The sequence below is a fragment of the Dactylosporangium sp. NPDC000521 genome (assembly GCF_042898305.1).
GTDB lineage: Bacteria > Actinomycetota > Actinomycetes > Mycobacteriales > Micromonosporaceae > Dactylosporangium.
Map to the genome: position 1 here is coordinate 172645 of NZ_JBIAYW010000015.1, position 57671 is coordinate 230315.

Below are 57671 nucleotides of genomic sequence, written 5' to 3' on the forward strand. Positions count from 1 at the left end.
GTCGCCGAAAGCGGTCTCTGTGCGCTGGATGTCGCGGGGGTACCGTTCGCCGAGGTGCTCACGCGGACCCAGCGGGCGGCGATGACGGCGTACAAGCACGCCTACTTCCATCCGGTGCACCTGCAGGACCTGATCGCGAGAGTGGCCGCGGAGCGGGGCCCGGACCTCGACCTCGGCTGCTTCTACAACGACCGGCGGATCACCACCCGGGCGGGCTCCACCGGCCCGGCGCCGACGCCGGAACAGATCCGCGAGGCGCTCTCCGGCAGCGACACCACGTTCCGCTGGACGATCCGGCAGGACGACCCCTTCGAGCGGCTGTTCGTCCACATCGACGACGTGCCGGACACGATGCAGATCACCGTGTTCATGGACACCCACTTCGTCTCGCCGGGCGACGCGGAGGCGTTCCTGCGCGGGATGGAGCAGATCGCCGTCGAGGCCGCGCTCGACCCGTCGACCTGACCCGGTCGGCGACGACAGCGCGGCCCTCACCTGACCCGGTCGGCGACGACAGCGCGGCCCTCACCGCAAGGCGACGACACGCGAAGGGGCCGGTCCGAATGGCGGACCGGCCCCTCTTCGCGTCGTGGAAGCTCAGACGTCGACGGTCTCGGGCGCCTCGGCGGGCCGGCGCTGCGCCGGGACCTGGACCGGTGCGTCGGCCACGGCGGCCGGCGCGGCGGTGCGGCGGGTCGCCGGACGCAGTGACAGCAGGCTGGCGAACAACCCCGAGAAGACCAGGATGACGCCGAACGCGATCGCCGTCGCCGACGGCAGCACGATGCGCAGCGTCTGCTTCGGGTCGAGCTCACCGAACCCGGTGCTGCCCCAGTCGCTGACCGCGAACACCGTGCCGATCACGCCGGCCAGCGCGAGCGTCAGACCGGCCCCGACGCACCGCTCGAAGCTCAGCCAACGGGTCCAACGCGCGTGTTTGTCCTCATGCGTGATGCCTTCCTGCACGCCGAACAACCGCGCGAAACCACCGAAGATCAGCAGCTGGCCACCGACCAGTACGGCCAGGCAGAAGTACACCAGCGCGCTCACGTCGAAGGAGACGCCGAACACGTGCTGCTCGCCGGGGATGAGCCAGCCGGTGCCCAGCAGGCCGACGAGCCCGATGACCAGTCCGGGGATGAGCAGGGTGCGCTTCGGCGCGAAGATCAGCAGGAAGCGCAGGTGGCGCCAGCCGTCGCGCCAGGTCCGCAGGTGCGGCGGGCGGCTGCGGCCGTCCGGCTGCAGCGTGGTGGGCACCTCGCTGATCGAGTACTTGGCCAGGGCGGCGCGGATGACCAGCTCGCTGGCGAACTCCATGCCCGGCATGCACAGCCCGAGCTCGCGGATCCGGGCGCGGTTGAAGCCACGCAGGCCGCAGTGGAAGTCGCCGACGCCCGGCAGCGTGAACAGCACCCGGCCGAGCCACGACAGGACCGGGTTGCCGAGGTACCGGTGCAGCGGCGGCATCGCGCCGGGCTTGATGCCGCCCTTGAACCGGTTGCCCATCACGACGTCCTTGCCGGTGCGCAGCTCCTCGATGAACGGCCCGAGGTTGCCCAGGTCGTAGGAGTCGTCGGCGTCGCCCATGATGACGTACTTGCCGCGGGCCATCTCGATGCCGTTGATGAGCGCGCCGCCGTAGCCACGGATCGGGGCGTGGACGACCCGCGCCCCGGCGGCGGTGGCGAGCGCCTGTGAGCCGTCGGTCGACCCGTTGTCCGAGACCACGACCTCGCCCACCACGCCGAGCTCCGCAAGGCCGGCAAGGGCCTTGCGGACGCAGACCTCGACGGTCTCCGCCTCGTTGAGGCAGGGCAGGACGACGCTGACCTCGATGACCTCGCTGTTGCTAGGCATTCAAAAGATCCTCTGTGGGGGTTGGGGGTGCGAAATCGCGGAACGTGACGCCGGCCGCACGAGTCGGCGCGAAGTCGGGGGACGGGTCCTGGTTGACGATGCTCACGACGCTGTCGCTGCGGAACGACAGTCGCAGGCCGATTGACTCGGCCGCCTTGAACGGCAGCCAGATCGCCCGCCACGGGATGGGCACGGCGCGGACCTTGCGGCCCCGGCGGGCGGCCAGTTCCGCGAGGATGCGCCGGAAGGTCCAGCCCTGCTCGCTCGCGGCGATCACCGGCTCGCCGGGCTTGACCAGGTCGGGCTGTGCGACCAGCCGGCGGATGAGGGCGACCACGTCGTCCTCGTGCGCCGGGAACAGCACCTGCCGGCCGTTGCCGATCAGCGGCACCAGTGGCAGCTTCCCCACCGCGCCGTTGAGCGCGCCGACCATGCCGCCGGGCTGGTCACCGAAGACGAGGCCGGGCCGCACCACAAGGGCGCCCAGCCGGCGGGCCGCCTCTTCGACCTCGAGCTTGGTCTGGCCGTAGTCGCTCTTGCAGCCGGGGAACGCGCTGATGGTCGAGATGAACACGATCGTCTTGACGCCCTCGGCGCGGGCCTGCTCCATCAGCCGGATGGAGCCCTGCACGTTGAGCGCCTCGAGGTCGGCGCGCTTGCTCACCGTGAGGTCCCAGGCGCAGTGCACCAGCGCGGTGACGCCGTTGTCACGGAACAGCCCGGCGGGGGCGCCGTCGGCGAAGCTGAACCGCGCGTCGGGGTTGCCCCGGCTCATCCGCAGGACCAACCATCCGTCGCGGGCGAACCCGTCGGCGATCCGCGAGCCGAGATATCCCGAAGCGCCGGTGACGGCCACGACCCCTGTCATCGTCCTGCCTCCTCATGTGCGCCGATGCGGTAGGCGTTGGCCATGACCGTCAGCGTGATCGTGCTGGCCGCGATGTCGGGGAAGACGGTGGAGTCGACGAGGTGCACCCGCTCGAACCCGGCGGGGCGACCCAGCGGGTCCGTCTCGAAGTCACCCGGCTCCTGCCGCATCGGCAGTGTCCCACCGGAGTGGAAGCCGCGGCCCGGCTCGCCGAGCTTCATCGCCGGGCTCAGCGGCACCGTCCTGAGCAGCGAGCGGTTGCGGCGCAGCTTCGCGGCGAGCTTCTTGAGCACCCGGCGGGTCTGCGGGCCGCGCCGGCCCTGCAGGTCGAGCGTGCCGTCGCGACGCAGCGTGAGGCCGATCTCGCCGGAGAGGTCCGAGTGCAGGTACCCCTGGATCAGCAGCATCCGCTGCAGCACCGCCGACGACATCGGCCGGAACGCCGGGTAGGCGGCCCGCAGGGTGGCGCGGATGGCATCGCGGTACAGCTCGTTGTAGGTGTAGAGCTGCAGGTGGATGCTCTTGGCGGACAGCTCCGGGTCGAACACCTCGAGAAACGCCTGCGACAGCGTGTGCAGGCCTTCGTCGAACACACCCGGGGCACCCGCGTAGCGCAGCGTCGGCAGCAGGAAGTACTGGCTGTCGCGGATGACCACCTCGTGGTCGTAGGCGCCGATCGACTCGAGGTACAGCTTCGTGGTGGACAGCACCCCACCGGCGACGTACAGCCTGGAGGCGACATGGTGCACCGGCTCGCCCGTGACACGATCCCGGCCCTCGATGTGGACCTCACCGTCACGCTCGGTGAATCTGGTGACGATGACGCCCGGGATGTAGGTCACCTTCTGCTGGCCGATGAGGTCGGCGAGGGTCCGCGCCGGGTTGTAGATCAGCCCGTACGGGCAGCCGAACATGCACAGGCCGCACCGCTCGCACGCGTGCCCGTCCGCGTTTCGGCTGGCCACGGCGAGCCGCGCCCGTCCGAACAGGAAACCCTGCCGCCGCAGCTCGTCCTTGTTGCGGCGCAGGTCGCCCAGGAACGCGTCGACCTGCCGGCTCGCCGGCAGGTGCTCCAGCCGGTCGGTGAACGGCGGGAACCGCTCGGCAAGGTCGTCGTCCGCGCCGGACAGCCCGACGAACGACAGGACGCCCTCGAATGCCGGGTGCAGCTCCCCGGGCTTGATCGGCCAGTTGCCGAGCTCGTCGTCGAGGTACGGCAGGGCCGCCGCTCCCCAGACGTTGCCGAAGCCGCCCTTGCCGAACGACGGCAGCAGGCCGACGTTGGTCGCCCGGCGTGGCAGGTGCTGCTCGGCCTCCCGGTACGGGAAGTCGGAGCCGAAGATCACCTTCAACGGGACCCCGCTCGCTCCGGAGGCCATGTTCTCCTTGACCGTCGCGACGTCCCGGGCGTCCCACTGCGCCGGCGCCAGGCCGGCCATCCGCCCGACGCTCACCTGACGCTCGGGCTCCAATGACAGGCCGGCATCCAGGATCGTCACGTGATGACCCTGCCTGGTCAGCGCGACCGCAGCCGCGACGCCGGCCGGGCCGGAGCCAACTACACAGATCATGCTCGATCCGCCACGCTCATTCCGGGTGATTGCACCGCAGAAGGCTAACCCATGTTCCAGCGAACGTGCGCCCGCCGTATGGCCGGGTGGCGGGTCCGGCCGGCCGGGCCGGGGCGGCGACCTGCGCATGGCGTGCGGTGAGACGCGCCGAAGCGCAGCTTCCGGCCGTCGGGCGCTGGTCAACGGGCTGCCGTAGCCGGAGGGGCGAGATGCCCGAGGGTGGCGGTACCCGCACACGACGTCACACCATCGGGTGCCACGTACCGGTCGATGGGTTGTCGTCACCGGAGGGACGAAATGCCCGGATGGTGGCGGTACTTCCGACGTTCGCACCTGGCTCCCGACCGCCGTCGCCGCCACGGCCGCCTCAGGAGACCGGCTTGCGGGCGTGGATGCGTTCGATGGTGCCGGCCTTGCGCCGTTCGGTCTCCTCGACGTGGAAGCCGGCGGCGTGCACGAGGGGCAGCTGGCGGCGGGTGAAGTACTCGCCCGCCGTGCGGCCGGTGAGCTGCTCGAGCAGCCACTGGGCGGCGCGGACCGGTGGCCAGCTGCTGCCGACGTGGTCGAGCAGCAGCAGGGTGCCGCCGGGGACGAGGACGCGGTGCATCTCGGCGATCGCGGCGGCCGGGTGCGGGATGGTGCACAGCGCCAGCGCGCACACCACCGTGTCGAAGGTGGCGTCGGGGAAGGGCAGGTGCTCGGCGTCGCCCTGCCGCAGGTCCGCGGTCCGGCCGAGGCCGGCGGCGCGCTGCCCGGCGATCGCCAGCATCGCCGGGCTCAGCTCGATGCCGGTGAGGACGGTGTCCGGCCGGTAGTGGGGCAGGCTGCGGCCGGTGCCCACGGCGACCTCGAGGACGCGGCCGTGCGCGCGGGCACCGAGCCACTCCCGTCCGCCGGTGAACCAGATCCGCTCGAAGAGGCCGATCTGCCGGTCATAGCCGGGTGCGTTGCGGTCCCACACGCGCTGCTGGCGGGCCGTGGGCGTCTCAGCCGCCCTGGTCATGATGCTCCCTTCGCGGCGTCGCCGATGACGCCCATGGCGGCGGACCGCTGCGGGCGAACGCCTCCGTCGCCGGTTCGAAAGACCTGCTCGGAGACCTGCTTGCGACCCCTCGTCGGCTTCAGAGTGTACTTCCGCCACGTTGACCGTTCTGCTATGTCGCCGCACGAGGAGTTGTCGCACCCCTGCCCGCCAAGCGGGCGCGGCGCGGTGGCGACGCCCGCCGGGCCGGCGGGCGTGCCACCCGTCGATGTGGAGCGGACGACGGCCGCGCCGGTCAGATCAGCCCGTGGGCGAGCATCGCTTCGGCGACCATCCGGAATCCGTCGATGTTGGCGCCGGCGACGTAGTTGCCCGGCATGCCGTACTCCTCGGCGGTGGCGAAGCAGCGGGCGTGGATGTCGCGCATGATGCCGTGCAGCCGCTGCTCGGAGTACTCGAACGTCCACGAGTCGCGGCTGGCGTTCTGCTGCATCTCCAGCGCGCTGGCCGCGACCCCGCCGGCGTTGGCGGCCTTGCCCGGCGCGAAGCGCACGCCGGCCTCTTCGAACAGGCGGACCGCGGCCGGCGTCGTCGGCATGTTCGCGCCCTCGACCACCGCCGTGCAGCCGCCGGCGATCAGCGCGGCCGCGTCGGTCTCGTCGATCTCGTTCTGCGTGGCGCTCGGGATGGCGACCATGCACGGCACGTCCCGCCACACGTTGCCGCCCGGCACGAAGGTCGCGTGCGGGCGGTGGTGCACGTAGTGCCCGAGACGCTCCCGCTGGACCTCCTTGACCTCCTTGAGGGCCGCCACGTCGATGCCCTTGTCGTCGCGCACGTAGCCGGACGAGTCGGAGCAGGCGACCACGAGGCCGCCGAGCTGGTGGACCTTCTCGATGGCGTAGATGGCCACGTTGCCGGAGCCGGACACCACCACGCGCTTGCCGTCGATGCTGTCACCGGCGGCGCGCAGCATCTCCTCGGCGAAGAACACCGCGCCGTAGCCGGTCGCCTCCCGGCGCACCTGGGCACCGCCGTACACGAGACCCTTGCCGGTGAGCACGCCGGATTCATACCGGTTCGTGATCCGCTTGTACTGCCCGAACAGGAAGCCGATCTCGCGGCCGCCGACGCCGATGTCGCCGGCGGGCACGTCGGTGTACTCGCCGATGTGCCGGTACAGCTCCGTCATGAACGACTGGCAGAAGCGCATCACCTCACGGTCGGAGCGGCCCTTCGGGTCGAAGTCCGACCCGCCCTTGCCACCTCCGATCGGCATGCCGGTCAGGGCGTTCTTGAACAGCTGCTCGAATCCGAGAAACTTCACGATCCCCAGGTAGACCGACGGGTGGAACCGCAGGCCGCCCTTGTACGGGCCCAGCGCGGAGTTGAACTCCACCCGGAACCCGCGGTTGATGTGCACCTCGCCCCGGTCGTCCTCCCACGGCACCCGGAAGATGATCTGCCGCTCCGGCTCGCAGATCCGCTCGATGATCTTGGCCTGGGCGTACTCCGGGTGCTTCTCCAGAGCGGGGGCGACGCTGTCGAGCACCTCCCGAACGGCCTGGTGGAACTCGCTCTCACCAGGGTTGCGGTGCACCACCGCGGTGAAGATCGAGTCAAGTTTGTCCTGTACCGACACCGTCGTCCTTCCGATTTTGCCTGTCCGAGCACCCGCTGAGCCGATTGCCGGATGTCCACAGCGCTGTGGACCGGCCTCGCCTCCCACGAGGCCGCGCCTGGCGGGGCGGGCAGAGCACTGTCGCGCGTTTACCGCCCGTTCATGGTTGCACCGTTACAAGCACCAGCGCGACTGCCCGTGCTCATGCACACAACAGGGACGGCGGTCGCGGGCGTGAGGTGCTCGACACGGTGCCGGTGCCCGTGCCGGCCGCCGCACCCACCACGGTCTGACGATGCCTACCGCCGCGGCGGCCGGTCGAAGTCGACCCGCACCGTCTGGAAGCTCTTGAATCGCTGCGCCTCCGCGAACGTCGCGTAGATCCGCCGGTCGGCCTCGGTCAGCTCGGCCTCGTCGGCGAACGGGGCGAGCAGGGCCCGGGGCCACAGGTGGTAGTTCGCGATCATGTTGATCTCGACGCAGAGCATCAGCACGAACGCTTGCAGGTAGATCCAGGCGAGGGCGGCCAGGACGAGCCCGAACGCGCCGTAGAGCTCGCTCGCGCGGCTGAGCCGGGCGGCGACGTACTGCGCGCCGAAGGTCTGCAGTGCCAACCAGGAGGTCGCGGCGATCAACCCGCCGGTGATGACCTGGCGCACCCGCAGTTTCCGGACGGTCAGCAGTTGCATCGCCGCGGTGAAGATGACGGTATTGATCACGAACGTCAGCAGGTAGCCGAGGACCTGCGGTACGGGCCCGGACCAGCCGGTGAGCTGGTTGGCGAAGGTCACGAACGTGGCGCCCGCCGCCGACAGCAGCACCGCGCCGCCGAGCATCAGCAACAGGCCGAGGCTGCGCAGCCTGGACCGCATCGGATCGGGCAGTTCGTTGCGCGGGACGCCGTAGATGTGGTTGATCCCGGCCTGCGCGGCCTGCATCGCCCCCAGCCCGCCGTACAGCGCGCCGAGGAGGCTGAGCGCCAGGCGCGTGCCGCTGCCGACCAGCCCGCTGACGTTGCGCTCCAGCTCCGGCCCGATGGCCGGCAGATCCCCCACGGCCGAGTGCACCAGCTGCTGGTGCAGGTCGGGGTTTGCCTCCAGGACGAAGCCCAGCGCGGTGAGGAACAGCAGGGTCAGCGGAAACAGCGAGACGAAGCCGTAATACGCCACCATCGCGGCAAGATACGGGCCGCGGTCGTCGACGAACTTGTACGCCACCGCCAGCGGGAACCCCAGCCAGGAGTGCCGGCGCTGGCACCGATCCAACCACGCGACCACCGCGGCCAGTTACCCCGGCACCCCTGCGTCACGCCCGGCCGGCCGCCCGTCTCCACCCTGTCAGGCACGATCAGCCAGATGCCGGCCAGCAGGCCGGGCAGCCGCAGGGTGGCGGCGGGCCACACCAGCACCGCGATAGCGCCATGAGGCGCCCTCATCCAGCGCGGATGGCCGCCGGGGGCGGAGCCCCGCACCCCGGCCACGCGGTGCGGAACGAGTGTGGGGCGAGTGTGCAGGCGCTGTGGGTGGGGTGGGACGGCACCGGCCGGGAGGCTGGACGCACCAGATCCGTCCAGCCACGAGGAGTCACCGTGACCGCCCTGACCCGCACCGACCGGCGCCCCGACGTCCACGAGATGGTGGTCGTCCACCGCGCCTTCCGGCGAGAGTTCGGCGCCGCCGCCGGCCATGTCCGCCGCACCCCCGTTGGCGACACCCGCCGCGCGAAGATCGTCGCGAACCACCTGCGCCTCTGCGCCGCCGGCCTCGAGATGCACCACACCGGCGAGGACATCGTGCTCTGGCCGCTGCTGGTCGAGCGGTCGGCGCCGTCGACCGGGCTCGTCGAGACGATGCAGGCCCAGCACCACGGCATCGACGGGCACGTCGAGGCCATCACCCCCGCGCTCGCCACCTGGGAGGCCACCCCGACCGCGGACGCCGGCGAGCACCTCGCGACCCTCTGTGAGCGGTTCACGGCGGCCCTGCTCGAGCACCTCGATCTCGAGGAGCGCGAGATACTGCCGCTGGCCGCGCGCCACGTCACCGCCGCCGAGTGGAACCAGATGGGGCAGCACGGCAAGGACACGATGACCCCCAGCCAGCTGCCGATCATGTTCGGCCTGGTGCTCCAGGACGCCGACGCCGAGGAGCGCGCCCGCATGCTCGGCAACCTCCCGCTCCCGGTCCGGCTCCTGCTGAAGACCGTCGGCGCGGGACAGTTCAAGCGCTACGTCCGCCGCCTGCACGCGTCGTGACCACCGCGGCGCGGGCCTGGATCTCGGTGTCGCTCGCGGCGCGCCCGGCGTCCCACTCACGGGCGAACCGCGGTTCCCCGAGAGCGGTCCGGGTGGCGTCGAGCCCGCGGTCGGAGAGCGCCCGCGAGACCGGGAAGGTGGGGTCGACGGCGTCCGCCGCCGAGATCCAGGCGCCCGCCCCGAAGAGCCAGGCCGCGGACGCCGGGTCGCCCACCCGTTGCGCGAGGCTCGCCAGGGCGGGCAGCGCGTAGCCGAGGGTCCAGCTCATCCGGCCGGCGAGCGACAGGGCCACCGCCTCACCGAGCAGCGTGGCGGTCGCCGGCTCGTCGCCGAGCAGCTCGGTGAGCGTCGCGTGCACGTTGAGCGCGGTGGCCAGGGTGAACGCGTTGCCGACCGCGCGGGCCGCGCGCACCGCCTCCGGCAGGATCAGCCCCGCCGTCGCGAGGTCGTGTGCGACCAGGGCGCGCTGGCACTGCGCGAGCCTGGTGTGCACGGCCACCCAGCGACGACCGGCGGCCTCCGCCTGCGTCAGCGCGCGGGCCAGCAGCTCGTCGGCGTCGTCGAGGGCACCCGCGAAGACCGCCGCCTGGCCGGCCAGGGCCAGGACCTCGCACGTCACCGCCGGCTCGGCCACCCGACCGGCCAGCGCCACCGCGGCGCCGGCGTCCCTGCGCATCGAGACGGTGTCGCCGGCCAGCAACTGCAGCCCGAGCCGGCCGGTCAGGGCGCGGCAGCGGGCGACGTCGGAGGCTCCGGGCCCGATCCGCTCCAGCCACGCGAGCCCCTCGCGGGCGTGACCGCGCAGCGCGAGGTAGAGCCAGACACTCCCGGCGAGCTCGGCGGCGTCCACGTCCCGGTCGAGCTCGATCAGGCGCAGGAACGCCGACCGCAGGTTGGCGTGGTCGGCGTCGAGCCCGTCGAGCACGGCCACGAGGTCCGGCCCCTCCAGCAGCGCGGCGGACGCCGTGGCCCGCGCGTGGAAGTGCGCGGCGTGCCGGTCGGCGGTCGCGGTGGCCAGCCCGGACGCGTGCAGCCGCCGCATCGCGAACTGCCGCACCGGCTCCAGCAGCCGGAAGCGTGGCTGCCGGTCGGGCGACGGCACACGAAGCACCAGCGACTGGTCGACGAGCGCACCGAGGGCGGGCAGCACGTCGGCGCCCTCTCCGGCGACGGCCTCGACCGTGTCGAGGGAGAACCCGCCGCTGATGACCGCCAGACGCTCGAAGAGGGCGATCTCCTCGGGCTCGAGGAGATCCATGCTCCACTCGAGCACCGCGGCCATCGTGCGGTGCCGCTCGGGCAGGTCGCGCGGGGCGGCGCCGGGGCCCGGCTGTTCCAACCGGGTGAGGAGGGCCCACGGGGAGAGCAGCCGCAGGCCGGGCGCCGCGAGCTCGACCGCGAGGGGGAGCCCGTCGAGCCGCCGTACGATCGCGGCCAGGGCGGGAGCGTCGGCGTCGGTGACGACCGTGGGGGACCCGGCGGCCGCGGCCCGGTCGAGGAGCAGGGCGACGGCGGGCGACGAGGCCACCGCGTCCACGTCGTCGGCGGTGGGCGTGGTGAGCGGACCCAGCACGAACTCGTGCTCGGCGCGGACCCGCAGCGGCGCACGGCTGGTCGCCACCACGACGAGGTCAGGGCAGCGCGCCACGAGGCCGGCGAGCACCGGCGCCGCCTGGGTCAGCTGCTCCAGGTTGTCGAGCACCAGCAGCATCCGCAGGCCGGCCAGGTGCGGGACGAGCGCGTCGAGGGGGTCGACGCCGACCGTGTCGGGCAGCCCGAGCGCCGCGGCGATCGTCGGCACGACGAGCTTCGGCTCCCGCACCGCCGAGAGGTCGACGCCTTGGGCGCCGCCGGGGAAGTCCGGCGCCGCGAGCCGCAGCACCTCCATCGCCAGCCGGGTCTTGCCCACCCCGCCGGGGCCGGTGACCGTCACGAGCCGGCGCGTGCCCGAGCCCAGCAGCGCGAGCAGCTCGGCGAGCGCACCCTCGCGGCCGATGAGCGGTGTCGTCGGGCCGGCCGGGGCGTAGCGGGAGCCGCCGGGCGCCGGTGACGGCGCGGTGACCCGGTCGGCCGGCGGCGGGGGCTCGCTGCTCCACCAGGGGCCCGCCGGTGGGGCCGGCCCGGCCGCCCGCGGCGCGGCGTCCCGGCCGGGGACCGCGGCGACGAGGGCCGCCCGGTCGTCGTCGTCGAGGGCGAGCCCGTCGGCGAGCGAACGCACGGTGTGCGGGTAGGGCCGGCGCCGTTCGCCGCGCTCGAGGGCGCCGATCGCCTTCGCCGTGAGGCCCGCCCGCTCCGCGAGCTCCTCCTGGGTCAGCGACCGCGACTCGCGCAGGCGGCGCAGCACGACGGCGAAGTCGCCGAATGCCGCAGCCGCCTCCACAGGTCAGATGCTAACCGGCGGTGCCGTGCGCGGCGGCGACTCGGCACGACGGCCGGCTGTGGTGCCGGTGTGGGGTCGCTGTGGGTGGGACGGCGCCCGGCGCGGCCCGAGGCTGGGGGTCGACGGCATCCCGCCGTCACGACGAGAGGACAGACCATGACCACCACACCGACCACCGCCCTCGGCACCCTGAGCGACAGGCGGACGGCATCGTACGGCCGGCACATGTCGCACGTGCTCTTCGCCGCCTTCACGCTGTCGGCGGGGCACACCGTCTACGCGCGGGTAGAGGGCATCGAGGACCCGGCGTTCACCGTGACGACCCCGCTCGCGTGGGCGTTCTACGCCGTGGGGTTCGGGTCGGCGGTGCTGGCCAGGCGGACCGGGCGGGTGGCGCAGGGGTCGGTGCTCGCCTACCTCGCGGCGCTGCTGGGGATCTCCGTCTTCTACTACCCGACGACGTTCGGGCCGCAGCAGCAGACGACGTTCGGGTGGTTCGAGAACGACGTCTATGTCGGGCTGCTCGTCACGGCGGCGTACCTGGGGGTGCAACGGCTGCGGCGCACGACGCTCACGCCGCGGTGACGTCGCACGGGCCGGTGGGCGTTAAGAAGGCGTCAAGGACCCGGCGCCGGCCGTATGGATGTCGCCAACGCACCTGGGCATAGCCGCCCTGCGGGACTTCACTTCGGATGCGGCCGGACGCCGGCCGCCAAGCGTTGACGTCGAGTTCGTGCAGGAGGAGATCCCTCGTGGCTGACCTGTGGTTCGTGCTGCTGACGATCGCGTTGTTCGCGGTCCTCGGCCTGGTGGTGCGGGCGGTGGAGCGGCTGTGAACGCCGAGAACCTCGTCGGTCTCATCCTCGCCGTCGCCCTCACGGCGTTCCTGGTGACGGCCCTGCTCTTCCCGGAGCGGTTCTGATGAGCACCGCCACGGCGGGCGTGGTGTTCGCCGCCTCGCTGATCGTCGCCCTGGTGCTGGTGTACCGGCCCTTCGGCGATCACATGTACGCGTCGGTGACCTCGGCCCGGCACACCCGGGCCGAACGGCTCGTCTACCGGGCCGTCGGCGTGAACCCCGACGGCGAGCAGTCCTGGGGCGTGTACGCCCGCAGCGTCCTGGCGTTCTCCGCCGTCTCGATCCTGGCCCTGTACCTGTTCCAGCGGGTCCAGAACCATCTGTGGCTGTCGCTCGGCTTCGACCCGGTCCAGCCCGACCAGGCCTGGAACACGGCCGTCAGCTTCGTCACCAACACCAACTGGCAGTCGTACTCAGGCGAGTCGACGATGGGTCACCTCGTGCAGATGGCCGGCCTCGCCGTGCAGAACTTCACCTCCGCCGCCGTCGGCATCGCCGTCGCGGTGGCCCTCGTCCGCGGTTTCGCCCGGTCGAAGACCACCGAGCTCGGCAACTTCTGGGTCGACCTGGTCCGCATCTGCGTGCGGATCCTGCTGCCGGTCGCGGCCGTCGCCGCGGTCGTGCTCATCGCCGGCGGCGTGGTGCAGAACCTCAGCGGCGGCACCGACGTCACGACCCTGACCGGCGGCCGCCAGACCATCACCGGCGGGCCGGTCGCCAGCCAGGAGGTCATCAAGGAGCTCGGCACCAACGGCGGCGGGTTCTACAACGCCAACAGCGCCCACCCGTTCGAGAACCCGACCGGCTGGACGAACTGGGTCCAGCTGTTCCTGATCCTGCTCATCCCGTTCAGCCTCCCCCGCGTCTTCGGCCGCATGGTCGGCGACAGACGGCAGGGGCTCGCGATCGCCGCCGTCATGGCGGTCCTCGCGATCGGCAGCGTCGTCGCGATCAACGCCCTGCAGCTCGCGCACGGCGGGACGGTCCCCACCGCCGCCGGCGCGGCCACGGAGGGCACCGAGACCCGCTTCGGCGTGTCCCAGTCGGCGACCTTCGCGGCCGTCACCACCCTCACGTCCACGGGCGCGGTCAACTCGTTCCACGACTCGTACACGTCGCTCGGTGGCATGGTGACGATGCTCAACATGATGCTCGGCGAGGTGGCGCCCGGCGGTGTCGGTTCCGGCCTGTACGGCATGCTCATCCTCGCCGTCATCACCGTCTTCGTCGCCGGGCTGATGGTCGGCCGGACGCCGGAGTACCTGGGCAAGAAGATCGGCGCCCGCGAGATCAAGTTCGCGTCGCTGTACCTGCTCACCACACCGGCATTGGTCCTCGTCGGCACCGCCGCCGCGATGGGCTCGGCGACCGCGCGGGCCTCGATGGCCAACCCCGGCGCGCACGGCCTGTCCGAGGTGCTGTACGCGTTCACGTCCGCGTCGAACAACAACGGCTCCGCGTTCGCCGGCATCTCCGTCAACACCACGTTCTACAACACCGCCCTCGGGCTGTGCATGCTGCTGGGCCGCTTCCTGCCGATCATCCTCGTCCTCGGCCTCGCCGGCTCCCTCGCCCGGCAGGTCCCCGTGCCGCAGTCGGCGGGGACGCTCAGGACGTACCAACCCCTGTTCATCGGCATGGTCGTCGCGGTCACCGTGATCGTGGTCGCGCTCACCTACCTGCCGGCCCTCGCGCTCGGCCCGCTCGCGGAAGGCATCCGATGAGTACACTGACCGCATCTCAAGGGAAACGCATGACCGTCACCGGCGGGCTGCTCGATCACCGGCAGCTCTGGAGGTCCACCCCGGACGCGCTGCGCAAGCTCAACCCGGCCACGCTGTGGCACAACCCGGTCATGTTCATCGTGGAGATCGGCTCGGTCTTCACCACCGTCCTGGCGGTCCTGCACCCGAGCGTCTTCGCCTGGCTGATCACCGCCTGGTTGTGGCTGACGGTCGTGTTCGCGAACCTCGCCGAGGCCGTCGCCGAAGGCCGCGGCAAGGCCCAGGCCGACACCTTGCGCCGCGCGAAACAGGACACGATGGCGCACCTGCGCGACGGCACGACCGTCAAGGCGAGCGAGCTCAAGCTGGGTGACGTCGTCGTCGTCGAGGCGGGCCAGATCATCCCGGGCGACGGCGACGTCATCGAGGGCATCGCCTCCGTCGACGAGTCCGCCATCACCGGCGAGTCCGCACCCGTCATCCGCGAGTCCGGCGGCGACCGCAGCGCCGTCACCGGCGGCACCCGCGTGCTGTCCGACCGGATCGTCGTGAAGATCACCCAGAAGCCGGGCGAGAGCTTCATCGACCGGATGATCGCCCTCGTCGAAGGCGCCAGCCGGCAGAAGACGCCGAACGAGATCGCCCTCAACATCCTCCTCGCCTCGCTGACGATCATCTTCCTGCTCGCCGTCGCCACCCTGCAGCCCTTGGCGATCTACTCCAAGGGCGTGCAGGCGTTCGCGCCCGACAGCCTCGCCCTGAACGGCGACGGCGTCACCGGCATCGTCCTCGTCTCACTGCTCGTCTGCCTCATCCCGACGACGATCGGGGCGCTGCTGTCCGCGATCGGCATCGCCGGCATGGACCGCCTCGTGCAACGCAACGTCCTGGCCATGTCCGGCCGCGCCGTCGAGGCCGCCGGCGACGTCAACACGCTGCTGCTGGACAAGACCGGCACCATCACCCTCGGCAACCGGCAGGCCGGCGACTTCCTCACCGCCGACGGCGTGACGCCCGGGGAACTGGCGGACGCCGCACAACTGTCGAGCCTCGCGGACGAGACCCCCGAGGGTCGCAGCATCGTGGTGTACGCGAAGACCGCGCACGGCCTGCGGGAGCGCACCGCCGGAGAGCTCGGCGGCGCCACCTGGGTGCCGTTCACGGCGCAGACCCGGATGTCCGGCGTGGACGTCGGCGACCGGCAGGTCCGCAAGGGCGCCGCGGCCGCCGTCATGAAGTGGGTGCGCGAAAACGGCGGGCATCCGGCCGGCGAAGTCGGGGAGATCGTCGACGCGATCTCCGGGGCGGGCGGCACGCCGCTCGTCGTCGCCGAACGCGTCGGCGAAGCGCCGGCCCGCGCCCTGGGCGTCATCCACCTCAAGGACGTCGTCAAGCAGGGCATGCGGGAGCGCTTCGACGCGATGCGCCGCATGGGCATCCGCACCGTCATGATCACCGGCGACAACCCGCTGACGGCCAGGGCGATCGCCGAGGAGGCCGGCGTCGACGACTACCTCGCCGAGGCCACCCCCGAGGACAAGATGGCCCTCATCAAACGCGAGCAGGAGGGCGGCAGGCTCGTCGCGATGACCGGCGACGGCACCAACGACGCCCCGGCCCTCGCCCAGGCCGACGTCGGCGTCGCCATGAACACCGGCACCAGCGCCGCGAAGGAGGCCGGCAACATGGTCGACCTCGACTCCGACCCGACGAAACTCATCGAGATCGTCGAGATCGGCAAGCAGCTGCTCATCACCCGCGGCGCCCTCACCACGTTCTCCATCGCCAACGACATCGCCAAGTACTTCGCCATCATCCCGGCCATGTTCGCCGCGATCTACCCCGGCCTCGACCGGCTCAACATCATGCGCCTCGACTCGCCCACCTCGGCGATCCTGTCCGCGGTCATCTTCAACGCCCTCGTCATCGTCGCGCTCATCCCCCTCGCCCTGCGCGGGGTGCGGTACCGGCCGGGATCCGCCGCGTCGATGCTGCGCCGCAACCTGCTCGTCTACGGCGCCGGCGGCGTCGTCGTGCCGTTCATCGGCATCAAACTCATCGACCTGCTCATCGCCTGGATTCCGGGGATCTCCTGATGCGCCTCCCAGCCTGGCTCGCCCAGCACCTCGCCGCCCTGCGCGCGCTGCTCGTCCTCACCGTCCTGCTCGGTCTCGTCTACCCGCTGCTCATGGTCGGCATCGGCCGGATACCGGGCCTGTCCGGCCGGGCCGGCGGCTCGATCGTCGACAAGGACGGGCAGGCAGTCGGCAGCCGGCTCATCGGCCAGGCGTACACCGGCGGCGACGGCAAGCCGCTCAAGCAGTACTTCCAGTCCCGGCCGTCCGCGGCCGGCGACGGCTACGACCCCACCTCGACGTCCGCCAGCAACCTGGGCCCGGAGAACGTCGTGGACAGCCCGGACAAGCCGAGCCTGCTGACCCAGGTCTGCGCCCGCAGCAAGGCGATCGGCGACCTCGAAGGCGTCGACGGCGGCCGGCCCTACTGCACCGCCGGCGGGGTCGGCGCGGTCCTCGCCGTGTTCCGCCGCGACGGCGCGACCGGCCCGGTGACCCGGGTCGTGAGCCTCAACGAGACGGGCCCCGGCGAGCCGTTCCTCGCCACCTACGACGGGGTCGAGGTCGAGCGCGCCACCCCCGGCGGGGACTACGGCAAGGGCGTGGTGACACCGGTCCGGGGCGACGCACCGGCCCGGCCCGCGGTCCCCGCCGACGCGGTCACCGCCAGCGGCAGCGGGCTCGACCCGCACATCAGCGTCGCCTACGCCCGGCTGCAGGTGCGCCGGGTCGCGGCCGCCCGTGGCATGTCGCCGGCGCAGGTGCGGCTGCTGGTCGACAGGTACACCACCGGGCGGCTCCTCGGGTTCGTCGGCGAGCCCGGCGTCGACGTCCTACAACTGAACCTGGCGCTCGACGCCGCGCACCCGGTCCGCGGCTGACCCCGGGCAGGCCCGCCGCCCATCCAGCGGCGGGCCTGCCACCTACAGAAGGCACGGTGCAGTGATGGCGCGTGGACAGCTGCGGGTCTACCTCGGCGCAGCACCCGGCGTCGGCAAGACCTACAAGATGCTCGAAGAGGCCCACCGCCGGCTGCAGCGCGGCACCGACGTCGCCGTCGGGTTCGTCGAGACCCACGGCCGCCCCTTCACCGAGGCGATGCTCGCCGGCCTCGAAGTCGTGCCCCGCAGGACGGTGGCCTACCGCGGTGCCGAGTTCACCGAGATGGACCTCGACGCGGTCCTGGCCCGCCGCCCGGAGGTCGTCGTCGTCGACGAGCTCGCCCACACCAACGTCCCGGGCGTCCGGCACGCCAAGCGCTTCCAGGACATCGAGACGCTCCTCGAAGCCGGCGTCACCGTGCTCACCACCGTCAACATCCAGCACCTCGAGTCGCTCAACGACGTCGTCGAGCAGATCACCGGCGTGCCGCAGCGCGAGACCGTCCCGGACGCCGTCGTGCGCCGCGCCGAGCAGATCGAGCTCGTCGACATGACCCCGGAGGCGCTGCGCCGCCGCATGGCGCACGGCAACGTCTACCGCCCGGAGAAGGTCGACGCGGCCCTGGGCAACTACTTCCGCGTCGGCAACCTCACGGCGCTGCGCGAGCTGGCCCTGCTGTGGCTCGCCGACAAGGTCGACGAGCAGCTCGACCGGTACCGGGCCGAGCACCACATCGACGCCACGTGGGAGGCCCGCGAGCGGGTCGTCGTCGCCCTCACCGGCGGCCCGGAAGGCGACACCCTCATCCGGCGGGCGGCCCGGGTCGCCGCCCGTACCAGGGCCGCCGACCTCCTCGCGGTCCACGTCATCCGCGGCGACGGCCTCGCCGGGGCGGACCCCGCGAACCTCGCCCGGCAACGCGTCCTGGTGGAGACCCTCGGCGGCACCTACCACCAGGTCGTCGGCAACGACGTGCCCGCCGCGCTGCTCGACTTCGCCCGCGGCGTCAACGCCACCCAGCTCGTCCTGGGCGCCAGCCGGCGCAAGCGGTTCGCCCAGCTGCTCTCCCCCGGCGTCGGCGTGACCACCACCGCCGAGTCGGGCGCGATCGACGTCCACCTCGTCACCCACGAGCACGCCCGGCGCGGCCGGCTCCGCCTCGGCGGCACCGGCGGGCTCACCCTCCGGCGGCGCCTGGCCGGTGTCGCGCTCGCCGCGCTCGGCCTGCCGCTGCTGACCGTGGGTCTCGGCGCAGTCCAGGAGGACATCTCGCTGCCCAGCGACATCCTCGCGTTCCTCATCCTGACCGTCGCCGTCGCGCTCGTCGGCGGGCTGTGGCCGGCGCTGCTCGCCGCCGTCGGCAGCTTCCTGCTGCTCAACTACTTCTTCACGCCGCCGCTGCACCGGTTCACCGTCGCCGAACGCGAGAACCTGTTCGCGCTGCTGGCGTTCGTCCTCGTCGCCACCGCGGTGTCGACCGTCGTCGACCTCGCCGCCCGGCGCACCAGGGAGGCGGCCAGGGCCAGCGCCGAGGCACAGACCCTGTCCACGCTCGCCGGCGGCGTCCTGCACGGCGACCGGCCGCTGCCGGCCCTGCTCGAACGCGTCCGTGAGGCGTTCGGCCTGACCAGCGTCACCCTGTTGCGGCGCCGCACCGGCGAGGACGCCGGGTCCGAGCCGCGCGGCGACACGGGCGCGTGGGAGATCGCCGCCAGCGTCGGCGGGCCGCCGTGCACGTCGCCCGCCGAGGGGCAGTCCGAGGTGCCGATCGACGACGACCTGTCGCTGGTGCTGTGCGGCCCCATCCTCGCCGCGGCGGACCGGCGCCTGGTCGAGGCGTTCGCCGCGCACGCCGCCATCGCGCTGCGCCAGCAGCGGCTCGCCGAGCAGGCCGCCGCGGCCGGCTCCCTCGCCGAGGCCGACAAGCTGCGCACCGCGCTGCTGTCCGCCGTCAGCCACGACCTGCGCACGCCGCTCGCCGCCGCGAAGGCCGCCGTCGGCAGCCTCCGCAGCCACGACGTCGAGTTCTCCGCCGAGGACCGCGAGGAGCTCCTCGCCACCGCCGAGGAGTCCCTGGACAGGCTCAACCGCCTGGTCGAGAACCTCCTCGACATGAGCCGGCTGCAGGCCGGGGCGCTCGGCACGCACCCGCGGGCGATCAGCGTGGGCGAGGCGATCTCCTGCGGTCTCGACGACCTCGGCGACACCGCCGCCGGCGTCCGGGTCGTCGTCCCCGACGACCTGCCCGAGATCCACGCCGACCCGGCGCTCCTCGAGCGCATCCTCGTCAACGTCATCGCCAACGCCCTGCGCCACAGCCCCGCCGGCCGACCCCCGCTCGTCAGCGTCAGCGAGCACGCCGGCCTGGTCGAGGTCCGCGTCATCGACCACGGGCCCGGCGTCCCGGCCGCCGACCGGGACAGGATCTTCCAGCCGTTCCAGCGCCTCGGCGACCGCGACAACACCACCGGCGTCGGTCTCGGCCTCGCCCTGTCCCGCGGCCTCGCCGAGGCCATGGGCGGCAGCCTCGAACCCGAGAGCACCCCCGGCGGCGGGCTCACCATCACCCTCACCCTGCGCACCGCCGAGTTCGAGGCGCGCCGCCGGCTCCCGGCCCCCGGCGAACGGGCCGCCCCTGCGCTGCTCGAACGGCTCGACGCGCCCACCCACGACCACCACACCGATCGCGGTCCGGGGGGAGGCGGCACCTGACCCTCGCCGCCGAGTTCGTGGTCACCGCCACCGGGATGGCGACCGAGGTCGGCCACATCTCCGGCATGCCGCGGACGGCCCAGGACGCCGAGACCCCGCTGACCCGCCAGCTGTCGCGGCTGACCAACCAGATCCTCGTCGTCGCCGGCGTCGCACTGGCGCTGTCGATCGCACTGAACCTGGCCCGCGGCAACGCCTTCCAGGTGGTGTTCCTGGCGGCGGTCGCCTTCGCCGTCTCGGCCATCCCGACCGGCCTCCCCGCGGTCGTCACGACGATCCTGTCCATGGGGACCCAGCTGCTCGCCCGGTCCAACGCGATCGTCAAACGGCTGCGGTCGACCGAGACCCTCGGGTCGACCTCCGCCGTCAACTCCGACAAGACCGGCACGCTGACGCTGAACCAGATGACCGCCGTCGAGCTGGCGATCCCCGGCCGCCGGTACGCCGTGCCGGGCAGCGGCTACGGCACCGACGACGTCCCCTTCGTCGGCAAACGCTGGATCCACATGGTCACCGAATACCCGGCGCCCGGTCACTCGACGCAGGCGAGGCGGTTCGGCACCGGCTTGGCGAGCGTTGCAGGTGACACCACGGACAACAGGTGAGAGGAGACACCATGAGCGAGATGATCGCGATCGAGTACCGGGATGTCCCCACCGCGAAGACCGCCCGTGAGAAGATCATCGACCTGCAGCGGCAAGGGCTCGTCACCCTGCGCGACGCCGCGGTGGTGGAGGTCAACGAGAGCGGCAAGGTCAAGGTGCACCAGGGGGCGAGCGCGACCGGCGTCGGCGCGGCCAGCGGCGCCATGTGGGGCGGCCTGATCGGGCTGCTGTTCTTCGCCCCGTTCCTCGGCATGGCGATCGGCGCGGGCGCGGGCGCGCTCGCCGGCAAGAGCACCGACGTCGGCGTGGACGACAAGTTCATGAAGGACCTCACCGGGTCGCTGCAGCCCGGCTCGGCGGTGCTCTTCCTCCTCGTCGACCAGATCACCGTCGACAAGGTCGTCGAGCAGATGGCGCCGCTCCAGCTCGGCGGCCGCATGCTGCGCAGTTCCCTGAGCCGCGACGCCGAGCAGCGCCTGCACGACGCCGTCGAGGCCGCCCGCCTCGTGCACGCCTGAGGCACGACCGGCCCGGGGCGTGCGGCGGCCCGCCGCACGCCCCGGGCCGCGACGGTCTCTCAGGCCGGGCCGGCGTCCGCTGCCGGGCCGGTGACCGTCAGCGGTGCGGCGAGCCGGCGCATGACGCCGGGGCGGGCGCGGTAGTGGACCCGGGTACCGCGGCGGTCGGCGGTGACCAGTCCGGCCTCGCGCAGGTGCGCAGGTGGTGGGAGATCGCCGGACCGGACAGTCCGAACGCCGGGGTGCGGTCGCAGACGCAGATCTCGCTGCCGTCGGCGGAGGCGATCATCGACATCAGCCGGACCGGGTCGCCGAGGGCCGCTGCGAGCGGCCCGTGTTGCGGCACGACGGCTGAGAACGCCTGCTGCGGATGAGCACCACCGGCCTGCCGACCTCCACCGGCGCGCCCGGCTACCACAGCCCGGCCGACACCCCGGACCGCGTCGAAGCGGCCGCGCTCACCGCGGTGGCGCGGCTCGTCGTTGCGGCGGGATGGCTCATCGGCAGTCCGTCGGCTACCGTTTCATCGCAGGTCGGCGAAGGACGATGACGGCGGTGGACGGTGACCGGATGACCACCACGCCGGCGGTCCGTGCGATGACACCGGCGGACGCCGGCCCGGTCCTCGCCATCTACCAGGCCGGGTTGGACGGCGGCAACGCCAGCTTCGAGCACACCGCCCCCGACTGGGCCGCCTTCGACGCGTCAAGGCTCCCCGAGCACCGGTTCGTCGCGGTCGACGCCGCCGGCGTCGTGCTCGGCTGGGTCGCGGTCACGCGGGTCTCGGCGCGGGCGGTGTACGCCGGTGTGGTCGAGCACTCCGTGTACGTCGACCCGGCGGCACAGGGTCGCGGGGTCGGGCGGGCGCTGCTCGACGCGCTGGTCACGTCCACCGAGGCGGCCGGGATCTGGACCATCCAGTCCGGGGTCTTCCCGGAGAACACCGGCAGTCTCGCCCTGCACCACGCCGCCGGTTTCCGCACCGTCGGCGTCCGGGAACGCGTCGCTCGCCACGCCGGCCACGGTGACCGGTGGCGCGACGTGGTCCTCCTCGAACGCCGCAGCCCCAACGTCATCTGAACCCCAGCCGCCTGCCGTTCCTCGTCCTCGAAGCCGGCGACGGCCCGGCCGCGTCCGTGCGGCGATGGGGGCACGTGCGGCTGTTCCCACGCTGGCGGTTCGACATCGACGCCGCCGCCCGCGACCTCGCCGGCTACGTCACCGCCCAGGTCGCCGGGGCCGTGCTGGCCGACCTCATGGTCCGGCTGCCCGCGATCGACTTCGCCGACAAGGACCGCACCGGCGGCGACCTGTGGCTCGGCGCGGTGGGCGTCGGGCTGCTCCTCGCGCTCTACCCGTCCGTCGGCAGCGCCGCCGGCGACGTCGTCGTCCCCCACGGCGTCCCCCAGCAGGAAGGCGACACCGGGTGAGCACCCGGCCCAGCGTCCTGTCGAACAGCTGCTCGCCGAGCTGCCCGCCGGCACGCACTGACGTCACCGCCGCACGGGACCGGACCGCCGGGCGCAGGGCGCGGACGGCGGCGACGAATCGGGCGTCGGGATAGACTTGCGCACCGGTACCGGCTGGGAGGTGGGCGTGGCGCAAGCGGCGGCAAGCATCGTCGCTGAGCTGTGCCGGCGCATCGCCGCGGGAGAGCTGCGGCCGGGTGAGATCGTGCCGTCCCGCCGGGCCGTCGCGCGCGAGCTGGGCCTCCCGGTGAGTGCGGCGGCTCGCGCGATGGCGATGATGCGGCAGGACGGTCTCGTCGAGGACGTCGCCGGCGGGCCGGGCCCGGTGGTCACCGAGCAGGCTCCCGGGATCGCGGCCGGCTGGCAGCCTCCTGCCCGGCGGCGTCGTCCGGCGCCCGGGGGTGCGGAGTTCCTGGCGCGGGCGGTGCGCACGGCGATCGAGTCGGCCGACGCCGACGGGCTCGCCGTCACGTCCGTCCGGCGCATCGCCGTCGAGCTCGACACGGACTTCGCGACGGTGCGCAAGCACGTGGGCGACCGGGCCCGTCTGGAGATCCTGATGGCCGATGCGGTCTTCGCCGAGCACCCGCCGCCGCGGACGCCCGCCGGGGACTGGCGCGCCCAGCTGGAGGCGCTCTGCCGTGCGCAGCTGGCGATGTACCGCCGCCATCCGTGGCTCGCCGAAGCCGTGTCCTTCAGGAAACCACTGCTCAGTCCGCATGTGGTCGGGCACACCGAGTGGGCGGTGCGGGTGCTGGCCGGCGCGGGCGCGGCGCCGGACACCGCGCGGCGGCTCGCCGCGACCACCGCGAACTTCGTGCGCGGCCACGCGATGCGCCTGGCGCAGGAGCTGCACCACGACGAGCCGCAGGACAGGGAACCACAGCACGACGAACCACAGCACGACGAACCACAGCACGACGAACCGCAGGGCAAGGAACCGCGGCACGGGGAACCGCGGCACGGGGAACCGCGGCACGGGGAGCCTGGCGCCGGCGTGGAGCGGGACGCCGCGCTGTTCGAGTTCGGCCTGCGGCGGCTGCTGGACGGATACGCGCGGCTGGTGTCATAGATGGCGGCGACGGATGGCGGCGCGGCCGAGGCCGGGCCGCGGACACGGCGGGAGGTGGCAGTGCCGCTGATGGCGACGGACATCGTCGCGCTGTTGCGCCGGCGGATCGCCACGGGCGAGCTGGCGCCGCACACCGTGGTGTCGTTCAAGGACCTCATGCGCGAGTGGGACGTCTCGATGCACATCGCCTTCAAGGCGCTGCGGCAGATGCGGGACGAGCGCCTCGTCGAGAAGGTGCCCGGCATCCACGGGCTGCTGGTGACCGAGCCCGCCGCGGGCATCGCGGCGGCGTGGCGGCCCCCACCGCCGCCGGGCACGGAGTCCCGGGCGCGGGTGGTCCGCGCCGCGATCGAACTGGCCGACGCCGACGGGCTCGCCGCGGCCTCCATGCGACGCATCGGGGAGCGGCTCGGCGTGACCACCATGACGCCGCACAAGCACGTCGGCAGCCGCGCCCGGCTCGAGGCCATGATGGCCGACGCGATCTTCGCCGAGCACCCGCCGCCGCTGGCGGCGGCCGGCGATTGGCGGGCGCAGCTCGAGCTGGTGTGCCGCACACAGTGGCAGATGTACCGCAGCCACCCCTGGCTCGCCAGGATCGTGTCGTTCGAGCCGTCGCCGCTCAGCGAGCACGTGGTCGCGCACACCGCATGGACGGCGCGCGCGATGGCGGGCCAGGGTCTGGCCGAGGAGACCGCCTCGCGGGTCGCCGCGACCGCCGCCGACTTCGTGCGCGGGACCGCGATGGGCCTCGACCAGGAGCCCGGCGCACCGGCGGAGGCCGACGAGGACACCGAGCTGTTCGAGTTCGGCCTCCAGCGGCTCCTGGACGGCTTCGCGCCGCTGATGGCGTAGCCGCCGCCAGCGGACGGCAGGCGACGAGCCGGCAGGCGGCGGACGGCAGGCGGCGGACGGCAGGCCGGGATCGTCGGCGAGGCGGGCCGGGCACCGCCTGCGCGAACCGGGGCCGGGCACGCTAAGGGCCGCACGCCGGCACCGGACCCCGCTTCCGGGCCCGCCTCGCCGAGGCGGCGGACCCGTCGGTGCCGCTGCCGGCCCGGCCGCGCGTCCACCCGTTCGAGGCCGGCCACGTCACAGGGTGGTCTCGCCGGTGAGCGGCGGCCAGGTCCTGTCTCGCGGATCATGGGTCTGGTTCGTGGTGATCTCAGCGATGACGAGCGGGCTGTGCTGGCGCCGCCACGAGGTCTCCGGTACGACGTCCGGCTCGGTCGCCGGACCGTCCACCGGAGACCTCTTCAGTCACCGGCCCTGGGCGGCGTCCTGCTGGTCCAGCCACTTGAGCATCGCCTGGTTCGTCTCCTCCGGCTTCTCCTGCTGGATCCAGTGGCCGCAGTCCAGACTGACGACCTCCACGCCGGGCACGAACTCGGTCAGTCGTTCCGACCTCTGGATCGCATCCCGGTCGCCGTAGATCATGAGGGTGGGCTGCCGGATGACCGGGTCCACGTCCGCCAACAGGCGCCAGTTGCGGTCGAGGTTCCGGTACCAGTTGATGCCGCCCGTGAATCCCGACGTTTCGAAGGCGGAGACGAAGACGGCCAGTTCGCTGTCGCTCATCACGGGCTCACCGGGCGGTGTCTCCGCCCCGGCCAGGTTGATCAACGACATGCCCGGCTGAGGCTCCGCGGGCGGCACGTTCTTCCGGTACATGTTGCGCAGGAACCGCGACGTGTTCGCTTCGAACACGGCGTCCGCGACGCCCGGCTGCCGATTGAAGTGGACGAAGTAGAAGTCGCTGCCGAGCACGGCTTCCATGGACTCGATCCACGGTTGCTCGCCCCGCTCCTGGTACGGCAGGCTCAGGTTGATCACCTTGTTCACCCGGTCCGGGTGCAGCAGGGTCAGGCCCCAGACGACGAACGCGCCCCAGTCATGACCGACGAAGGTGGCGTCTTCGTAACCGAAGTGATCGAGCAGTGCGACGAGATCACCCGACAGGTGTGCGATGTCGTAGTCCGTCACCTCGGCCGGACGGGACGAATTCCCGTAACCCCGCTGGTTGGGGACGATGACGTGATAGCCCGCTGCGGCGAGGGCGGGCATCTGATGGCGCCAGGAGTAGGCGTGCTCCGGCCAGCCGTGGCAGAGCACGATGGGCCTTCCCGCAGATTCGCGGCCCGCTTCGAAGACCTCGAGCTCCACACCGTTGACCGGAACACGGGTGGGCTCGGGAAGATCGGTTGTCATGTCGGCATCTTGCCGACCGATACCGGTCACCCCATGACCGGTTTTTGTGGAAATGTTGTCCGGGTGCGAGCCGACCGGCTGATGGCCCTCCTCCTCCTGCTGCAGCAGCGCGCGCAGGTGACAGCAGCGGAGGTCGCCCGGGAACTGGAGGTCTCCGAGCGCACCGCGCGCCGCGACCTCGACGCCCTGGCGATGGCCGGGGTGCCGGTGTACGCCGTGCAGGGCCGCGGCGGCGGCTGGCGCCTCGTGGGCGGCGCCCGAACCGACCTGTCCGGGTTGACGGCGGGTGAGGCCCGCGCCCTGTTCCTGGTCGCCGGGCCGGCATCGGCCGCGACGCCGGCCGTGAAGGCAGCCCTGCGCAAGCTCGTCCAGGCCCTGCCGGAGCCCTTCCGGGTGCAGGCCCAGGCGGCAGCGTCGTCGCTGGTCACGGACCCGCAACGATGGGGGTCGAGCCCGGTCGAGCGCCGGCCGGTTCGCTTCCTCGACGAACTCCAGGACGCGGTGATCCGCGGCGTCCAGGTGCGGCTGGGCTACGTCGACCGCGACGGCGCCGAAACCGAGCGGACCGTCCACCCGCTGGGCATCGTCGCCAAAGGTCACTCGTGGTACCTCGTCTCCAACACCGCGGCGGGCCGGCGGACCTTCCGGATCGACCGCGTGTCGTCCGCCGACCCGACCGGCGATCCCGTGCACCGGCCCGATGACTTCGACCTTGCCGAGAGCTGGCGCGAGATCGCCGACGAGGTCGACCGCAGGCGAACGCCCCTGGAGATCCAGGCGGTGTGCGTGCCCCACGCGGTAGGCCCGCTCCGGATGGCGCTCGGCGGCCGGCTCGAGGTGGGAGGTGCCACGCCCGACGGCCGCGTCCAGGTCGTGATCCGGGGTTACAACGAGCACATACTCGCCGGCGAGCTCGCCGGGTTGGTCGAATGGCTCGAGGTGACCGGCCCTCCGGGGGTGCGGGACCACCTGGCCCAGATCGGCACCGCGCTCGTCGAGCGCTACGGCTAGGCCCTGTCCAGCAGCGGCTCCAGCTGGCGGGTGTCCGCCGCCTGGTCAGGAGTGATCCGGGTGGCCAAGGGGCGGCCCCGTCCGTCGGACAGAGCGTGGACCTTGGTGGTCAGCCCGCCACGGGACAGGACCTAGACGGGGACCGGCAGCGGGAACGCCAGCATCGCGTCGTCGACGAGGGTGTGCAGGGCCGAGGTGTGCGGTGGCGTGCCGCCGAGGGTGTGCAGCGCCCCGTGGACCTCGGCGACCATCGCGCCGACCCGGCCGTGGTAGGCGCGGAGGTGCTCAGGGCCGGTCAGCAGCGCCTTGAACTCGGCCCGGGCGTCCGCCGACGTCGCCGCCGCGGCGTGCAGGGCCAGCAGGTCAGGGCGCTGTGCCGCGGGTACGCCGTCCAGCAGCAGCATCACCAGGAAGGTCGCGACGCCGTTGCGGAGGTCCTCGTCCCGGCCGGTGACCAGGTCGCGCTGGTCGTTGGTCAGCTGGCGCAGGACCCCGAACCGCCGGCCGACGTCGCGCCAGCGGTCGACCCGGCCCGGGTCGGCGCCGGCCAGGCAGGCCGCCGTCGCGGTGGCCATCGCGTACGGCGCGCCGGTCTTGCCCTCGTAGCCGGCGAGGACCGACGCGACCGTGGCGCCGGCCGGCCGGGAGGCGAAGTCGAGCAGCTGGCCGCTGATGCCGTCGAGCCAGCCGCGGGACAGCTCGGCCAGGGCCGCGACCTTCGTGGCGTCCGGCACGCGGGCCTCCCGCAGGAGCCTGGCCGGCAGGTGGCTGCCGACGCCCAGCGCGGCCAGGATGTCCGCGTTGCACCGCGCCGGGTCGAAGGGTCCCCCGTCGGCCAGGTCGTCGAGGTAGCGGGCGGCGGCCCACCAGAGCACGTGGACGACCGCCGCCGGCCGGCCCCCGGCCGGGTCGCCGGTCTCCGCGGCGTGCACGAGCAGCGGCAGCCGGATCATCACGTCCACCGCGCCGGTCGAGCCGCGCGCGGCCAGGCGGCCCAGGAAGCCGCCGAGGAACCCGGCCATGGCCTCGTCGGCGACGTCGCCGCTGGCCCGCAGCCTCGCCAGGAGCGCGGTCAGGTCGTCCTGCACGGCGCCGACCACCTCGGTGACGTCCGTCGTCATGATGTTCCCCCTGCGGCAGCGGTCACGGCCCACGAGACGAACGAGGCCAGGAGATAGATGAAGGCGAGGCGCGCGTCCCAGCGGTCCGCGCGGCGGAAGCGCCACCACGCCAGGGCCGGCAGGGCGAGCGGGAGCAGGGTCAGGACCACCCACGCGGACGGCGCCGCCAGCACCAGGACCACGGTGGCGGCGGCGGGGCTCAGCACGGCGACCGCGACCGTCGCGGGCAGGCCGAAGGTGGTCACGTACGTGCGTTCGCCGGGGCGCGGCGACCGGGTGATCTTCTTGGCCACCTCCAGGTGCAGCGTCGCCAGGACGATCACGGCGAGCGCCGGCCAGAACGACGGGTCGAAGCCGCCGCCCGTCTCGCGGAGGTGGAGGGTGTACAGGTAGAGGTGCAGCAGCAGCTGCACGGGGCTGCTCAGCAGCAGCGTCAGCACCAGCCGCCCCGGATCGGGGCCGGGGAGCAGCAACAGCAGCGCATAGGCCAGCTGGACCGCGATGACGAGCGCCGCCCAGCGGTCGAACAGGTTCAGCAGCACCAGGATCGCGCCGATCACGCCGTACCAGCGCAGCAGCGACGACCGGGTGACGGCACCGGCGGCGAGGGGGCGGTCCGGGTTGTGCACGCGGTCATAGGGCAGGTCGCGGATGTCGTCGACGATGCGCATGAGCAGCATGTCGAGGGCGATGGTGAGCGCCGCCACGGCGGTGCCGAGGCCTGGCCGCCAGGGACCGGCGGGCGGGCCGGTGAGGGCGAAGAGGCCGGTGACACCGTACGCCCAGCAGACCGCGAACAGGATCGACGGCACCGGCGGGTAGCTGCCGCGGATGAACGCCCTCATGGGCGCACCGGCGAGCCCAGGTGCACCGGCAGGCGCCACAGGCCGCGCAGGAACATCCTGTCCCGCCACTCGTCGGCGCCTCCGGCAGCGGGGCGCAGGTCCGGGAAGCGGCGCAGCAGCGCGCCGATCGCGGTGCGCAGCTGGACCCTGGCGTGCGGGGCACCGACGCACATGTGCCGGCCGTGACCGAAGCCCAGGTGCGGGTTGGCGGGCCGGTCGAGGCGGAACCCGTCGGGGTCCGGGAAGACGGCCGGGTCGCGGTTGGCCGCGTCGGTGAGCGGGACGACGACCTGCCCGGCGCTCAGCGGCACCCCGGCGAGCTCCGCGTCGGCGAGCAGGACGTGCGGCTGCCCGCCGGTGCCGGCGAACCACACCCAGCGCAGCAGCTCCTCCACCGCGGCCGGGATCAGGTCGGGCCGCGCGATCAGCGTGCCACGGAGCTCGTCGTCGTGCAGCAGGTGGTGGACGCAGCTGCTCAGGTGGCTCGCGGTGGCGTCCCCGCCGGCCATGACGAGACCGGCGGCCATGACGACGATCTCCTGCTCGCTGAGCGCCGGCGCGAGCGACCCGAGGAATCCCGTGCCGAGCCTCGCTCTGAAATAGCCGTGCATGGCGGCCGTCGCGGCGGTGACCTCGTCCGGCGCGCACCGGCCCGCGGACATCATCACATCGGTCCATGCGACGAGCTGGTCGACGTCGCCGGCCGGTGTGCCCATGATGCGGGCGATCACGAGGTAGGGCAGCGGCCGCAGGTACGCGGCGACGATGTCGACCGGTCCGTCGGCGGGTCCGGGCTTCGCGGCGATCTCGTCGAGCAGGTCCTCGGCGGTCCGCTCGATCCACGGCCGGTCGGCCTCCGCGGCCCGGTGGGTGAACGCCGCCTGCACGGTCCGGCGGCGGCGGGTGTGCAGCGGCGCGTCGGTGGTGGCCAGGGCGAGGGTGTCGGGGCTGCGGGCGAACATGGTGCCGCCGTGCCACTGCTGCCGGCTGAACCGCGGGTCGGACAGCACCGTGCGCACGTCGGCGTGGCCGGTGACGAGCAGCGCCGGATGGCCGCCGCGGATGCGGACCGGGACGAGGGCGGAGCGCCGGAACAGCGCCGCCTGCCCGGGATCCAGGGCGACGCCCGGGCGGCTCTCGAAAGGGAAGTCCGTCATGACGGGTCCGCCCCGGTGAGGATGCGCACGGTCCCGGCGGTGCCGTCGAGCTCGATCAGCGCGCCGTCGGGGATGCGGTCGGTGGCGCCGTGCACGGCGACGACCGTCGGCACGCCGAGCAGCCGCCCGGTGATCGCGGTGTGGGACAGCAGCGTGCCGCGCTCCACGACGAGCCCCTTCGCCGCCATCATCAGGAACAGCCAGCCGGGGTCGGTCTCGCGGGCGACGAGGATCGCGTCGCGGCACGTCTCCGGCGGCACTGACGGGTCGAGGACGAGGCGGGCCGGGGCCCGCACGACGCCGGGCGCGGAGCCGAGCCCGGTCAGCACCCCGGCGGCGCCGGCGGCCGGGGCGGCGGTCACCTCCACGGCGCCCGGCAGCGTGTCGGCCAGGGGGCCGGTGGCCGGGGTCCGCAGCAGGCCGGCCCGGCCGGGGCGGGCCTCCGCGAGCAGCCGTTCGCGGCGCCGGGCGGCGGCGAGGTCGCGCAGCGCCGCGCACGGCAGCGTGCCGTCGTAGGCGCCGAGGACCTCGGCGACGGTGAGGTCGCGGATGTCGAGCGGGTCGTCGAGGTGGCCGGTGCCGTGCAGGTCAGCGCCGAGCCGCCACAGGATGTCGCGGGACAGCCCGTACAGCTGCGTGCGGCAGAACCGGGTGTCCTCGCGGACCCGGGCGGTGTAGCGCACATAGCGCGCCAGGACGCGCAGGACGGTGCGGCGCGCCCGGCCGGGGCAGCGCGCGGCGAGCTCCTCGGCGGCCTGGCGGGCGGCCCGCTCCTCCGTCTGGATCAGGCCCTCGACCGTGCGCTGCTGGCTGATGTACGGGCGGAGCACCTCCAGCACTGTCCACGGCTGCTGGCGCGGGGTCGGCTGCTCGAGCTTGAGGTCGTGCGGGGCGCGGTCACCGTAGCGGCGCAGGTAGTCGGCCGCCGCCTCGGCGAGGGGCGCGCCGTGCCGGCCGGTGCTGATGGCGCGCCACACCTCGCGGGGGTGCTCGCCCGACCCGACGGCCGCCCGCAGCGCCGGGTCGGCGGCGACGAGCTCGGCGAGGGCGACGGCGGCCCGGACCGACCGCAGCGACCGGTTGGCGGGGCCGCCGGTGAGCAGCCCGGTCAGCAGGCCGGGGCCGCCCGCCCACCGGTCCAGCAGGCGCATCAGGGCCTTGACGGCGAGCAGCCCGTAGATGGAGTTGGTGAGGGTGACGCCCCAGCGGCCGCCCATCGCCGCCCACAGCTCGCGGTAGGCGGCGACGAGCTGGTGCGGGGTCCGCCCCGACAGGTCGCCGGCGTCCGCCATGACGCCGTCCCACCAGCGCAGGAACTCCCTGGCCTGGCGGGGGTGGCGGGTGGCCCGCAGGAGCGTGCCGGGCAGCGCGAGCCACGCCCGCCGGCGGGGCCGGGTGACGGGCGGGCGCGCCTCGCCGGTGACCCCCATGCCGTCCTGCCACACGTCGCGGACCAGGTCGAACACCGGCATCTGGCCGTGCAGGGCGTGCCAGGCCGCCAGGCGGTAGTACACCCGCCCGTCCAGGTGCGCGACGAGCTGCTCCAGGTGGTGCCGGTTCGCCGCGACGGTGCGGGCCGGCACGCCCATGCGGTGGTACAGGTCGCCGAACGCGCGCCGGTAGAACTCCTGCGCCTGCGAGAAGGTGAGCGCGCCGGAGACGCCCGGGTAGCTCTCGGTGATGTTGTGGTTGGCCCAGTACAGCGGCGGCCCCGCGGGCGTCACCATCGGCCGGGCCTGGACCAGGTGCAGGGTGCCGTCGGCGGTGATGGTGCCCTCGACGTCCTGCGGGCCGCCGAAGAACGCCTCGGCCCTGGCGGCGAGGGCGGCGACGGCGCGGGCGGTGCGGTCGTCGAGGACCGGTGCGTCGGCGAGGTGCGCCGGCACGGGCAGCAGCGCGAGCTCGCCGGTGCCGTCCGGCGGGCCGACCATGCGCTCCTTGCGGACCAGGTCGGCGGTCACGGTCGGGCCGGTGACGTGGAAGTGGTCGACGTCGGCCTTCTCCTGCACGACGCCCTCGCCGATGCCGTGCGCGGCGGCGATGACGGTGCGCCGGGCGCCGTCGCGGGGGTCGCGGGTGAACGCCACGAACGAGCGGGTGCCGGGCACCATGAGCTGCACGCCGACCGCGATCCGGGTCCGGGCCGGATCGAGGCCGCGGTGCTGCCGGTAGGCCACTGCCCTGGCCGTGAACGCCGACGCCCAGCAGGCCGCGATCCGGTCCGCGACCCGGCCGGCGGGCACGTAGAGGAAGCTGTCGCTCATCCCCGCGAACGGGTCGGCGCCGTCCTCGCCGTCCTCGCCGTCCACTGTGGACGCGACGGCGCACGCCCGGACGGCGAGCAGCGCGTCGGGGCCGAACCGGTCGCGGACCTCGGCGAGGATGCCCTCCGGGACCGGTGCGGCCCGCAGCGCGGCGGCCGCCCTGGCCCACCGGCCGGGGTCGTCGGGGCCTCCCGCGGGGCCGGCCACGTGCTGGACGTCCCGCCAGGCCGCGTCGAACGCGGTCGCCGGGACGGTGACCAGGTCCGGCACCGGGAACCCGGCGGCGCGCATCCGGTGCAGGCGGGCGAACTTGTGCCCGACGAGCGCCGGGTCGGCGACGTCCGTGCCGGTCGTGATCGTCATGTCTCGTTCCAGCCGTCGATGTGGATGACACTGTCCAGCGGGGCGCGCCGGGCCGGGCGGAAGTCGCCGCCGACCGGGTGCGCGGTCGGGATCAGCGCGCCCTGCCGGACGTGGCCGGGCAGCCGGAGCAGCGCGGCGACCTCCTCCTCCCGGTCCAGGTGCGTGGTGGTCCAGGCGGTGGCGAGGCCGCGGGCACGGGCGGCGAGCATGTAGCTCCACGCGGCCGGCAGCAGCGACCCCCAGATGCCGGCCTGGTTGCCGGTGCCGAGCCCGCGCCGCACCTCCAGGCACGGCACGACCAGGACGGGGACCCGCCCGAGGTGTTCGGCGAGGTGCCGGGCGCTGGCGAGGGTCCGGGGCGGGACGCCCGTGCCGGTGGCGTCCGGCGGGTACCGCTGCTCGAAGGCCGCCCGGTACACCTTGCCGATCGCGGCACGCAGCGCCGGGTCGGTGACGACCAGCCACCGCCAGTGCTGGCGGCCCGCCCCGGTCGGCGCCTGCAGGGCCACCTCCAGGCAGGCGCGGACGTCGGCGAGGTCGACGGGGCGGGTCAGGTCGAGCCGGCGGCGCACCGACCGGGTGGTGGTGAGCACCTCGGCCGCGCTCATCCCGGTGGTGCCGGCCGGGTCCATCACCGGGTCCATCACCGGGTCCATCACCAGACGCCCGGGACGAGGCGCTTGCGGCCCACGGCGTAGTCGCGGTAGCCGGGCATGTCCCACAGCACCTGCTCCTCCACCCGCAGCCGCCACACGATCGATGCGACGAGGGCGCAGAGCGCCAGAACCCCGGCGGGGCCCGGGAAGCAGCCGACGAGGCCGAGGTGGGCCAGGATCATGCCGGCGTACGCGGGGTGCCGCACCAGGCGGTACGGCCCGTGGGTGACGGCGACCTGGTCGCTGCGGCGCACCACGTGGTGCGAGTAGAACCGGCCCAGGGTGCGGATCGCGGTCTCGCGCAGGACGACACCGGCGACGAACAGCGCGGCCGACGCCCAGAACCAGGCGGGGCGCTCCCCCGCCGCCAGCAGGCAGCAGCCGATGGTGGCGAGCCGGGCCGCGCCGTACGGCACGATCGTCCACGCGTCCTGCGGCGCGCTGGTGGCCCGCAGCGCGATCGGGGCCTCGACGAGCAGCCACAGCGCGTACAGGCCGGCGACGACGAGCGCGGCCGGGTCGTCGCGGTGCACGTACGCGCCGCCGGCGAGCAGCCCGAAGGCGGTGACGAAGATGATCCAGGGTGCGGCTCTCATGCGGTCCAATCCGGTCGGTGCGGGATCTCCAGGACGGCGGCGCCGACCGTGATGCCGGTGCTGCCGGCCATGACCAGGACCCGGTCGCCGGGCTCCAGCTCGTCGGGCCTCACGCGGACCGCACCTTCCGATAGGCGGCGGGCGACATCGTGTGGGTGACGAGCCGGACGGTGCCGAGGTCGGCCGCCCCGGCGTGCAGGCCCATGTCGAAGGCGGTCCGCGGCCGGGCCTTCCCGGGCGGCCGGCGCCAGCTCACGCGCAGCGGCAGGCCGGCGGGCGGGGCGGCGGGGATGTCGGCGGCGAGGTCGATCCAGACGACGTGGGTGTCGAACGCATGGCCGTTGGCGAGGTGGCCGAGCATCAGCACCAGCTGGCGGGCCGCCTCGATCACCTCGATCGGGTCGCGCAGGTCGCCGGGCGCGGCGAGCGCGGGGCAGCGCAGCACGGCGCAGGTGATCTCGCCGTCCTCCGTCTCGGTGGGCGCGCCCAGCATGACGGTGCTCAGGTCGGCCCGGTGCACGAGCTTCGGGTCGGCGGGGGCGGCGAGCGCCCGCTCGGCGGGGGCGGCGAGCGTCGCCGTCCCGCCGCGGCCGGACCCGGCGGCCGGCTCGGCCGCGGGCGTGGCCGCCGCGACTTCCGGCAGAACCGGCTCCAACAAGGCCGGCTCGGGCAGCACGGTGACGGTGCCGCGGCAGATGTCCCGGGTGGTGCCGCCGACCGACTGGATGGCGGCGAGCTCGAGCGTGTCACCGGCCCCGCCGCAGTGCAGCTCGACATCGCCCTCGAGTTCGCCGAACGCCGGAAACGCGAATCCGAGCCGCAGCCGGCGGTCGGGGCGCCGCAGCTCGCCACCGGTGACGTCGCCGGCCAGCCCGAGCAGGCCGGCGACGAGCAGATTGCCTGGTAGGTGGTCCACCGGGTGGTCAAAAAAGAACGGATGATGTCGATCGACGTGTAATGGAACCGTCAGCATCAATGCCCCCATTCACGCCTATGACGTGGTGTGAAGCATTGAAGTATGGTGTCGAAACTTGCGGTCGTCAATACTACGAAATCGGTTTGTATTCACCTCACCTTCATACTTTCGGACGGAACTCATTCATCCTGATGGTGTTCAACCGATCACCACGCACCAGTTGTCCACGAATGCGAAACAATGCGGCAATGAACCGCTGAAACATCAGATGTATCGGCACATCGAAATATGCACGTTCGATGCCAGGACCTTGCTCAACCGACCTGAAAGACCGTCAGGACCGCGGCATGGTCCGACGGCCAGGCGTTCGCCGACGGGTTGGACTGGGACGGGGTGCCGACCCAGACCGCGTCGGAGGACAGGACGGTCAGCGGACCCTTGTAGTGGATGAAGTCGATGCGGTCCTGCGGCTCCGGCTCGCCGGCGTGGGAGTCGTACCCGTAGCCGCCGGTGAACGTCTTGAACACCGGCGACCAGGTCGTGCCCGGGAACGCCGCCGGGTTCGGGTGCGCCTGCCGGTAGGAGTCGGTCAGGCCCGCGTTCGCGGGGGCGGTCGACGACGGCCAGGGCACCGCGCCGTAGCCGCAGCGCGAGTTCGACGCCGTCCAGTCCAGGTGCGACGGGGCGTTGAAGTCGCCGACCAGCAGCACCGGCGTGCTCGACGCGGCCGCCAGGTCGGGGCCCATCGCCGCGATGATCGTGTTGATCTGGCCCGTCCGCCCGGCTGCCGCCTCCTGGTTCAGCAACTGCTGCACGCCCATCCGGCCGAAGCAGGCGTCGTACGGGCCGTACGGCGTGTACCCGAGGTGCGCGCTCCACAGCCGCACCGACCGCGCGCCCAGGTCGATCCGCGCCGCGACCGCTCGGCCGGCGACGGCCGTGCCGGTGGCGGTGATCGGGTAGCGGCTGATCACCGCGACGGAGCCGTCCTGGTGGAACGACCAGCCCAGCGCGCCGGCGATACGCTGCGCGGCGCCGTCGTTCTCCTGGATGCCGACCACGTCGGCGTCGCTGTCGAGCAGGAACTTGAGCTCCTTCTCGAACCCGCCGGTGACGGAGCTGCCGCCGTGCCACAGGTTCCAGCTCAGCGCGCGCAGCTGCGGCACCAGCACGCCGGACTGCACCCGGACCGTCACGGTGGCGTCCGCGGTGCCGGTCGCCGTCGTCGCCCGGACACCGATCGTGACCGCGCCGGCCGCGGTCGGCGTGCCGCTGATGACGCCGGAGGCGGAGACGCTCGCCCACGCCGGACCGCTCGTCTTGGTCAGGGTCAGACCGGCGGTCCCACCCTGGACGAGGCCACCGACCGCCGCCGTGTAGGGGACGCCGGCCTTCGCGTTGCGCACCGCGAACGCGCTCGACGGGAACCGCGGCGCGCCGGTGCCGGTGACCCGGATCGGGAACGGCTGCGCCAGCCACGTGTACCCGTCGTTGTACAGGTAGTAGACGATGTAGTCACCGGGCGTCAGCCCGCTCGTCGGCAGCGTCGCGGACCCGCTCGCGTTCGGGGCGTACGCCCACGCCAGCGACGCCCCGACGTAGACCTGGTTCGCCGGCCCGTCGCCCGGGTTTCGGTACAGCCCGACCCAGTTCTTGGCACTGACGCTGGTCGTCGTGTACGTCAGCCGCACCGGCGACCCCGCGGCGACGGTGGGGTTGGTGACGGTGAGCGTCCCCGGGAGCGCGGCGATCAGCTTGAGCTTGACCGGCTGCGCGAGCCACGTGTACCCGTCGTTGTAGAGGTAGTACAGGACGTAGTTGCCCGGCGTGAGCCCGCTCGTGGGGAGGACCCCCGAGCCGCCGCCGTCCGGCGTGTACACCCACTTCAGCGACGGCCCGACGTAGGCCTCGCCCACCGGCCCGTTGCCGGGGTCCGCGTACAGCCCGACCCAGTTCTTCGCCTGCGGCCTCGGCGTCGCGTACTGGAACCGCACGTCGGCCCCGACCGCCACCGTCGCGGAGCTGACGGCGAGCGACCCGTCGGCCGCCGCCCTCGCCGCCGGCACGGGCCCGGCCAGCACCGCCAGCACTGCCAGCAACACCAGGACAACGCTGCGCACCGAAGCTCTAAATATCGACATTCAACTATTGTGAGGGATCATCTGGCGCCGATGTGACATCGTAGCCACATCCCGCCGAACCGCGGCCCAAGAATCGCCGCGACCGCCGTCGGACGCCGTTCACCGGCGCGGGCGCTTCCGGGTGACGGCACGGGTGTTTCCGGGTGACGGCACGGGTGTTTCCGGGTGACGGCCGGGGCGCCCGTGTGGACCGGTGGTCCGGGGTGGAGCGGGCGGTGGCGAAGGGCTACGGTTCTCGATCGGTGGCACGTTGCGGGGGCGGCTCACCGGCGCGGTCCCCGGCCCGTGCCGGATCGGGAGGACGGTGGCATGGCGGGGCGTGATCCGGCGCCGGGCGACGTGTGGAACCTGACGGATCCCGACGAGGTCACCGCCGGACGTCCGATCGTGAAGCCGTCCGGGCTGTGGGCCGACGCGGTCCCGCAGGCCGCGGCGCCGCCGGTGGCAGCGCCACCGATGCCACCACCGATGCCGGCCGGGCCGCCTGCCACGCCGGTGCCGCACGCCGCGCCGCCGCCGGTGTCCACGCCGCCGATGCCACCACGGATGCCGGCCGGGCCGGTGCCGCAGGACGCGACGGCGGAGCTGCCGCTGGTCGCGCCGCAGGCACCGCCGGCCCCGGCACCCCCACTGCAGCAGGTGCCGTTCACCGCTCCCCCACCGGTCCAGCAGGCCCCGCCGCCGCCCGTGCCGGTGGCGCCGCCCGTACAGCATGGGGCGCCGCCGCTCGTGGGGCAGGGGGCGCCGCCGGTACAGGGGCCGCCGGGAGCCTTCGCCGGAGATGTGGCGCCTGGCAGACGGGGGCGCGCGGGGCTGATCCTCGCCGCCGCCGGGCTGACGCTGGTCGTCGCGGTCGGCGCCGTCGTCGCGGTCAAGGTGTCGCGGTCCGATGGTGGCGGCGGCGCGCCGGTGGTCGTTGCGCAGGAAGGGGATCCGTCCAGGGCGGGCGGCGAGGCCGGCGCGGCGTCCGGGACACCTGACGGTGATCGGGTGCCCGCGGCGCCGAGCGCCTCGGTGCCGCCCGCGCAGCTGAAGCCCGGCTTCAAGCTGAACGCGGGTCAGGGGCTGCGCTCACCCAACGGCAAGTACACGCTCACGCAGCAGCCGGACGGCAACCTCGTCCTCGCCGACGAGGCGAAGCGGGTGCAGTGGTCGTCGCAGACGCCGTCGAACCCGGGCGCCTACGCCGGCTTCACCCGCGACGGCGACCTCGCCGTGTACGCCAAGGGCGGCGGCGTCCTGTGGCACAGCGCGACCGCCGGGAAGGGCGCCCTGCTCGAGGTGCGCGACGACGGCAACGCCGTGGTGTCGCAGGCCGGCAGGCAGGAGGTGTGGTCCAGCCAGGGCGAGCGGGGGCGGCTGTACCCCGGCCAGGCGCTGATCTCCGGGCAGCAGCGCCGCTCCCCCGACGGCCGGTTCACGCTCCTGCAGCAGCCGGACGGCAACCTCGTGGTCGCCGACGCCGACAAGAAGGTCATCTGGAGCTCGCAGACCAGCGGGCACCAGGGCGGCAACACGCAGCTGCAGAACGACGGCAACCTCGTCGTGTACGGCGCCGACAAGCAGCCGCTCTGGTCGTCGGGCACGTACGGCGCCACCGCCGTGACGGCCACGCTCAACGCCGACGGCAACCTCGTCCTCACCTCCGGCGGCAAGGCCCTCTGGGCCACCGCGACCGACGGCATCAGCAGGCTGACCGTCGGCCAGCGCCTCCTCGCCGGACAGTCCCGCTCGGCGGCGAAGGGCGGCTACACGCTGCTGCAGCAGCCCGACGGCAACCTCGTGCTGCGCAACTCGGCCAAGACCGTGGTGTGGCGCAGCGGCACCAGCGGACACCCCGGCGCGTCGACGCGGATGCAGCCCGACGGCAACCTCGTCGTCTACGACACCGCCGGCAAGGCGCTGTGGAGCACCAAGACCTACGGCAAGGACGCCACCTACCTGCTGGTCCAGGACGACGGGTCGGCCGTGCTGTACACCGCGGCCAAGAAAGCGGTCTGGACCAGCAGGACCGCCTGATCCGGAAAAGAAAGCGCCCATTCGTGTGACGCGCGCGGAACCCGCAGGCCGCCGCCAGATACCGTCATTTCCTCGACATCGTCCCCGTAATGCCCTGGTTACGCTTCGCGCACATGCCGGAGTCGCTGCAGGAAAGGGGCTACGAATGGGCAATGTCAGATCGCCACGACGGAACTTCATCGCCGTCGTCTCGTGCGTGGCGATGGTGCTCGGCACACAGTTCGTGCTGGCCAGACAGGCGAGCGCGGCCAGCACCGTCACGGTGCGGGTGGTCATCGAACACGTTCTGGAACAGGGGTGCACCGACAACCTGTCCGGTTCGGACTTCTATTCGAAGATCACGATCGGTGGGCAGGATTTCAATTTCGGGCCGATCGACGGTGAGGACGAGATCTCACCGGACTGGACCGCGGAAAAGGCGGTCGACGTCGACGCCGCGGCCACCACGCCGGTGGTGATCAAGCTGGCGGAATCGGACGGGTTCCTCAATTTCGAGGACGACGTCTGCGACATCTCGCCCAACGGCCCGGAGCTCGACCTCACGGTCAACCTGGTGCCGTGCGCCGTCACCGGCGACGTCAGCGGCGTGTGCGCCGGGCCGATCACCTCGGCCGGCAACGGCGACGCCGACATCCGGTTCCGGATCGAGGTCGACCTGCCCGCGGCGACACCCGGGCTGGCCGTGCGCTGCACCCACACCCCGCTGTGGCCGCAGCCCGGCGACACCGTGACCGTCACCGTCGAGTCGCTCGACGGCACGGTCCAGGTGGGCGACACGATGACCGACCTGTCCTCCGGCGCGCCGGGGCCCGCGCTGGTCGACCACAAGAAGATCGCCGACGACCTGGAGGTGTGGGTCAACGAGCCGACCGGACCCGACCTGCACGTCACCGGCAAGACCACCGACAGCTACGTCATCACCAACGTGCCCGCCGGTGACCTCGTGTACGGCTGCACCGCCCACGCCGGCGCCGACAGGGTCTTCACCGGATGGCGGCGGACCAGGGTCGGCGCGCCCGCCGAGGGCACCGCGATCCCGGTCAGCTTCACCGGCGCCCGGACCAACCGGGTCGACGTCGTCTTCATCGCCGACAGCGACAGCTACACCTCGGCGAGCGACCCGGCGTTCCTCTCCGACGCGACCGACGTCATCAAGGGCGCCTACTACGGCCAGGACTTCTTCCTGACCAACCAGCAGCGGTTCAACTTCTGGCTGGCGGACCAGCGTGGCGACGCCGACCGGGTCGCCGCGCCGACGCCGGCGAACCCGGCGAACACCAACTGCGTGCTGACCCGCCCGCCGAACTGGTCGAAGGACTACAGCTGGGCCGACACCGGCGTCATCCTGCACCGCGACGACTTCCGCGACTGCGCCAACGCGGGCGTCTTCTCCACGGAGCCGACGTCGCTGGGCACCGTGCTGCACGAGACCGGGCACGCACCGTTCGGCCTCGCCGACGAGTACTGCTGCGACGGCGGCTACTTCGAGGCCGTGCCGAACCCGAACATGTTCGACACCCTCGCCAAGTGCCAGGCGGACGCCCCGACGCTGGGCCGCCCCGCGAGCGACTGCCGGACCGTCACCGACACCCGGCCGACGCCGGCGAAGAGCTGGTTCCTGTCCGAGCCGACGCCGAACGACCTCATGAACGCCGACCGGCGGCCGCCGCAGGCCGCCGACATCAGACGCATGAACTGGTACTTCGACAACTGCGCCGCCGGAAAGTGCTGAGGAGGCCGCCATGAGACGCAACCGACGCGCACGCGCGCTGATCACCGCATCGGCGACCGCCCTCCTCGCGGTCGCGGTCACGGTCGCCGTCACGGTCGGCGGGTCCGCCGCCGCGCCCGGCGACCCGGCCGACCCGGGGACGGCGCCGCAGCCGCAGTACGACTACTCGGACCCGGCCAAGTCGTTCCTGGTCGACCTGAACTTCGCCGCCACGTCCGCGACGCTCACCGGCGCCACCGTCGGCGAGCAGCGCTCCACCTCCCACCTCGGCGACCCGCCGCTGCTGCGGCTCACGCTGACGGACGAGGACGGGGCACCGGCCGGCGCGTTCAACGCCTGGGATCCCCGCTGGTACTTCGACCAGACCGACGGCGGCGGGGAGCGGCTGGTCGTGCACGACGGCCCGGGGACGCTGACGGTGCCGTTCGACGCCGACACCGCGACGATGGTGGTGCACGACGTGAACGCCGGGACCGACCTGGCGACCGTGGACCTGCGGCCCGCGGTGCACGAGTTCTGCGTGGCGCACCCGGGCGACCCCGACTGCGTCGAGGCCGACCTGGCCGTCACCGCGGCGACCGTGACCGGTGACCCGCTCGCCGTCATCGGCCGGCCGAGCACCGTCCAGGTGCGCACGGTCGTGGCGAACCTCGGCCCGGACGGGCCTGCCGACGCCGGCGTGGTCCAGACCGCGACCGGGTCGGCGGGCGTCACGGTCACCCCGGCGAGCCGCACGTTCGACGCCGGCGGGCTCGCGGTCGGCGCCCCGGCCACGCTCGACAGCGCCTACCAGCTCACCTGTACCGCTCCCGGCGCCCAGACCGTGACGGTGACCACGACGGTCGCGCCCGCGAAGGCGAAGGTCGTCGACGCCGTCCCCGGCAACAACACCCGCTCGGCGACGTTCGCCGTCGACTGCGCCGTGCCGGTGACGCTGAACATCATGCCGGGCAGCCTCACCAACCCGGTCAACGTCAACCCCGGGGTGCTCCCGGCCGCGGTGCTCACCACGACCGCCAGCCAGTACGGCAACCCCCTGGCGTTCGACGCCGCGACGATCCAGCCGGGCACGGTGCGCATGGGCGTGCGCGGCCCGCTGGTCGCCACCGGCGCCGGCGCGCCGGAGGACCACGGCAAGGTCCACCTGGAGGACTCGTACGAGCTCGACGAGCACACCCGCGACGGTGACAAGGACGGCGTGATCCACGCCCGCCGGGACCAGCTCGGCATCCAGCCGGGCACGGTGGAGCTCTGCGTCCGCGGCCGGTTCGGCCCGGGCGCCGGCACGGCGTTCTTCGGCTGCGACCGCATCACCCAGGTGCCGTAGCCGGCGCACGCGAAGGAGCGCCCCGGAGCCCTGGCACGCTGGGCTCCGGGGCGTCCTACAACGCTACCGCCGCGGCGCTCGCGTCCCAGAGCTTCGCGGCCGCCGCCGGGTCGCTCGCGTGCGGCGCCGGCCTGGTGACCTTGTGCCCGACGTAGTAGCCGCCGTCCGTCAGCTCGGCGGCGGGGGCGGTGGCCAGCCAGACCAGCAGCGCGCCCGCCTTCTCCGGGGTGGTCAGGAACGGTGCGAACCGGTACACGAGCCGGACCGGCCCCTCGCCGAAGTTGGAGCGCACGACCCCGGGGTGGAACGACACGCTGGTGACGTCCGGCCAGCGGCGCGCGGCCTCGGCGGCGAAGAGGATGTTCGCGGACTTCGCGGCCCCGTACGCGCGGCCCCAGCGGTACTTCGCGGGGTCCCCGGTGAAGTCGTCCGGGTCCGGGCGGCCCTGCGTGTGCACCCGCGACGCGGTCGCCACCAGCCGCGCGCCGGTGAGCCGCTCCCGCAGCAGGTGCGTCAGCAGGAACGGGGCCAGGTGGTTGCCCTGGATCGTCGCCTCGTAGCCGTCGGCTGTCCGCCGGTAGCCGCCGACCATCCCGCCGGCGTTGTTGGCCAGGACGTCGATCGCCGGGCACGTGTCGAGCAGGTACGCGGCGAGGTCCCGCACCTCTGCGAGCCGCTCGAAGTCGGCCCGGAAGCGCCCCGGCTCGCGGCCGCCGCCCGCGTCCCGCACCCGCGCGACCGCCGCTTCGAGACGCCCCTCGTCGCGGCCGACGACGACCACCCGATCCCCCTGGGCGGCGAACTGCTCCGCCGCCGCCAACCCGACACCGGAGCTCGCCCCAGTGATCACCACAGTCCGATCCATCGATGCAGTATCGCCCGGCGGCGGCCGATTGTCCGGATGTACGAACTGCCGGGGGTGAAGTTGTCGTCGTGTACGAACACCGGCCGGAACGGCCGCCCTAGGGTTGCCGCATGTCGGAACTGGGTGACATCCATCACTGGCTGCGCGAGCGGTTGCCCGCGCTGCTCGTCGAACACAAGGTGCCGGCCGCCGCGGTGGCGGTCTCGGTCGGCGGTGACGTCATCGACGTCGCCGCCGGCGTCCTGAGCCGGGCAACGGGGGTGGAGGCCACCACCGACTCGGTGTTCCAGATCGGCTCGATCACCAAGGCGTGGACGGCCACCCTGGTGATGCAGCTGGCCGACGAGGGCAAGCTCGACCTCGACGCGCCCGTCCGGCGGTATGTACCGGAGTTCTCCATCGCCGACGAGGACGCGGCCGCCGCGATCACGGTGCGGCAGCTCATGAGCCACACGGCGGGCTTCGAGGGTGACGTGTTCACCGACACCGGCAAGGGCGACGACTGCGTCGAGAAGTACGTCGCGACGCTCGGCGGCACGCCGCAGCTGTTCGCACCCGGCACGATGTTCTCCTACAACAACGCCGGGTACTGCGTGCTCGGCCGGGTCGTCGAGGTGCTGCGCGGCAAGCCGTTCGACGCCTGCGTCCGGGAGCACCTGTCCGGGCCGCTCGGGCTGACCCACGTCGCCACCGGCGCCGACGAGGCGATCCTGTTCCGGGCCGCGGTCGGCCACCTCCAGCCGGCGCCGGACGCCGACCCGGTGGCGGCGCCCGTCTGGGCCCTCGCCCGCTCCAACGCGCCGGCCGGCTCGATGCTCACCATGCGGGTGCGGGACCTCCTCGCGTTCGGCCGGATGCACCTCGACGGCGGGAAGGCGGCCGACGGCACCCAGGTGCTCAGCGAGGACGCCGTCGCGCAGATGCGGCAGCCGCACGTCACGCTGCCCGCGCTCGGCCTGATGGGCGACGCCTGGGGGCTCGGCTGGGAGCTGTTCGACTGGCCCGGCGGCACGGTGGTCGGGCACGACGGCAACACGATCGGCCAGGCCGCGATGCTGCGCCTGGTGCCGGGGCGCGACGTCGCGGTCGCGCTGGTCTCCAACGGGGGCAACCCGTTCGCGCTGTACACCGAGATCTTCACGCGGATCCTGCGGGACCTGGCGGGCGTCGAGATGCCGCCGCTGCCGGCGCCGCCGGAGGTCCCGGAGACGGTCGACGTCGAGCGCTACCTCGGCACGTACCGCTGCGACGTCGCCGAACTGGTGGTGGAGCGCGACGGCGACGGCCGGCTGTGGCTGGAGCAGCGGCCCATGGGGCTGATGGCCCAGCTCGGCGGCCAGGTCGAGCGGACCGAGCTGGTCCACCTCTCCACCGACCGGTTCGTCCCGCTCAGGTCGACGCTCGGCGTCCACCTGCCGCACGTCTTCGTCGGCGACGACGGGACCGGGCACGCCCTGTACATCCACAGCGGCCGCGCGGTCCGCCGCGTCGCCGACTGACCACCGGAGGCATCCATGAGATCTGTCCGGACCATCGCCGCCCTCGGTGGTCTCGCGCTCCTGCTCGGCGCCTGCGGCGGCAACGCCGCGACCGGCGACCAGACGTTCGCCGACGGCAGGACGTTCACCATGGTGCTCGGCGCCGACCCCGGCACGCTCGACCCCCACCTCACGTCGCTGTCCGTCGCCATGCTGGTCGACCGGTTCATGTACGACTCGCTCGTCAACATCGACCCGGACGGCAACGAGGTGGCCGGGCTGGCGCAGACCTGGCAGGGCACCACGACGTCCGCCACGTACACGCTGCGCAAGGACGTCAGGTGCGCCAACGGCAGCCCGCTCACCGCGACGACGGTCGCCGACAACATCAACTTCGTCGGCGACCCGAAGAACGCGTCGTCACGGATCGGGGCGTTCGTGCCGGCGGGCGCCACGGCGAAGGGTGACGACGCGGCCGGCACCGTGACGGTCACGTCGCCGGCACCGGCCTCGTTCCTCGCCCGGATGGTCGGCGGCCTGCCGATCGTGTGCGACAAGGGCCTGAAGGACCGCAACCTGCTCAAGCAGGGCGGCGACGGCACCGGCATGTTCACGCTGACCGAGGCGGTGGCGAACGACCACTACACGTTCACCCGGCGCAAGGACTACGCGTGGGGCCCCGGTGACTGGAAGGCCGACCAGCGCGGCCTGCCCGACACGGCGGTCCTCAAGGTCGTCACCAACGAGTCGACCGCGGCAAACCTGCTGATGTCCAAGCAGGCGAACGCCGCGCAGCTGGTCGGGCCGGACCGGCAGCGGGTGCAGGCGGCGAACCTGCACCAGCGGCAGATCGAGGCGACGCTCGGCGAGCTGTGGTTCAACCACAAGAGCGGGCTGCCCGGCGCCGACGAGCAGGTGCGCAAGGCGCTGGTCCAGGCGCTCGACCTCACCGAGCTGGGCAAGGTCGTCAGCAGCGGCAACGGCAAGCCGCCGACCGGCCTCGTCTCGTCGGGCGGCGCGCCGTGCAAGCAGAACACGGTCGAGGGGAACCTGCCCGGGCACGACCTGGACGCGGCGAAGGCCGCGCTGGACGCCGCCGGCTGGACGGCCGGTGCGGGCGGCGTGCGGGTGAAGGGCGGGCAGAAGCTCACCATCGCGATCGCGTACCCGGCCAGCCTGGGCACCGGCTCGCAGGCCGGCGCCGAGCTCACGCAGAAGGTCTGGACGAGCGCCGGCGCGGAGGTCACCGTGAAGCCGGTGACCGACGCCGAGATCGGCACCGGCCTCCTCGGCGGGCAGCTCGCCTGGGAGGCGGCGTTCCTGCCGCTCAACACGCCACTGCCCAGCCAGGTCGTGCCCTACGTGTCCGGGCCGTCCGCGCCGAACGGCGTCAACTTCTCCAGCATCGACAACGCCGAGTACACCAAGGCGGTCACGGAGGCGTCGGCGGTCGCCGGCACGGCCGGCTGCGAGCAGTGGGCCGCCGCCGAGAAGGCCATCTTCCGGCACGTCGACGTGGTGCCGTTCGTCAACTCGACGGTGCCGATCTTCGGTCAGGGCGCGCGGTTCGAGATCGGCGACGGCGCGATGATCCCGCAGTCCATCCGGATGCTGGCGTAAGGAGGTGACCGGCGTGCGGGCGATGACGGGGAAACTCACGGGCGAACTGGCGGGCAGACTGACGGACAATGCGTGGGTGCGGTTCGCCGCGCGCCGGTCGCGCAGGCTGCTGCTGTCGGTCTGGGTGCTGCTGACGGCGGCGTTCGGCATGATCCACCTGATCCCGGGTGACCCGGTGCGGGCGGCGCTCGGCGTCGCCGCACCGGCCGAGCTGGTCGCCGCGCGGCGGGAGCAGCTGGGCCTGGACGACCCGCTGTGGCGGCAGTACCTGGACTACCTGGGCGACCTGTTCGCCGGCAGGTTCGGCACCTCGACGGTCTCCGGCCTGCCGGTCTCCCAGGTCATCGCGGAGCGCTACCCGGCGACGCTGGAGCTCGCCGGGTACGCGTTCCTGGTCGCCGTCGTGCTGTCGGTGCCGCTCGGGCTGACCATGGCGGTGCTGACCCGGGGCGGCCGGCGCCGGCGGCTGGAGCTCGGCTTCACCTCGACCAGCGTGCTGCTCGGTGCGATGCCGGAGTTCCTGGTCGGCGCCGGGCTGGTGTACCTGTTCGGGGTGCGGCTCGGGCTGGTGCCGATCGCCGGGCGGGCCGGGCCCGACTCGTACGTGCTGCCGGTCCTCGCCCTGGCCCTCGGCCCGGCCGCGGTGCTCGCCCGGATCATGCGGGTGGAGACCCTGGCGGTGCTGGACGCCGACTACATCCGCACCGCCCGCGCGAAGCGGCTGCCGGCCCGGCGGCTGTACCTGCGGCACGCGCTGCCCAACTCGGTGACGGCCACGGTCACCATCGCCGGGCTGCTGCTCGGCGGGCTGGTCGCGACGACCGTCCTGGTGGAGAACGTGTTCGCGTGGCCCGGCCTGGGCAGCACCATCGTCCAGTCGATCCTGGCCAAGGACTACCCGGTGGTGCAGGGCATCGTGCTGATCTACGGCCTGGGCGTGCTCCTGGTCAACCTCGTGGTCGACGTCGGCCTCGCGCTGCTCGACCCGCGCTCGACGATCCGGGAGAGCTGAACCGTGCCGCAGCGACTGCGTACCCCGCTCGGCGTCACCGCGGCGGCCCTGCTCACGGCGGTGCTGGCCCTGGCGGTCCTCGCGCCCGTGCTGTGGGGCGGGCGGGCCGACGCCGTGGACACCGCGAACATCCTGCAGGGCCCGTCGGCGGCGCACTGGGCCGGCACCGACGGGCTCGGCCGGGACATCTTCTTCCGGGTGCTGGTCGCCACCCGGCTCTCGGTGGTGCTGGCGCTGCTGTCGACCGGCCTGGGCGTCGTCACCGGGCTGCTGCTCGGCGCCGCGCCGCAGCTGATCGGCGCGCGCCTCGGCCGTCTCGTGACCGCCGCGGTGAACGTCGCGGTCGCGTTCCCCGGGCTGCTGCTCGCCCTCAGCTTCGCGGTCATCTTCGGGGTTGGCGCCAAGGGCTCCGTCCTCGCGATCGGCTTCGCGGTCGCGCCCGCCTTCGCGCGGCTGACCGGCACCCTGGTCGCCTCGGTCGCCGAGCGGGACTTCGTCGCGGCCGCCCGGATCGCGGGGGTGGGCCGGCTCCGCGTCCTGGTCCGGCACGTCCTGCCGAACATCGGCGGGCCGCTCGTCGTCAACGCGACCGTCGCGGCCGGCGGTTCGCTGCTCGCCTTCGCGGGCCTGTCGTACCTCGGCCTCGGCGTGCAGGCACCGTCGTACGACTGGGGGCGGCTGCTCGGCGAGGGGCTGAACAGCCTGTACGTCCACCCGCTCGCGGCCCTCGTCCCGGGCGCCGCGGTGGTGCTCGCCGGGCTGGCGTTCAATCTCACGGGTGAGGCGATCGCCCGGCAGATCGGCCAGAGCACGCCGCTGTTCACCGCCGTCCGCCGCCGCGGGCCCCGCCGGGAACCCGCCGTGCCGTCCACTGTGGACAGCGAAGGCGACACCGTGCTCGCCGTGGAGAACCTCCGCGTCTCGTTCGGCGAGCTGACGCCGGTCCGCGGGCTGAGCTTCACGATCCGCCGCGGCGAGGCGGTCGGCGTGGTGGGCGAGTCCGGCTCTGGCAAGAGCCTCACCGCCCTGGCCGTCGCCCAGCTGATCGAGGCGCCCGGCGAGGTGCGCGCCGACCGGCTGGAGTTCGCCGGGGAGGACCTGCGGCACGGGCCGAGCCGGGCCCAGCGGCGCCTGCTCGGCACCTCGTTCGCGATGGTGTTCCAGGACCCGATGTCGTCGTTCAACCCGACCCAGCGCATCGGCCGGCAGCTCGCCGAGCCCGCCGTCCAGCACCAGGGCCTCAGCCGCCGGGACGCGTTCGCGCGGGCCGTGGACCGGCTGCGCGCCGTCCGGCTGCCCGCGCCCGAGCGACGCGCGCACCAGTTCCCGCACGAGTTCTCCGGCGGCATGCGGCAGCGGGCGATGATCGGGATGGGCCTGATGGGCACCCCGGCGCTCATCGTCGCCGACGAGCCGACCACCGCGCTGGACGTGACCGTGCAGCGGCAGGTGCTGGCGCTGCTGGAGGACATCCGGGCCGCCGACGCGGTCGCGCTGCTGCTGATCAGCCACGACATCACCGTCGTCGGCCAGGTCTGCCAGCGGGTGCTGGTGATGTACGCGGGGCGCGTCGTCGAGGACGTGGCCGCCGCCTCGCTGCCCGCCGGGGCGCGGCACCCGTACACCCGGGCGCTGCTCGCGGCGGTGCCGCACCTCGGCACCGACCGGGACCTGCCGCTGACCGTCATCCCCGGCCGGCCGGTCGAGCCCGGCGAGGTGCCCACCGGCTGCGCGTTCGCGCCCCGCTGCGCGTACGCCGACGACCACTGCCGGCAGGAGGAGCCGCCCCTGCAGGCGGTCACAGCGGCGGTCACAGCGGCGGCGGACGGCGGACGGGTGGCGTGCTGGCACGCCGGGCTGGTCAAGGCGGGTGGGCACGGTGAATGAGCTGAGCTTCCGGGACGTCTCGGTCCGCTTCGGCGGGCGGCGGCGCGGCGTCACCGCCGTCGACCGCGTCGACCTCACCGTCCCCGCCGGCAGCGTCGTGGGGCTCGTCGGCGAGTCCGGCTCCGGCAAGTCGACCCTCGCCCGCGCGGCGGTCGGCCTCGCCCCGCTCGCCGGCGGGGAGATCCTGCTGGACGGGCGGAGGCTGCCGCGCACCCCCGGCACCGACGCCGGGCGCCGCGTGCAGATGGTGTTCCAGGACCCGTACTCGTCGCTCGACCCGCGGATGACGATCGGCGCCTCGATCGCCGAGGCGGTGCCGCGCGGCACGACCGCCGCCGCCCGGCGGGCCGAGGTCGCCCGGCTCCTCGACCTGGTCGAGCTGGCGCCGGAGCGGGCCCGGCAGTACCCGGCGCAGCTGTCCGGCGGGCAGCGGCAGCGGGTCGCCCTCGCCCGGGCCCTCGCCGCCCGCCCCGACGTGATCGTCGCCGACGAGATCACCTCCGCGCTGGACGTGTCCATCCAGGGCACCGTGCTGAACCTGGTGCGCGACCTGCAGCGCCGGCTGGGCCTGTCGATGCTGTTCATCTCGCACAACCTGGCGGTCGTCCGGTACGTCAGCGACATCCTCGCCGTCATGTACCTCGGCCGGATCGTCGAGTGCGGGCCGGTCGGCGACGTGCTCGGCGACCCGCAGCACCCGTACACCCGGCAGCTCCTCGCCTCGGCGCCGCAGCCCGGCGCCGCCGGGCCGGCGCTGCTCGGCACGCTGACCGGCGCGCTCACCGGTGTCGGGGCCGTCCTGGACGCCGCGGAGCCCACGGACCCGCACCACCCGCCGGCCGGCTGCCGGTTCCACCCGCGCTGCCCGGTCGGCCCGCTCGTCCTGCGGCGCGACGTCTGCCGCGACACCGAACCGGACGGTGCCGCGCACCGGCACCGGGCCGCCTGCCACTTCGCCGCGCCGCGATCCGGCCTTGAAAAGCAAGCCCCGCTTCCCACGAGGAGTCTGTCGTGACCCGACGCCAGCGCATCGACGACCTGCCCGCCCTCGCCGCGCCCGAGCAGCCGGCGATCGCACCGGACGGCACTCGGGTCGTCTACGTGCTCCGCACCGTGGACGCCGAGGCGGACCGCACCCTGCACAACCTCTGGTGGGCCGGCACCCGCTCGGGCGAGCCGGTGCAGCTCACCCGGGGCGGCGCCGACTCGGCGCCGGCGTGGTCGCCGGACGGCACCCGGATCGCGTTCCTGCGGGCGGCCGGCGGCGCCGCGCAGGTGTGGCTGCTGCCCGCCGGCGGCGGTGAGCCCGAGCAGCTGACGACGCTGCCGCTGGGCGCCGGCCGGCCGGTGTGGAGCCCCGACGGCACGGCCATCGCGTTCGCCGCGCCGGTCGACCTGCACGCCGCCGACGGCGAGGACGACGCGGCCCGGCAGCGGCGCGGCGCGGCGCCGATCGTCACGGACCGGCTCGACTACCTCGCCGACGGCGCCGGCTACCTGCGCACCATGCGCAGCCACGTGCACGTCGTGGACGTGGCCACCAAGGCGTGCCGCCGGTTCACCGACGGCGACTGGCACGCCGGCGACCCGGCCTGGTCGCCGGACGGCACGCGGCTCGCCTACACCGCGGCCACCGCGCCCGACGCGGACCGGACGCTGCACTGCCCGGTGTACGTGCGCTCCGCCACCGACCCGGCGGCGCCGCCTCGGCTCGCCGGGCTCGCCGACGGGACCGGCGGCCCGGTCACCTGGACCGCGGACGGCGAGGCGCTGCTGGTCACCGGGTTCCCGGGCCGGCTCACCGGCCACGCGCACCTGCTGCGCGTGCCGCTGGACGGCGGGCCCGTCACCAGCCTGTCCGCCCCGCTGGACCGCAACGTCATGCCGGGCGGGCCGGGCTACCCGGGCGCGCTCCCGGTGACCGCCGACAGTGGACGGTCGGTGCTGTTCTGCGTCCGCGACCGCGGCGACACCCACCTCTACACCGTCCCGGTCGGCGGCGGCGACCCGCGACCGGTCCTCGCCGGCGCCGGCCGCTCCGTCGCCGGCCTGTCCGTCGCCGGCGGCACCGCGGTCGTCCTGCTGCTCACCCCGGCCTCGCTCGGCTCGCTCGTCGCCCTCGACCTGACCACCGGCGACGAGACGGTGCTCGTCGAGCAGGACGCCGAGTTCGACCTGTACCCGCGCCTGGAGCGCGAGTTCACCATCTCCGACGGCACCGTGGTGCACGGCTGGCTGGTCCGCGACCCGGCGACGACCGGGCCCGGCCCGCTGCTGCTGGACGTGCACGGCGGCCCGCACAACGCGTGGAACGCCGCCGCCGACGACGTCCACCTGTACCACCAGGAGCTCGCCGCGCGGGGCTGGACCGTGCTGCTGCTCAACCCGCGCGGCAGCGACGGCTACGGCGAGGCCTTCTACACCGCCGCGGTCGGCGCGTGGGGCGTCGCCGACGCCGAGGACCTCCTCGAACCCGTCGACACCCTCGTCGCCGAAGGGGTCGCCGACCCGGCCCGGCTCGCCGTCGCCGGATACAGCTACGGCGGCTACATGACCTGCTACCTGACCGGGATCGACGACCGGTTCGCCGCCGCCGTCGCCGGCGGCGTGGTCAGCGACCTCACCAGCGAGTCCGGCACCGCCGACGCGGGCCACTTCCTCAACGCCTTCGAGCTCGCCGGTGGTCCGGTCGCCGCGATGTCGCCGATCACCCGCGTGGACCGGGTCCGCACGCCGACCCTGATCCTGCACGGCGCCGCCGACGTGCGGTGCCCCGCCGGGCAGGCGCAGCAGTGGCACACCGCGCTGCGCGAGCGGGACGTGCCGACCCGCCTCGTCCTCTACCCGGACGCCTCGCACCTGTTCATCCTCCAGGGCCGGCCGTCGCACCGGATCGACTTCAACCGCCGGATCGTCGACTGGGTCGAGCGGTTCGCCGCCGGCCGCGAGCCGCGCCGCCCGGCCCTGGACGCGGCGCACTGGCAGCGCCGGCTGACCGCCCTCGCCGCGCGGCACAAGGTGCCTGGCGCCACGCTCGGCATCCTGCGCCTGCACCCGCACGGCGACGAGCTCGTGGAGGCCGCCTACGGCGTCGTCAACAAGGACACCGGCGTCGCCACCACCACCGACTCGGTGTTCCAGATCGGGTCGATCTCGAAGGTGTGGACCGCGACCGTGGTCCTGCAGCTCGTCGACGAGGGCCTGCTCGACCTGGACGCGCCGGTCGTCGACGTGCTGCCCGAGTTCCGCCTCGCCGACCCGGAGGTGACCAAGCAGGTCACCATGCGGCACCTGCTCACCCACACCAGCGGCATCGACGGTGACGTGTTCACCGACACCGGGCGCGGCGACGACTGCCTCGAGCGGTACGTGGCCCTGCTCGCCGAGCAGACCCAGAACCACCCGCTCGGCGTCACCTGGTCGTACTGCAACGCCGGCTTCTCCCTCGCCGGCCGGGTCATCGAGAAGCTGACCGGCGGCACCTGGGACGCCGCGCTGCGGGCCAGGCTCTTCGGCCCGCTCGGGCTGCGCCGCACCGGCACCCTGCCGGAGGAGGCCCTCGCCCACCGGACCGCGATCGGCCACGTCGGCAGCAACCCCGACGACCCCGGCGACCAGCGGGTCGCGCCGGCGTGGGCGCTGCCCCGCTCACTCGGGCCGGCCGGCCTGATCAACGCCACCGCCGCCGACGTGCTCGCGTTCGCCCGGCTGCACCTCACCGGCGGGCTCGCCCCCGACGGCACGCGCGTGCTGAGCGAGGCGAGCGCCGCCGCGATGGCCGCCGAGCACGCCGACCTGCCCGACAAGTACTCCCTCGGCGACTCGTGGGGGCTCGGCTGGATCCGGTTCGGCTGGGACGGGCACCGGCTCATCGGGCATGACGGCAACACCATCGGCCAGTCCGCGTTCCTGCGCCTGCTGCCCGAGCAGGGCCTCGCCGTCACGCTGCTCACCAACGGCGGCAACGGCCGCGACCTCTACGACGAGCTCTACCGGGAGATCTTCGCCGAGGCCGCCGGCGTCGCGATGCCGCACCCGATCGCGCCGCCCGCCGAGCCGGTCCAGGTCGACTTCCAGCGTTTCCTCGGCGTGTACGAGCGGGCCTCGGTGCGCATCGAGGTCGTCGAACGCGACGGCGGGCCGGTCATGCGGTCCACCGTCACCGGTCCGATCGCCGCGCTGATCCCGGATCCGGTGTCCGAGTACCCGATGGTCCCGGTCGGGGAGAACCTGTTCCTGGTCAGGGAGCCGTCGGCGCAGAACTGGGCACCGGTCACGTTCTACACGCTGCCGACCGGCGAGCCGTACCTGCACTTCGGGGTGCGGGCGACGCCGAAGGTCGACCATGGACAGTGAGCTGGACACCGGCTCGCTGCTGCGGGCCATGCGGTCGGCGCTGCCGGCCCTGCTCGCGGAGATCGAGACGCTCGTGCGGGCCGAGTCGCCGTCCGCCGACCTCGACGCCGTCGCCCGCAGCGCCGACGTGCTCGCCGGCGTCGGGGCGCGGCGCCTCGGCGCCGTGCCGGACCGGATCGTCGTCGACGGCCGCACCCACCTGCGCTGGCGGCTCGGCGACGGACCGGACCGGGTCCTGCTGCTCGGCCACCACGACACGGTGTGGCCGGTCGGCACCCTCTCGACGCACCCGTTCGCCACGACCGGCGGGCGGCTGCGCGGCCCCGGCTGCTTCGACATGAAGGCCGGGGTCGTGATGGCGCTGCACGCGGCCGCCGCCGCGACCGGACGGGGGGCCGCGGTGACCGTGCTCATCACCGGCGACGAGGAGATCGGCTCGCCGAGCTCCCAGGCGCTCGTCGAGCAGGAGGCGGCCGGCGCCCGCGCCGCCCTCGTCCTCGAACCGTCCGCGGACGGCGGCGCGCTCAAGACCGCCCGCAAGGGCGCCGGGTTCTACCGGGTGCGGATCGCCGGCCGGGCCGCCCACGCCGGGCTCGAACCGGAGCGCGGGGTCAACGCCGGCGTCGAGCTGGCCTACCAGGTCCTCGCCGTGCACCGGCTCGGCGACCCCGCCCTCGGCACGACCGTCACACCGACCGCGGTGTCCGCCGGCACCACCACCAACACCGTGCCGGCCGCCGCCGAGCTCGCCGTGGACGTCCGCGTCCGCGACGAGGCCGAGCAGCACCGGGTCGCCGCCGCCCTCGCCGGGCTGCGCCCCGTGCTCGACGGCGCGACCCTCGCGGTCGAGGGCGGCGGCAACCGCCCGCCGCTGACCGCCGCCGCGTCCGCCGGGCTCTTCGCCCGCGCCGCGGTGCTCGCCGGCGAGCTGGGCCTGCCGCCGCTGACCGGGGCCGCCGTGGGCGGGGCGTCCGACGGCAACTTCACCGCCGGCATCGGCACGCCGACGCTCGACGGGCTCGGCGCGGTCGGCGGCGGCGCGCACGCCGACGACGAGCACGTCCTCATCGACGCGCTGCCCGGGCGCACCGCGCTCGTCGCGGCGCTGGTGCTGGACGTCCTGGCCGCCGCGGGAGGCAGGTGATGGTGACCCTGGACACCGCCCCCACGGGCGACGCCGCCACGGCCGCGGACGGGCAGACGCGGGCCGCCGCTGACAGAACCGGCACCGCCGACACGGCCGACGAGCAGGCGCGGGCCGCCGCGGCCGCGGCCGGGGTGACCATCCGCGAGATCTCCGGCGACGACGACTTCCAGGCGATGCACCGGCTGTTCGACCGGATCTGGCGGCCCGACCCGGCCAACCAGCCGGTCACCGCCGTGCTGCTGCGCGCGTTCAGCAAGGCCGACAACTACGTCGCCGGCGCCTACGACGGCACCGAGCTCGTCGGCGCGTGCGTCGCGTTCTTCGGCCCGCCGGCGCAGGCGACCATGCACAGCCACATCACCGGCGTCACGGCCGGCGGCGGGCGGCGGGCGGTCGGGTTCGCGCTCAAGACGCACCAGCGCGGCTGGGCCCTGCGCCGCGGGCTGCGGACCATCTCGTGGACCTACGACCCCCTCGTCGCCCGCAACTCCTACTTCAACGTGGCGAAGCTGGCCGCGACCCCGGCGGAGTACCTGACGAACTTCTACGGCGGCATGAACGACGGGCTCAACGGCGCCGACGACAGCGACCGGCTGCTGGTCAGCTGGGACCTGGCCGCGCCGGCCGTGGAGGCGGCGTGCGGCGGGCGGCCGGCTGTGCGTACCGTCGAACCCGAACTGCGCCGGGGCGCGGTGGTCGGCCTGGGCCGCACCGAGGACGGCCGCCCCGCGCCGGGCGACCTCGACGGCGCGGACGGGCGCACCGTCCTGGTGGCGGTGCCGCCGGACATCGAGACGCTGCGGCGGACCGAGCCCGCCGTCGCCCACGCCTGGCGGCTCGCGGTCCGCGGGACGCTCGGCACACTCATGGCCGGCGGCCGGCGGGTGGCCGGCTTCGACCGGGCCGGCTGGTACGTGCTCACCGAAGGGAACGACGGGAATCCATGAAACTCACCGGGGTCGAGCTGCGACGCGTCAGGCTGCCGCTGGTGGCGCCGTTCCGCACCTCGTTCGGCACCAGCACCGACCGCGACCTGCTCCTGCTGCGCGCGGTCACGCCCGACGCGGAGGGCTGGGGCGAGTGCGTGGCGATGGCCGATCCGCTGTACTCGTCGGAGTACGTCGAGGCCGCCATCGACGTGCTCACCCGCTTCCTCGTCCCGGCGCTCGGCGCGGCCCCGCGGCTCGACGCCAACGCCGTCGGGCCGGTCCTCGCGCCGTACAAGGGGCACCGCATGGCGAAGGCGGCCCTGGAGATGGCAGTCCTCGACGCGGAGCTGCGCGCCGCCGGACGGTCCTTCGCCCGAGAGCTCGGCGCGGTCCGCGACCGGGTGCCGTGCGGGGTCTCCGTCGGGATCATGGACTCGATCGGCGAGCTGCTCGACGCGGTCGCCGGGTACGTCGCCGAAGGGTACGTGCGGATCAAGCTGAAGATCGAGCCCGGCTGGGACGTCGAGCCCGTCCGGGCGGTCCGCGAGCGCTTCGGCGACGCGCTGCTGCTGCAGGTCGACGCCAACACCGCCTACACCCTCGCCGACGCCCGGCACCTGAGCCGGCTCGACCCGTTCGACCTGCTGCTCATCGAGCAGCCCCTGGACGAGGAGGACCTGCTCGGCCACGCCGCCCTGGCGAAGCTCATCCGCACCCCGGTCTGTCTCGACGAGTCGATCACGTCGGCCCGCAGCGCGGCGGCGGCGATCACGCTCGGCGCCTGCGAGATCGTGAACGTGAAGCCCGGCCGGGTCGGCGGCTACCTGGAGGCGCGCCGGATCCATGACGTCTGCGTGGCGCACGGCGTGCCGGTCTGGTGCGGCGGGATGCTGGAGACCGGCGTCGGGCGGGCCGCGAACGTGGCACTCGCCGCGCTGCCCGGCTTCACCCTGCCCGGCGACACGTCCGCCTCCGGCCGCTACTACCGCACCGACGTCACCGCGCCGTTCGTCCTCGACGACGGCCACCTGGCCGTGCCGGCCGGGCCGGGGCTCGGCGTCGAGCCACTGCCCGAGGTGCTTGCCGGGATCACCACCGAGACGACCTGGATCCGGATCTAAAATTCCTGGTGTGCGACCACAGGCCAGCCTCGGGCGCGTCCTCGACGACCTCGGCGCGACCCTCCTCGAGCTGGTCCACGGCGACCCGGACCTCCACCCGCGGCAGGCCGCCGCGATCGGCGGCGTGGTCATCCACGACCCCCTCGACGAGCCGGTGCTCCCCCAGCACGCGCTGGTCCTCGGGGTCGGCGTCGGCGACGCCGACGAGACCGCCCGGCTGCTGCGCACGCTCGGCCGGCAGGAGGCCGTCGCGCTGGTCGTGCGGGCGCCGGTGCCGCCCGACCCCGACCTGGCGGCCGCCGCGGCGGAGTCCGGGGTGGCGCTGCTCGGGCTGACCCGTGGCGCCTCGTGGGCGCAGCTCGCCGCGCTGCTGCGGTCGCTGCTGGCCGAGGGCGACGTCGGCGACGCCGGGCCGGAGACCCTCGGCGGGGTGCCGGCGGGTGACCTGTTCGCGCTCGCCAACGCGATCGCGGCGCTGCTCGACGCGCCGGTCACCATCGAGGACCGCAGCTCCCGCGTCCTCGCCTACTCGGGCCGGCAGGACGAGGCCGACCGGTCCCGCATCGAGACGATCCTCGGCCGGCAGGTGCCCGAGCGGTATTCGCGGCTGCTCACCGACCGGGGGATCTTCCGCGACCTGTACCGCAGCGACCAACCCGTCTACGTCGAGCCCGGCGGCGACGACTTCCTGCTGCCCAGGGTCGCGGTCGCGGTCCGTGCCGGCGACGAGATCCTCGGCTCGATCTGGGCGGCCGTCCAGCGGCCGCCCAACCTCGACCGGATGCAGGCGCTGCGGGACGCCGCGCGGGTCGTCGCGCTGCACATGCTGCGCATCCGGGCCGGCGCCGACGTCGAGCGCCGGCTGCGCACCGACCTGCTCAGCACCGCTCTCGAGGGCGGCCCGGGGGCGCTGGACGCGCTGACCCGCCTCGGGCTCGCCGACCGGCCGGTCGCCGTGCTCGGCCTCGCGCTCCTCCCCCACCCCGACGACCCGTCCGGTGTCACCGCCGACGCGGGGCTCGCCACCGAGCGGCAGCGGCTGGCCGACGCGCTCGCCATGCACATCGGCGCGGTGCACCCGAGGTCGGCGGCGGCCCTCGTCGGCGACGTCGTCTACGGGCTCGTCCCGGTCGCCCGCGGCCGTGCCGACGGCGCCTTCCGGATCGCCACCGACTTCCTCGACCGGGTCGGCGAGCGCACCCCCGCGGTCGCCGGCATCGGCCCGGTCGCGCAGGACGTGGCCGGGCTCGCCGCGGCGCGGGCGGAGGCGGACCGGGCGCTGCGGGTCCTGCGCACCGGCAACGCCGCCGGGCGGCGGGTCGCCCGGCTCGCCGACGTGCACGTGGAGGCGCTGCTGCTGGACCTCGCCGACGTCGTGTCGGCCCGCGGCGACCGGCCCAGCGGCGCGGTGGCGAACCTGCTCGCCTACGACGCCAAGCACAACACCAACC

Annotated in this window: 47 protein-coding genes and 3 pseudogenes (2 of these 50 only partly in view); 30 read left to right on the forward strand and 20 right to left on the reverse strand. The window is 73.7% G+C overall.

Features of this window, described 5'->3' with window-relative positions; translation table 11 throughout:
* Positions 1–465, forward strand: the final stretch of a protein-coding gene (locus ACFY3L_RS38220; RefSeq protein ID WP_389335855.1) for a condensation domain-containing protein. 861 nt of this gene lie to the left of the window's left edge; 465 of the gene's 1326 nt are visible here — the last part of the coding sequence; its start codon lies beyond the left edge, outside the window; its stop codon occupies positions 463–465.
* A gap of 132 nt (positions 466–597) precedes the next feature.
* Here ACFY3L_RS38220 and ACFY3L_RS38225 read toward each other — a convergent pair whose 3' ends face one another.
* The 6 genes from ACFY3L_RS38225 to ACFY3L_RS38250 all read right to left on the reverse strand — a co-directional run bounded on the left by ACFY3L_RS38225 (position 598) and on the right by ACFY3L_RS38250 (position 8164).
* Entirely contained in the window at positions 598–1857 is a 1260-nt protein-coding gene (locus ACFY3L_RS38225) for a glycosyltransferase family 2 protein (RefSeq protein WP_389335857.1), read from the reverse strand.
* On the reverse strand, positions 1850–2725 hold the full coding sequence (locus ACFY3L_RS38230; protein ID WP_389335860.1) for an NAD-dependent epimerase/dehydratase family protein: 876 nt from the start codon (positions 2723–2725) through the stop codon (positions 1850–1852). The genes ACFY3L_RS38225 and ACFY3L_RS38230 overlap by 8 nt, the downstream gene beginning before the upstream one ends.
* Complete coding sequence (locus tag ACFY3L_RS38235; RefSeq protein WP_389335863.1) at positions 2722–4425, reverse strand: NAD(P)-binding protein; 1704 nt, start codon at positions 4423–4425, stop codon at positions 2722–2724. Before ACFY3L_RS38235 ends, ACFY3L_RS38230 begins: the two co-directional genes overlap by 4 nt.
* Positions 4426–4663: 238 nt before the next feature.
* Positions 4664–5299, reverse strand: a complete 636-nt coding sequence (locus ACFY3L_RS38240; RefSeq protein ID WP_389335866.1) for a class I SAM-dependent methyltransferase — start codon at positions 5297–5299, stop codon at positions 4664–4666.
* 274 nt (positions 5300–5573) lie between these two features.
* Complete coding sequence (gene gdhA / locus ACFY3L_RS38245; protein ID WP_389335869.1) at positions 5574–6920, reverse strand: NADP-specific glutamate dehydrogenase; 1347 nt, start codon at positions 6918–6920, stop codon at positions 5574–5576.
* A 278-nt stretch (positions 6921–7198) separates the two neighbouring features.
* Positions 7199–8164 (reverse strand): YihY/virulence factor BrkB family protein, encoded by a 966-nt coding sequence (locus ACFY3L_RS38250; RefSeq protein WP_389335872.1) that lies wholly within the window; start codon positions 8162–8164, stop codon positions 7199–7201.
* A gap of 323 nt (positions 8165–8487) precedes the next feature.
* On the opposite strand from ACFY3L_RS38250, the gene ACFY3L_RS38255 reads away from it, so the two are divergent.
* Positions 8488–9153: a hemerythrin domain-containing protein gene (locus ACFY3L_RS38255; RefSeq protein WP_389335875.1), complete on the forward strand. Its 666-nt coding sequence runs from the start codon at positions 8488–8490 to the stop codon at positions 9151–9153.
* Here the strand turns inward: ACFY3L_RS38255 and ACFY3L_RS38260 are convergent.
* Positions 9119–11533, reverse strand: coding sequence for an ATP-binding protein (locus ACFY3L_RS38260; protein WP_389335878.1), 2415 nt, complete (start codon positions 11531–11533; stop codon positions 9119–9121). The genes ACFY3L_RS38255 and ACFY3L_RS38260 overlap by 35 nt on opposite strands.
* 156 nt (positions 11534–11689) lie before the next feature.
* On the opposite strand from ACFY3L_RS38260, the gene ACFY3L_RS38265 reads away from it, so the two are divergent.
* From ACFY3L_RS38265 to ACFY3L_RS38300, 8 genes are all read left to right on the forward strand, one after another.
* The gene (locus ACFY3L_RS38265; protein ID WP_389335881.1) at positions 11690–12118 is read left to right on the forward strand and encodes a hypothetical protein; all 429 of its coding nucleotides are present in this window, start codon (positions 11690–11692) and stop codon (positions 12116–12118) included.
* 247 nt (positions 12119–12365) lie between these two features.
* Positions 12366–12455, forward strand: a complete 90-nt coding sequence (gene kdpF / locus ACFY3L_RS38270) for a K(+)-transporting ATPase subunit F (protein WP_389335884.1) — start codon at positions 12366–12368, stop codon at positions 12453–12455.
* Positions 12455–14116, forward strand: a complete 1662-nt coding sequence (kdpA, locus tag ACFY3L_RS38275) for a potassium-transporting ATPase subunit KdpA (protein WP_389335887.1) — start codon at positions 12455–12457, stop codon at positions 14114–14116. The genes kdpF and kdpA overlap by 1 nt, the downstream gene beginning before the upstream one ends.
* 29 nt (positions 14117–14145) lie before the next feature.
* The gene (gene kdpB / locus ACFY3L_RS38280) at positions 14146–16212 is read left to right on the forward strand and encodes a potassium-transporting ATPase subunit KdpB (protein ID WP_389335890.1); all 2067 of its coding nucleotides are present in this window, start codon (positions 14146–14148) and stop codon (positions 16210–16212) included.
* A complete protein-coding gene (locus ACFY3L_RS38285) occupies positions 16212–17072 on the forward strand; it encodes a potassium-transporting ATPase subunit C (RefSeq protein ID WP_389335893.1) in 861 nt (286 codons plus the stop codon). Before kdpB ends, ACFY3L_RS38285 begins: the two co-directional genes overlap by 1 nt.
* 64 nt (positions 17073–17136) lie before the next feature.
* Positions 17137–19785, forward strand: a complete 2649-nt coding sequence (locus ACFY3L_RS38290; RefSeq protein WP_389335896.1) for a DUF4118 domain-containing protein — start codon at positions 17137–17139, stop codon at positions 19783–19785.
* Between the two features lie 17 nt (positions 19786–19802).
* The gene (locus ACFY3L_RS38295; RefSeq protein ID WP_389335899.1) at positions 19803–20390 is read left to right on the forward strand and encodes an HAD-IC family P-type ATPase; all 588 of its coding nucleotides are present in this window, start codon (positions 19803–19805) and stop codon (positions 20388–20390) included.
* A gap of 11 nt (positions 20391–20401) precedes the next feature.
* Positions 20402–20908, forward strand: a complete 507-nt coding sequence (locus ACFY3L_RS38300; protein ID WP_389335902.1) for a DUF1269 domain-containing protein — start codon at positions 20402–20404, stop codon at positions 20906–20908.
* Positions 20909–20967: 59 nt separating this feature from the next.
* Here ACFY3L_RS38300 and ACFY3L_RS38305 read toward each other — a convergent pair.
* Positions 20968–21233 (reverse strand): annotated as a pseudogene (locus ACFY3L_RS38305) (ArsR/SmtB family transcription factor); the annotation flags it as partial.
* Positions 21234–21278: 45 nt separating this feature from the next.
* Between ACFY3L_RS38305 and ACFY3L_RS38310 the strand changes: the two are divergent.
* The 5 genes from ACFY3L_RS38310 to ACFY3L_RS38330 all read left to right on the forward strand — a co-directional run bounded on the left by ACFY3L_RS38310 (position 21279) and on the right by ACFY3L_RS38330 (position 24304).
* The gene (locus tag ACFY3L_RS38310) at positions 21279–21458 is read left to right on the forward strand and encodes a hypothetical protein (RefSeq protein ID WP_389335905.1); all 180 of its coding nucleotides are present in this window, start codon (positions 21279–21281) and stop codon (positions 21456–21458) included.
* Between the two features lie 20 nt (positions 21459–21478).
* Positions 21479–21988, forward strand: coding sequence for a GNAT family N-acetyltransferase (locus ACFY3L_RS38315; RefSeq protein WP_389335908.1), 510 nt, complete (start codon positions 21479–21481; stop codon positions 21986–21988).
* Positions 21989–22062: 74 nt separating this feature from the next.
* Positions 22063–22338, forward strand: a complete 276-nt coding sequence (locus ACFY3L_RS38320; RefSeq protein WP_389336023.1) for a hypothetical protein — start codon at positions 22063–22065, stop codon at positions 22336–22338.
* 166 nt (positions 22339–22504) lie between these two features.
* Complete coding sequence (locus ACFY3L_RS38325; protein WP_389335911.1) at positions 22505–23449, forward strand: TetR/AcrR family transcriptional regulator C-terminal domain-containing protein; 945 nt, start codon at positions 22505–22507, stop codon at positions 23447–23449.
* On the forward strand, positions 23450–24304 hold the full coding sequence (locus ACFY3L_RS38330; RefSeq protein WP_389335914.1) for a TetR/AcrR family transcriptional regulator C-terminal domain-containing protein: 855 nt from the start codon (positions 23450–23452) through the stop codon (positions 24302–24304). It abuts the gene before it with no gap.
* A gap of 237 nt (positions 24305–24541) precedes the next feature.
* On the opposite strand, the gene ACFY3L_RS38335 is transcribed toward ACFY3L_RS38330, so the two are convergent.
* Positions 24542–24694 (reverse strand): hypothetical protein, encoded by a 153-nt coding sequence (locus tag ACFY3L_RS38335; protein ID WP_389335917.1) that lies wholly within the window; start codon positions 24692–24694, stop codon positions 24542–24544.
* Between the two features lie 15 nt (positions 24695–24709).
* Positions 24710–25687, reverse strand: a complete 978-nt coding sequence (locus ACFY3L_RS38340; RefSeq protein ID WP_389335920.1) for an alpha/beta fold hydrolase — start codon at positions 25685–25687, stop codon at positions 24710–24712.
* A gap of 33 nt (positions 25688–25720) precedes the next feature.
* Here ACFY3L_RS38340 and ACFY3L_RS38345 point away from each other — a divergent pair, with 33 nt between their 5' ends.
* Positions 25721–26668, forward strand: coding sequence for a helix-turn-helix transcriptional regulator (locus tag ACFY3L_RS38345; RefSeq protein WP_389335923.1), 948 nt, complete (start codon positions 25721–25723; stop codon positions 26666–26668).
* A 5-nt stretch (positions 26669–26673) separates the two neighbouring features.
* Here the strand turns inward: ACFY3L_RS38345 and ACFY3L_RS38350 are convergent.
* The 9 genes and pseudogenes from ACFY3L_RS38350 to ACFY3L_RS38390 form a co-directional block, all read right to left on the reverse strand.
* Positions 26674–26793 (reverse strand): annotated as a pseudogene (locus tag ACFY3L_RS38350) (IS5/IS1182 family transposase); the annotation flags it as partial.
* Between the two features lie 6 nt (positions 26794–26799).
* Positions 26800–27789: a polyprenyl synthetase family protein gene (locus ACFY3L_RS38355; RefSeq protein WP_389335926.1), complete on the reverse strand. Its 990-nt coding sequence runs from the start codon at positions 27787–27789 to the stop codon at positions 26800–26802.
* The gene (locus ACFY3L_RS38360) at positions 27786–28634 is read right to left on the reverse strand and encodes a hypothetical protein (protein WP_389335929.1); all 849 of its coding nucleotides are present in this window, start codon (positions 28632–28634) and stop codon (positions 27786–27788) included. Before ACFY3L_RS38360 ends, ACFY3L_RS38355 begins: the two co-directional genes overlap by 4 nt.
* On the reverse strand, positions 28631–29791 hold the full coding sequence (locus ACFY3L_RS38365) for a cytochrome P450 (protein WP_389335932.1): 1161 nt from the start codon (positions 29789–29791) through the stop codon (positions 28631–28633). The genes ACFY3L_RS38360 and ACFY3L_RS38365 overlap by 4 nt, the downstream gene beginning before the upstream one ends.
* Positions 29788–32418, reverse strand: a complete 2631-nt coding sequence (locus ACFY3L_RS38370; RefSeq protein ID WP_389335935.1) for a PEP/pyruvate-binding domain-containing protein — start codon at positions 32416–32418, stop codon at positions 29788–29790. Before ACFY3L_RS38370 ends, ACFY3L_RS38365 begins: the two co-directional genes overlap by 4 nt.
* Complete coding sequence (locus tag ACFY3L_RS38375) at positions 32415–33062, reverse strand: nitroreductase family protein (RefSeq protein WP_389335938.1); 648 nt, start codon at positions 33060–33062, stop codon at positions 32415–32417. The genes ACFY3L_RS38370 and ACFY3L_RS38375 overlap by 4 nt, the downstream gene beginning before the upstream one ends.
* A gap of 11 nt (positions 33063–33073) precedes the next feature.
* Entirely contained in the window at positions 33074–33670 is a 597-nt protein-coding gene (locus ACFY3L_RS38380; RefSeq protein ID WP_389335941.1) for a methyltransferase family protein, read from the reverse strand.
* Positions 33671–33779: 109 nt separating this feature from the next.
* Positions 33780–34586: an AfsA-related hotdog domain-containing protein gene (locus ACFY3L_RS38385; protein ID WP_389335944.1), complete on the reverse strand. Its 807-nt coding sequence runs from the start codon at positions 34584–34586 to the stop codon at positions 33780–33782.
* A gap of 314 nt (positions 34587–34900) precedes the next feature.
* Positions 34901–36688 (reverse strand): endonuclease/exonuclease/phosphatase family protein, encoded by a 1788-nt coding sequence (locus tag ACFY3L_RS38390; protein WP_389335947.1) that lies wholly within the window; start codon positions 36686–36688, stop codon positions 34901–34903.
* Positions 36689–37036: 348 nt separating this feature from the next.
* Between ACFY3L_RS38390 and ACFY3L_RS38395 the strand changes: the two genes are divergently transcribed.
* From ACFY3L_RS38395 to ACFY3L_RS38405, 3 genes are all read left to right on the forward strand, one after another.
* Positions 37037–38746: a hypothetical protein gene (locus tag ACFY3L_RS38395; RefSeq protein WP_389335950.1), complete on the forward strand. Its 1710-nt coding sequence runs from the start codon at positions 37037–37039 to the stop codon at positions 38744–38746.
* A 145-nt stretch (positions 38747–38891) separates the two neighbouring features.
* Positions 38892–40478, forward strand: a complete 1587-nt coding sequence (locus ACFY3L_RS38400; RefSeq protein WP_389335952.1) for a hypothetical protein — start codon at positions 38892–38894, stop codon at positions 40476–40478.
* A 10-nt stretch (positions 40479–40488) separates the two neighbouring features.
* Entirely contained in the window at positions 40489–41805 is a 1317-nt protein-coding gene (locus ACFY3L_RS38405; RefSeq protein ID WP_389335954.1) for a hypothetical protein, read from the forward strand.
* A gap of 55 nt (positions 41806–41860) precedes the next feature.
* Here ACFY3L_RS38405 and ACFY3L_RS38410 read toward each other — a convergent pair whose 3' ends face one another.
* Positions 41861–42670: an SDR family NAD(P)-dependent oxidoreductase gene (locus tag ACFY3L_RS38410; protein WP_389335956.1), complete on the reverse strand. Its 810-nt coding sequence runs from the start codon at positions 42668–42670 to the stop codon at positions 41861–41863.
* Between the two features lie 110 nt (positions 42671–42780).
* Between ACFY3L_RS38410 and ACFY3L_RS38415 the strand changes: the two genes are divergently transcribed.
* From ACFY3L_RS38415 to ACFY3L_RS38465, 11 genes and pseudogenes are all read left to right on the forward strand, one after another.
* Positions 42781–44169: a serine hydrolase domain-containing protein gene (locus tag ACFY3L_RS38415; protein WP_389335959.1), complete on the forward strand. Its 1389-nt coding sequence runs from the start codon at positions 42781–42783 to the stop codon at positions 44167–44169.
* Between the two features lie 15 nt (positions 44170–44184).
* Complete coding sequence (locus ACFY3L_RS38420) at positions 44185–45768, forward strand: ABC transporter substrate-binding protein (RefSeq protein ID WP_389335962.1); 1584 nt, start codon at positions 44185–44187, stop codon at positions 45766–45768.
* A gap of 76 nt (positions 45769–45844) precedes the next feature.
* A complete protein-coding gene (locus ACFY3L_RS38425; RefSeq protein WP_389335965.1) occupies positions 45845–46780 on the forward strand; it encodes an ABC transporter permease in 936 nt (311 codons plus the stop codon).
* A 3-nt stretch (positions 46781–46783) separates the two neighbouring features.
* The gene (locus ACFY3L_RS38430; RefSeq protein WP_389335968.1) at positions 46784–48667 is read left to right on the forward strand and encodes a dipeptide/oligopeptide/nickel ABC transporter permease/ATP-binding protein; all 1884 of its coding nucleotides are present in this window, start codon (positions 46784–46786) and stop codon (positions 48665–48667) included.
* Complete coding sequence (locus ACFY3L_RS38435; RefSeq protein ID WP_389335971.1) at positions 48660–49682, forward strand: ABC transporter ATP-binding protein; 1023 nt, start codon at positions 48660–48662, stop codon at positions 49680–49682. Before ACFY3L_RS38430 ends, ACFY3L_RS38435 begins: the two co-directional genes overlap by 8 nt.
* Entirely contained in the window at positions 49679–53023 is a 3345-nt protein-coding gene (locus ACFY3L_RS38440) for a serine hydrolase (protein ID WP_389335974.1), read from the forward strand. Before ACFY3L_RS38435 ends, ACFY3L_RS38440 begins: the two co-directional genes overlap by 4 nt.
* The gene (locus ACFY3L_RS38445) at positions 53013–54167 is read left to right on the forward strand and encodes a M20 family metallopeptidase (protein WP_389335977.1); all 1155 of its coding nucleotides are present in this window, start codon (positions 53013–53015) and stop codon (positions 54165–54167) included. Before ACFY3L_RS38440 ends, ACFY3L_RS38445 begins: the two co-directional genes overlap by 11 nt.
* Positions 54167–55117 carry a GNAT family N-acetyltransferase gene (locus ACFY3L_RS38450; RefSeq protein ID WP_389335980.1) on the forward strand — a complete coding sequence of 317 codons (951 nt, stop codon included), beginning with the start codon at positions 54167–54169 and terminating at the stop codon, positions 55115–55117. Before ACFY3L_RS38445 ends, ACFY3L_RS38450 begins: the two co-directional genes overlap by 1 nt.
* Complete coding sequence (gene menC / locus ACFY3L_RS38455) at positions 55114–56220, forward strand: o-succinylbenzoate synthase (RefSeq protein WP_389335983.1); 1107 nt, start codon at positions 55114–55116, stop codon at positions 56218–56220. The genes ACFY3L_RS38450 and menC overlap by 4 nt, the downstream gene beginning before the upstream one ends.
* 823 nt (positions 56221–57043) lie before the next feature.
* Positions 57044–57496: pseudogene (locus ACFY3L_RS38460) on the forward strand (PucR family transcriptional regulator); the annotation flags it as partial.
* Between the two features lie 132 nt (positions 57497–57628).
* A protein-coding gene (locus ACFY3L_RS38465; RefSeq protein WP_389336020.1) for a helix-turn-helix domain-containing protein crosses the window boundary here: on the forward strand, positions 57629–57671 show its start. Its footprint extends 197 nt past the window's final position; the window shows 43 of its 240 coding nt (coding positions 1–43); the start codon lies at positions 57629–57631; its stop codon lies off the right edge, out of view.

Excerpts from the sequence above, each read along its gene's own strand:
- ACFY3L_RS38415 (WP_389335959.1), top strand. The coding sequence starts at position 42,781 with ATGTCGGAACTGGGTGACATCCATCACTGGCTGCGCGAGCGGTTGCCC.
- ACFY3L_RS38310 (WP_389335905.1), top strand. The coding sequence starts at position 21,279 with ATGAGCACCACCGGCCTGCCGACCTCCACCGGCGCGCCCGGCTACCAC.
- ACFY3L_RS38420 (WP_389335962.1), top strand. The coding sequence starts at position 44,185 with ATGAGATCTGTCCGGACCATCGCCGCCCTCGGTGGTCTCGCGCTCCTG.
- ACFY3L_RS38225 (WP_389335857.1), bottom strand. The coding sequence starts at position 1,857 with ATGCCTAGCAACAGCGAGGTCATCGAGGTCAGCGTCGTCCTGCCCTGC.
- ACFY3L_RS38315 (WP_389335908.1), top strand. The coding sequence starts at position 21,479 with ATGACCACCACGCCGGCGGTCCGTGCGATGACACCGGCGGACGCCGGC.
- ACFY3L_RS38290 (WP_389335896.1), top strand. The coding sequence starts at position 17,137 with ATGGCGCGTGGACAGCTGCGGGTCTACCTCGGCGCAGCACCCGGCGTC.
- ACFY3L_RS38300 (WP_389335902.1), top strand. The coding sequence starts at position 20,402 with ATGAGCGAGATGATCGCGATCGAGTACCGGGATGTCCCCACCGCGAAG.
- ACFY3L_RS38405 (WP_389335954.1), top strand. The coding sequence starts at position 40,489 with ATGAGACGCAACCGACGCGCACGCGCGCTGATCACCGCATCGGCGACC.
- ACFY3L_RS38365 (WP_389335932.1), bottom strand. The coding sequence starts at position 29,791 with ATGACGGACTTCCCTTTCGAGAGCCGCCCGGGCGTCGCCCTGGATCCC.
- ACFY3L_RS38330 (WP_389335914.1), top strand. The coding sequence starts at position 23,450 with ATGGCGGCGACGGATGGCGGCGCGGCCGAGGCCGGGCCGCGGACACGG.
- ACFY3L_RS38410 (WP_389335956.1), bottom strand. The coding sequence starts at position 42,670 with ATGGATCGGACTGTGGTGATCACTGGGGCGAGCTCCGGTGTCGGGTTG.
- ACFY3L_RS38240 (WP_389335866.1), bottom strand. The coding sequence starts at position 5,299 with ATGACCAGGGCGGCTGAGACGCCCACGGCCCGCCAGCAGCGCGTGTGG.
- ACFY3L_RS38285 (WP_389335893.1), top strand. The coding sequence starts at position 16,212 with ATGCGCCTCCCAGCCTGGCTCGCCCAGCACCTCGCCGCCCTGCGCGCG.
- ACFY3L_RS38235 (WP_389335863.1), bottom strand. The coding sequence starts at position 4,425 with ATGCGCAGGTCGCCGCCCCGGCCCGGCCGGCCGGACCCGCCACCCGGC.
- ACFY3L_RS38230 (WP_389335860.1), bottom strand. The coding sequence starts at position 2,725 with ATGACAGGGGTCGTGGCCGTCACCGGCGCTTCGGGATATCTCGGCTCG.
- ACFY3L_RS38400 (WP_389335952.1), top strand. The coding sequence starts at position 38,892 with ATGGGCAATGTCAGATCGCCACGACGGAACTTCATCGCCGTCGTCTCG.
- ACFY3L_RS38395 (WP_389335950.1), top strand. The coding sequence starts at position 37,037 with ATGGCGGGGCGTGATCCGGCGCCGGGCGACGTGTGGAACCTGACGGAT.
- ACFY3L_RS38375 (WP_389335938.1), bottom strand. The coding sequence starts at position 33,062 with ATGGACCCGGTGATGGACCCGGCCGGCACCACCGGGATGAGCGCGGCC.
- menC (WP_389335983.1), top strand. The coding sequence starts at position 55,114 with ATGAAACTCACCGGGGTCGAGCTGCGACGCGTCAGGCTGCCGCTGGTG.
- ACFY3L_RS38370 (WP_389335935.1), bottom strand. The coding sequence starts at position 32,418 with ATGACGATCACGACCGGCACGGACGTCGCCGACCCGGCGCTCGTCGGG.
- ACFY3L_RS38380 (WP_389335941.1), bottom strand. The coding sequence starts at position 33,670 with ATGAGAGCCGCACCCTGGATCATCTTCGTCACCGCCTTCGGGCTGCTC.
- ACFY3L_RS38265 (WP_389335881.1), top strand. The coding sequence starts at position 11,690 with ATGACCACCACACCGACCACCGCCCTCGGCACCCTGAGCGACAGGCGG.
- ACFY3L_RS38450 (WP_389335980.1), top strand. The coding sequence starts at position 54,167 with ATGGTGACCCTGGACACCGCCCCCACGGGCGACGCCGCCACGGCCGCG.
- ACFY3L_RS38445 (WP_389335977.1), top strand. The coding sequence starts at position 53,013 with ATGGACAGTGAGCTGGACACCGGCTCGCTGCTGCGGGCCATGCGGTCG.
- kdpA (WP_389335887.1), top strand. The coding sequence starts at position 12,455 with ATGAGCACCGCCACGGCGGGCGTGGTGTTCGCCGCCTCGCTGATCGTC.
- ACFY3L_RS38355 (WP_389335926.1), bottom strand. The coding sequence starts at position 27,789 with ATGACGACGGACGTCACCGAGGTGGTCGGCGCCGTGCAGGACGACCTG.
- kdpB (WP_389335890.1), top strand. The coding sequence starts at position 14,146 with ATGACCGTCACCGGCGGGCTGCTCGATCACCGGCAGCTCTGGAGGTCC.
- ACFY3L_RS38360 (WP_389335929.1), bottom strand. The coding sequence starts at position 28,634 with ATGAGGGCGTTCATCCGCGGCAGCTACCCGCCGGTGCCGTCGATCCTG.